This window comes from Sphingobium sp. WR1 (assembly GCF_059693745.1).
Genome location: NZ_JCATID010000010.1, coordinates 57,672 through 113,674 on the forward strand (window position 1 = coordinate 57,672; position 56,003 = coordinate 113,674).

Here is a 56,003-nt window from a genome sequence, read left to right on the forward strand (position 1 = left end):
TCGGGATTACCGTCGACACCGAAGGCGACAATCTCTCCATCGATCAGCGCGGGCGGCAGGTCGAGCGCGGCGACACTGCGAACGAGCGACGGGAATTTGTCGCTCCAGTCCAGGCCGTTGCGGGTGAAGATGCGCACCTTGTCCCCCGCGACCGAGATCAGCGCGCGATAACCGTCAAACTTGATCTCATGCAGCCAGTCATTGCCCGTCGGCACGCTGTCGACCAGGGTGGCGAGTTGCGGCGCGACGAAGGGTGGCGGACGCCCGGCCGATGTGCGCGCCTTCCGCCCTATCATTTCGTTATGATCGCGGGCGGCCTGCATCTTCTGCGCGAATTGCTGGCCCTTGGCGCCCGCCAGCGATTGCGCGGCCCCTTTGTCGGCGGCGATCTCCGCCATGGAGCGGCCGGTGAGCACGCTGCTGAGCGCGCGGTCGACCAGTGCGCCGCCCGGATCAGCCTCCTTGTCTTCGACCTTGCGCAGCAGCCAGTTTTCGCGCTTCTCGCCGGGGCGGCCCTTCATCCGGACGAGCAGCCATTCGCCCTTCATCCGCTCGCCATGGAGGATGAAATGGAGATGCCCCTCATCCAGATCCTTCGCGCCCTTGCCCTCGATCGGCTCCCAACTCCCCCGATCCCAGAGCATCACCGTGCCGCCGCCATATTCGCCCTTGGGGATGACCCCCTCGAAATCGCCATAGCTGAGCGGATGATCTTCGGTGCGGACGGCCAGGCGTTTGTCGGCGGGGTCGAGGCTCGGCCCCTTGGTCACGGCCCAGCTCTTGAGCACGCCATCCACCTCCAGCCGGAAATCCCAGTGGAGCCGGGTCGCGGCATGTTTCTGCACGACGAAGCTGTTGCCGCCTTTCGCCGCGACCACACCCCTGGGTTCGCGCGTGCGGGCGAAGTCGCGCTTGGCATTATAGGGGGCGAGCGGGCTTTTCGCGGCCATCACTCCTTCTTCTCCTCCTTGTCGTTCGACATCCAGCGATGCTCGACGAAGCCGAGCAAGGTCAGCATGACGACCGCGACGATCGCCGCGCTGACGACCAGCGGCCATTGGCCGGCGCCGCAGGCGATGCCGATCATGCCGGCCAGCCAGACATGGGCGGCGGTGGTGAGGTTCTTCACCTCCCCCTTGCTGAAGACGATGAGGCCGGCGGCGATGATGCCGGTGAAGGCGGCGGACGCCTCGAACACGCGGAGAGGATCGATATTACCTTCGCTTGCGAACTGCTTGTGAAGAGCAATGGCGCTGATCGTCATGAGCGCGCAGGTGAAACAGAGAATGCCGTGCGTGCGCAGGCCCGCCGGATGACCGCGCAATTCGCGATCGAGACCGAGCAGCAGGCCCAGCACAGCAGCCGCGCCCAGCCGCAGCAGGATCGGGCCGTCAATCACATCGAGCGGGGTCGCCGGGTTCAGTTCCATCGGCTCAGGCGCTTTTCTTACGCGCGGTGGTCGGGCGCTTGGCGGGCGCCTTCTTCCCGGCCGGGGCTGCCTTGGCGGGGGCTGGGCCCTTGCCATCGCCCACCGATTTCTTGAGCGCGGCCATCAGGTCGATGACGTTGCCGCCGCGCGACGGGGTCGGCTCCTCGACATCCTCCAGAACCCGCTTGCCCCTGGCCTTCTTCTTTTTCTCGATCAGCCGATGGAGCGCATCGACATAGCGGTCGTGAAATTCCTCCGGCTTGAAGGGAGCGGTCTTCTTCTCAATGATGGTGGTGGCGAGATCGAGCAGGTCGGCGTCGGCATCCGTGTCGGGCAGGCCGCGAAAATAGGTCTGCGCCCTGGTCACTTCGTCGGCATAGCGCAGCACTTCGAGGACCAGGCCGCGACCGCAGGGCTTCAGCGATACGAGTTGCTCCCGCCCGCGCACCGACAACTGCCCCAGCCCCACCTTCTTCGTCCGGCGCAGGGCGTCGCGCAGGACGGCATAGGCCTCCTCCGCCAGATCGTCGGCCGGGAGGACGAAATAGGGCTTCTCATAATAGAGGACGTCGATCGCGTCCGATTCGACGAACTGGACCAGTTCCAGCGTCTTGCGGCTCTCGATCTTGACCGCCTCTATCTCTTCCTGTTCCAGCAGGACATAATTGCCCTTGGAAACTTCGTAACCCTTCAGGATTTCCTCGGGATCGACGGGGCCGACGCCGGTCACAACCTTCTCATATTTGATCGGCTTGCCGCTGGGTTCGTGGATCTGGCGGAAGGAGACGGCCGCGCCGGAGCGGGTCGCGGGATAGATTTCCACCGGGATCGACACCAGCGCCAGACGGATCTGACCCTGCCAATAAGCGCGCGCAGCCATGGACGAACCTCCAGCCGCACCAGCGCGCTTGCGGGCGGGAAGTTCCCTGCGCGTCAGTTATCGAAACGCTGGACCGGGTAGAAATCCCCGGCCGGCCGGTCGAGCAGCAGATAGGCCAGCATCCGGTCGCCCTTGGCATAGGTCAGCAACGTCGCACCGCGCGCGCCCACGGGAGTCGCACCGACCGCGGTCCAGCCTGACGGCAGACCCTGTTCGACCTGAGCGGCGAAGCCGTCGCGCCCGGTTGCGGGCAGCAGATAGAGCCGGCTTTTCAAAGGCCCCCAGCGGGGTTCGAGCTGATCGCGGGCAGCATTGCCCGCGCGGGTCATATCGGCATTGGCGGCATCGCCCAGCGGATTCTCATCCTTGTAGACGAGCGCCGCCGGAACGGGCGGCGCTGCATCCTTGCCGGGCGGCGTGTCGCACCCTGCCATGGCGATCAACAGCAGAGGCAGGGCATGGCGGATCGGAGCTGCACGAGTCAGGGCTGAGCCGTCCGCGTGACGGAAGCGAGGCGATCCTCGAAGGCGCTGGCGACGGCATCGCCCACGCCCAGTTCGCCCGTCTGGTCATTGACCGGCAGAGCGCCGCGCTCCAGCCTTATACCGGCGGCGGCGCCTTCATCGGCAATGGCGTTCTTGACCGCGATCTGCATCCATTCCTTCCCCACTGCGGCGCCCGCCGCGATAGCGCGGCCACCCGCCCCGCCCAGCGAGCCGACCTTGTCGACCACGGTGAGCGCGGATTTGAGGATAGCGGTCACGGTCTCGCGCTGCTCGGCCACATCGGCGGACCGTGCCGTGGTTGCGGCATAGACCCCGCCGACGAAATAGCCGAGCGCACCGGCATTGGCGCGGCGCTCCTGATTGGTGCCCGGCACGGTTTCGACCTGGTTGAGATAGTCGACCGGATTCTCGGTGGCGTTGTTGCCGACCTGGAGCCGGCCCATCTGTTGCCCCAGTTCGGCTTCGCGGCCCTGGTTCAGCATTTCCTTCGCATAAGCAGCGAAGCTGGAGCCGTCCATCGTCTGCTGATTGAAGGTCAGTTCGCGCATCACGCCGGTCGTGTCGCTGTCGATGATGGCGGTGAGGCCGTCGGTCATCTGACGCAGCGTGTCGTCCTTGCCCACCACGGTCAGGCCGCCGATGACATTGTTGGTATCGCGCACCTCGCGCAGGGTCTGGACGCCGGCGTCGAAGATCTGCGCCTTGAGGTCGGGATTGTTGCTGCTGGCGGCGGCGCCCATGATCGCTTCGAAACTGTCGGCGTTCCAGCTCATCGAGTTGCTGGCGCCGGCCTGGCTGGCGACGGTCATCAGCTGGCCGTCCACGGCGGAGGTCAGCACATCGGGCAGCTTGTCGCCGATCGCGTTGAAGCCGGCATCCGCGTAGCTGCCACGCAGCGAGCCGAGCACGTCACCGACCGCGGTCGCCTCCGCATCCTGAAGCTGGCTGCTGCTATAGCCCAATCCGAAGTCGGATTGAGTGGCGTCGTCGACACCGGCCTTCATCCCGGCGATATAGTCGACCTTGGTCTGGGGCGCGGCATGGGTTGCGACCGCCTGTCCGAGTTCGGTGACAGGATCGAAGCCGCCATTGTCGGCGCCGGCGAAGGCGTCGCTCAAGGCGGTGAGGCTCTGGCCGTCGAGCTTGCCGGCCATGTCGGCGAAGAAGGCGCGGCGCTCGTCGCCCGACAGGCCGCCATTGCCGAACCAGTCGCCGTCCATCACCTCATGGGCGACGCGGCCGAGATCGCCCGACTGCTGGAGCCGGTCGACCACCTGGTCCGCCTGATCCGCGGGAAGCGCGGTCAGCGTATCGACGACATCATGCGTTTCGCCATTGGTGACGGTGTTGAACCAGCCCGACGTGTCGAGCTTGTCATGGATGGTGTTGACGGCATCGCCGACTGGATCGGTCATGGCAGGCTTCCCTTGTTGCGCGACTTCGACATGCTTGTGGCGCAAGGCGGGGAAAAAGAGGCTCGCCGTTCCGATTAGGCGGGCTAGTCGATCCGACTAGAAACCGAAGATCGAACGCTTGGCGTCGCGCATGTCCCGCAGATTCGGACATTTTCGGTCCAATGTTGGGAATTTTATTCCACTGACCGCTGCGGGTCGAAGTGGTCGAGACAAGCGCGCGCCTCAGCCGACCCGATCGTTCTGATACCAGCTCAGATAATTTTCCAGCCGCTTGGCCTTGTCCGCATCCCATTGGCCGCGGGCGCGCTTGGGTTCGTCATGGCTGAAGCGGAAACGGAAACGACCATCGGGTTCGACTGTCAGGTCGAAGCCGGTGATCCGGTCACCGGCTTCCTCGCGGCGCTGCCGGTACAGGGCGACCATCGCGTCCTGGCCGGGAATATCGATCGAAAAGGGCAGCTTGACCGGCTGCCCTTCCGTGCCGGGCGTGACGGCGAAGCTGACCGTGCTCAGCGAAAATCCGTCGTCGCCCTCATCAATTTCGGCATCGACGAAAATCTGGTCCCAGCGATTGGCCCCGGCGCATCCGACCACCGTCTTGACCACTTCGACCTGCGCCGCGGTAAAGTCCATGTGCCAATCCCTATTTGTTGATGAAGCTCTGCTGCACCCAGTCGCCGTCATTCACGCGATAATGAGTCACGAAATTGTCGGGCCGGTTCGTCTGGTTGCCGGGATTATATTGCATCTCCACCCGGGCATCAACTCGGTTGCCCGCCTCCCTCAACTCGGCCAGCATATTCTCGAAACGCTTGTAAGGCCCCTGATTGAGGTTCGGCTTATTGTCGCCGATCGGCTTGCCATTGCCGGGAACCACGTTGAGCCGGTTAGTCTGTCCGCCGAAACGATCGGCGAAGATGTGGAAGCCGACATCGGTCGGCCGGCCTTCGCGGCCGATCTGCGCCTGAAGATCATTGTCGTTGCGCCCGGCCGGCTCCAGCTCGATCCGTCCCTGCGCCTCGGCCACCCGCCCCTGGGCATCGGTGCGGTAGGAGAAATTCCCGTAGCTGTAGCTGGTGTTAGGCGCGGCGTCATTTGCCGCGCGGTTGAAATCATCAGCATTATCGAAGCGGCGGACGGGGATGTCGTCCACCACGCCGGCCACATCGTCCGCCTGGCGCGCCACATCGTCGCCATGGCGGGCGGTCTGCTGCGCGACTTCGGTGCCGGCGTCCACCAGCTTTTCGCCACCCCGGATAGCCCCCTTCGCCGCGTCGCCAATGCCCGGAACCCAGCCGATCGCGGCGAGGCCGAGATTACCCCAGGCGCCGTCCTTGCCCTGGACCACATCACCGATCGCGGCGACCGTGTCGCGCGCATCGCCGATCTGACCGACGACCGGAATGAAGCCGCCGATCACCTGACCGGCGGTGGCCGACCAGCTGTCATTGTTGCTGAAATCGCCCTTTACCAGCCCTTCGAAGAAGGAGCCTATGCCCTCTTCCGACGGCTGTGGGACCTGTTCGGCGGCGGGCTGTTCAGCCGGGGCATCGGCCTCGACGGTGATGGGGTCGAGCGTCGTGACCGCCGATGGCGGGGTCAGTTGCGCTTCGATCGCGGCAGTAATGGCCTCCGGGTCGGTCGTGCCCAGCCGCTGCGCGGTGGCGTCCCAGGCTTCCTTATAGCCAAGGCCGGCCGGCTGCGATCCCCAGGTCGCGGCGGCGGGCGCGTCGGGAAAGTCGCCGACCGCAAATTCCTGTCCCTCGATCGTGACGCCAAAGGCGGCATTGTCGTTGGCCGCCTGCATCGCCGCGCTGAACTGGCCCTGTTCGACCGGTGTCATCTGCGCTTCGATCGCGGCGGTCAGCTCGGCCTGGGCCTGCGGATCACCAGCGGTGCGGGCCTGGACATCCGCCGCCAGGGCGGTTGTATCGAGGGTGCCTGCGGTGCGATGTTCGCTCACCATGTCGGTCGCGACGGCGGCCGATGTGGACGTGGTCGAACCGACGCCGGTGGCCGATGCCTGGCCCATGCTGTCTGCAGCTTCCATACCCATGATTACACCCTCGATACCTCTTTGAAGGATAGGAAAGGGGTGGGGCGGCCGGGGAGAAAGGGGGATGGGCCGCCCCCGGCGCCATCAGGCCCGGCCTGAAAGACCACCCTCCAGCGCCGCGTTGGTGAGCGCGTTGACGAAGCCGAACAGCAGGAAGGCCGAGAGCTGCTGGCTGATTTCGCCCAGGCTGGGGGCGTCGCTGCCCGGACCATACATTGCGCCGACCTTCGTCATGTCGAGATCCGCCTGAGTGGCGATGTTGCCGGTCAGTTCCGAAACCCAGCCAGCGCCGTCCGCATTTTCCTCCAGCACGAAGCCGTCGCGGGTCAGCGCATCGAGCGCCTGGCCGTTGTCCGACATCGAAATGGACAGGTCGCCAATCTCATTCTGGCTGATGCCGTCGACGACGATCGCCTGATCGCCCTTGGTGATGGTCAGCTTGCTGGCCAGATATTCATTGGGGTTGGCGGCATATTGCTCGGTGCCGATCGTGATCTTCGTGCCATTTTCCAGTTCGAAGGTCGTCGTGCCCCAGAAGTCGAAGGCGTGCTTGCCGTCGATATCGACATGGGGGTCGCCCCAGATGCGCGTGGTTTCGCCGGTTTCCTCATTGTAGATGCGGATTTCCGAATTGCGCTCGTCCAGTTCGAGCGAATAGCCGTCGCCCAGGTCGATCGTGCCTTCGCTCTCATTCTTGAGCGAGGCGGTCCAGCTCGCGCCCGGGGTCGGCGCGAAGGTCGGCGGGGAGCAGCCATTGCCCGGCAGCATCGTGCCGCCCTGCATGTTGAAGAGCGAGGGCAGCATGGCCGAAGCGAAGGCGCTTGCCATCATCGGCTGGAAATAGCTGGCCATGATGCCGGCCGCGAGTTGCAGGGTCATGGCGCCGCCAAGCTGGCCGGCGCCGATCTGCCCGGCGGAAGCCGCGTTGAAATTATTGACCGCGAAGTTGAGATTGAACGTATTGTTGATCGTCGTCATGTCCATTCCCTTCAGCTTACAGGTCGCGGCGTCAGGCCGGCGATGAGGTAGGACGAGCGGCCTCCAGCGAGGCGCGCGCCTGGTCGAGAGCATCGATGACGCCGCCCAGATCGGCGGCGGTCGAGAGTGGCGAGGCGGCGAGCGCGCCGTCCAGCAGATCGAGCGTGCGGCCGTCGGCATAGGCCGCCATGTCCGCGGCGATGGCACCGGCGAAATCCTCGATCGCGCGGCTGAGCGCCCCCAGATCGGCGGCCGAACTTTCACCGAAGGCGGCGCCGACCTGATCGGCCAGCGCGCGCAGGCCATAAACATCGCCCTGCCCCGGCGCGCTGATCGGGATCAGGCCGAAGCTGCCCGCGACCTGCGCCACGATGTCCGTGCCGAGCGCGCGAAAACCGTCGACCAGGCCCGCGCCGAGCGCGTCGCCGCCGGCGCCGCCAAGGGCGCTGATCGGGCTGGAGCCGCTGATGCTGGGATCGATGGTCATTCTGTCTGTCCGGTTGCTTCTCTGTTGGTCATTGCGGAACGCCGCACTGTCGAGAGGATAAGAGCAGATTGGCGGGGGAAAGGCGCTCCACGATCCGATTAGCCGCCTAGTCGGATCGACTAGCAAGGTAGGGCGAAGCCCCTATTTGCGGCGGAAACCCTGGTCAGTGAGGGCGATGTCCACGGGATCGGCCTGAAAGAGCGAGCGCCCGCCTTCGCGCGCCATGGCGGCATAGCGGTCGAGCGTCGCCTGATCGCCCGCGCGCAGCGCCGCCTCATGCGTGCCGGCGATGATCGCGCCCTGGATCATCAGCATCTCGCCGAACTCCTGCCGCAGCGCGTCGGTCGCGACCTGATCGGCGACCGATGCGAAGGCGGCGGCGGCCTGACGACGGACGCCCGCCGCCTGCGCGCGGCTGATGTCGGGACGATAGTCGTTGGCGACGCCCCATTGGGCGAGCAGGTAGAAGGCAAGGCCGTCGATCGCATCATTGGCGCGGTAGCCAAGGCGCGGGGCGACGCGCTCATACTGGCGGACGGCTTCGCCCGAGAGGACGAGCCGGCGCATCTCGGCGGCCTGGGCGGCCCCTTCCTTCGCAGCGCCTTCCGCCATGATGCCGGCGAGGCGCTCACGCACCTCCGGGTCGGGGCGGTAGGACGCGGATTGGGGCACATTGGCGGACGCGGCATCGGGCGGGACGGCCAGACCGCGCGGCAGGACAGAGGGATCGAGCGCCAGCGCGGGCGATGCGAGCGCGACGGCGGCGACCAGCAGGAATGCACGGCGCATCAGGCGCGGGCGCGCAGGCTGACCGTCTGCCCATCATGGCGCAGGTCGATACGCACGGCTTCGAATGCCTGCCCATGGTCGGCCGCCTGCGCCGTCTCGATCGCGAGGGCGGCGCCATTGTCGAGGCCGAACCAGCTTTCCTCCGCCAGTGCGGGACCACCCTCCCCCCACAGAATCGTCTGTGTGCCGCTATCCAGATGCTCGATCGCGACCCGGCCATTGTCGGCGTCGAGATGGAGGCGATAGCCTGGCCCCGCATCAATCGCGGCGCGCGGCGTCAGGGTGAGGGCCGGGGCGGTTTCCGGATCGGCCAATGTGCCGCCCTGCGCGTCATAATGGCGGGCGAGCCGGGGAAAGCCGAGCGTGCCGGTCGAGAGGCTGTCGCCGAAGGAGCCGAATATGCCCGGCCCCATCGCGATGCTGCTGGTCGTGGCGCTGCGGTTCGCGCTGCTGCGCGGCGGCAGATACCAGGGCAATGTGTTGAGCGGCCCGCCCAGCAGGGGCACCAGGTCCGCGACGGGATTGGTCAGCACGCCGATACCCATGGGCCGTCTCCTTTGGCGAAGTCATCGTCCCGCAGGATGGAGCGGTCAGCCCCGCAGCGCACTCGCCGATCCGACTAGCGGCCTAGTCGATGCGATTAGCGGCCGGGCGTCAGTAGCCGGCTTGGGCGCAGAGCGATTCGAGCTTCTGCACCTGAGGATGATCGGCGCCATATTGCTTGCGATAGAGGGGTCGATTGGCGCAGGCCTGCTGCTGGAAGGCGGTGCTGCCCGATTGCGGCGTTGCGGCGTTGCGGGTGACCTGCCGGTCGCGCATCGCCTTCGCCTGCGCGCCCATGCGCGATCGGTGGAAGGCGCCTTCGGCCGCCTGCGAGGGGCTGATCACGGGGGCGATGTCCTGCGCGGCGACCGAAGCGGCGGGCAGCAGGAAAACAAGGGCGATGATGGCAGTACGGAGCATGGCATCCTCCTGTCTGTTCAGGCGCTTGATATAGTTGATATAAAAGAAGGAGGCCCGTTCCAAGGGAAAGGGCCTCCAACCGTTCGCTTTGCGGGGTAAGCGGTTATTGCTTGCGGGCGGTGTTCGCCATCGCTTCGCCGACCGACTTGATCGCGTTGTTGGTGGCGTTCATCAACATGCTGAACTGCTGCGAGACGACACCGAATTCGGCCGAGGCGCTCGGATCGTCGCCGCTCAGCGATTCCGCGCGCGAAGCCATGTCGTCGCCCAGACGATCCAGTTCCTTGCCCAGGGCCTGCGCCATCGCCATCAACCAGCCCGGCGCGCCGGTGCTGCCAGCGCTGCTGCCGCCCTTGCCGCCCGAAGCCTTGGCATTCTTGAACTCTTCGCTCTGGCTGAGGTCGTCGATGAAGTTGCGGAGCAGATCCTCCATGCCGCTCTGGGCGTTGCCGACCTGGGTCGGGCTGGCGCCGGTGCCGGCACCGAAGGCCGCGACCGCTTCATCAAGGTTCAGCGCAGCGCCCTGGAAATCGCCGATCGAACCGGCGAAGGACGATTGCGCCATGTCGATGGTCGACTGGGGCAGGCCCAGATTCTGGCCCAGTTGCTGGATCAGATTCTGGCCGAAGGAGGAAAAGACCTGCTGCGCCAGCTGGGCGACGACGCCGCCGATCGGGCCGAACATCGACGTGGCGAGAAGAGAAACCGGATTGAAGGAATCAAGGCCGAACATCGCATATCTCCTGATGCTGAAACTATGCCCCTTGCGGGCGGCGACCATCGGCGAGGCGCCGTGTCGCCATCCTGTATGAACCGCCCTCTCGCCGTCCGCCCTCACCGATCCGACTAAGCAGCTAAGCGATCCGATTAGATCGGCCGATCTTTGGATCGACCGATCCGACTTTTGTGCCGCGATTTCCGAGCCGCCGGGCTGAAGCCCGGCTGAAATCGCTCATGTAAGCGGATGAAACAGCAGACCCGCCAGGGCGTTCAGTTCACGCACGCCATCCAGTTCGAGCTTGCGGCACATATTGTTGAGGTGGACGCGCACCGTATTCTCGCTGATGACGAGCAGGGTCGCGATGTCGGCATTGGCGCGTCCCCAGCCCAGGAAGCGCAGCACCGCCACCTCGGTCTTGGTGAGCGTGCCGATGGTCTGGCTATGTCGTTCGGGCACGCGGGAGCGGGGAATGCGATATTCGCCGACGGGCACCTCCTCCTCAGCCGCGCGCGCGTCGGCCTGGCGCAGCAGGCGCATCAGTTCACGCAGACGCGCTTCCTCGTCCTGCGCATCCGTCATCGCGCGAGCGTCCTTGCCACGGCGCGCACCACGTCGCTGCGGGTGGAAAGGTCCGTCAGCACCGCCTGCGCCAGCAGGGGCACAAGAATCAGCAGCAGCGCCGTCGCCGCCCAGCTCTTGATCGAGAGCGAAAGCGAAAAGACGTTCAATTGCTGCGCGAAGCGATTGAGCAGGCCGAGCGACGCATCGACCACATAGAGCATGACCAGGATGGGCGCGGCGAAGACCAGTGCCAGCGTCATGAGGCGGCCGAACTCCCCTTCGAACAGGAGCAGCGAGCGGGGATCGAGCTTCGGCCAGCTTTGCGCGATCGGCCAGATGGCGAAGCTTTCCATGATCGTGCCGACCAACAGCAGCAAGCCGCCCCAGGCCGCGAACAGGACATGGGCCAATCGTTGCAGCAGCGACCCGGTGAGCGAGGTCATGGTGCCGCCATTGGGTTCCAATATCTGGCCGATGGTCGCGCCGACCTTGGCATCGACGATTTCGCCCGCGGCCTCCATCGCCCAGAGGATGGTCGCGAAGAAAAAGCCGATGGCGATGCCGATCGCGGCTTCGCGGATCAGCATCATCGCCCAGCCGAAGGTGCCGATATCCTTCATCATGAAATTGGGCTGGAGCGCGAAGGCGATGCCGCCGAAGGTCAGGATGATGCCGTTGCGCACCGTCGCGGGAATGGTGTTCTGGGCGAACAGGGGAATGATCGCGAAGGCGAAGCCGAAGCGCGCCGACGCAATGCCGACCAGCAGCAGCTCCATCGTCCATCCGGGCACACCCTGCATCATTCGCGCACCATCGCCGGAAATTCGGTGAAGATGGTGTCGCCATAGCGATAAAGGCTGCCCGCCAGCAGGGAGGCCGTCAGGAAGATGGTTGCGACGATGGCGAAGAATTTCAGCGTATATTGCAGCGTCTGTTCCTGAAGCTGGGTCGCCGCCTGCACCAGCGCCACCAGCAGCCCGACCGCAGACGCCGCGACGATCGGCGGCGCGGACAGCAGCAGGACGAGCCAGAGCGCGTCGATGGTCATGCGCACGATGCTGTCAGACATAGCTGAGCACCAGTCCGTGCGAGAGCTTCACCCAGCCGTCGACCAGCACGAACAGCAATATCTTGAACGGCAGGGAGATAGTGACGGGCGACAGCATCATCATGCCCATCGCCAGCAGGATGTTGGAAATGACGAGGTCGATGACGAGAAACGGCAGGAAAATCAAAAAGCCGATTTGGAAGGCGACGGTGAGTTCGCGCACGACGAAGGCCGGCACCACGACGATGAAGTCGGTGGCGCTGGCCGCCTGTGTGCCGCTCTGTTTCGCGACGCGCTGCTGCGTGCGCAGGAAAAAAGCGCGCTCGTCAGCGGCGCTATGCCTGATGAGGAAGGCGCGCAGCGGTTCCTTGGCGCGATCGGCGGCGGAGAATATCTCGCTGGTCTGGGACGGGATCGCCTGTTCGCCCGAAGCGGTCGCCATCTGCTGCATGGTCGGATACATGACATAGACCGACAGGACCAGCGCCATGCCGTTCAGCACGACATTGGGCGGCACCTGCTGAAGACCGAGCGCATTGCGCAGCAGCGAAAGCACCACGACGATCTTGGTGAAGCTCGTCACCATCACCGCGAAAAAGGGCGCGAGCGCGATGAGGACAACGACGACAAGCGCGCTGCCGGGCGTGAAGGCGGACACGTCCATGGGCGATCAGCCTTCCTTGAGGATCGTCTCTACGAGCACGCCATAGCTGTCGCCGATCGACACGATCTGGCCGGTGGCGATGGCGCGGCTGCCGGCGAGGATGCGGACGGGCAGTGCGCCGTCGCGATCCTGAAGCGGTAGCACGCCGCCCTCCTGCACCGCCTGAAGCCGGGAAAGCGGCACATTGGCCTGATCCAGTTCGAAGTGGAGCTGGACCGAGAAATCGTCGGCCGGGAAGACGGGGCCGGCGGGCGTCGGCGAAGGGATCGGTGCATCAGTGTCATCCATGGCGTCCTCCTCTTGTTTTGATGTCCTGGTTCAACGCGGCTGGAAAAGCCGCTCGGCGGGACCGAGCCGGCCGTCGATCCGGCTTCCGGCCGGAAGGTGCAGGGTCGCGGCGAGCGGCGCCGGCCCCAGCAGCAGCATGTCGCCGCGCGCCAGGGCGGCGGCATCGGCCGGGGGCAGGCGCGGACCGTTTATGGTCAGACGGGTCCCTACCGGAATGTGGCCGAGCATGGCGGGCGCGAAGGGCGCCGGCGTGGGCAGCAGGGCCGCGTCCCGCGGCAAGGCGAGGTCGATCAGCGCCTCCCCGCCCTCGCCTTCGATCCGGGCGATGAGCAGGGCGCGACCGGGGCGCGGGCCGATGTCGCCGGGTTCGAGCGTCAGGCCGAGCACGCCTTCGAGCGCGGCGAGCAGGGAATCGGCGGCGTCGAGCAATAGCGCCATGGCCGGTCCATCCGCCGGGTCGAGCCGGACTAGCCGGTCGGCGAGGCGGACAATGCGGAAGGCGATGTCGTCAGCGCACAGGAACCAGGGTGATAGCTGATCGACAGGTTCAGCCCGAACGGGGTCTATGGCTAAAGGGAAGTGCGCGCGCAACGGATGCGCACCGACACGCACGCCGCATAGCGCGCCCAGCAGGCTCTGGCGCAGATGCGCTTCCTCCGCGTCCATCGCGCGAAAGCGGGGCTTGCCGGGCATCATGACTGGCCTAGCTCCCGTATCGCGGGCGCGGAACGGCCTTCGGGCCAGCGGGCGAGCAGGCTGATGCCGCCGCCGGTGACGCCGATCAGCATCACCTCGCCGCGCACTTCGACCAGGGCGATGCGCTCGCGCTGGCCGACGGCCATGGCGCGCAGGAAACGGATCGGTTGCTCGTTCGCCTCACCGCCGCCCTGGAAATGATCGTTCCAGCGGCGCAGCAGACGCAGCGCGACCCAGGCGAGGCCCAGCACCACCGCGAGCGCCAGGACCACCGCCAGCAGGCTGAGGAAGAAGGTGCCGGCGTTCATGCCGCATCCTCCCGAACCGGCGATTCAAGCCCGTCGCGGGCGCGACGCGCCCAGAGGATGATTTCGGCGATAGCATCGAAACTGTCGCGCGGGATCGGGCCGCCGACCTCGCCCTCTGCCCAGATAGCGCGGGCAAGGCCGATATTGCGGACGATGGGCACGCTCTCCCGCTCCGCTTCGGCACGCATGGCTGCGGCGAGCGGCCCTTCCCCCTTCGCCGCGATCAACGGCACCGGGCAATCGTCCGGGTCATAGTCAAGCGCGATGGCGAGATGGGTGGGGTTGGTGAGCAGCACATTGGCCCGACCCGCCGCGCCGATGGCGTTCTGGTTCGCCCATTCCTCATGCAACTGGCGCCGCTGGGCGCGCAGCATCGGGTCGCCCTCATTATCCTTATGCTCCTGGCGGATGTCGCGGCGGCTCATCCGCAATTTCTTGATGAAGCGGTGATGCGCCCAGGCGCGATCGGCGCCGGCAACAAACAGGAAGATGGCGCAGGTCCAGGCGAGCAGCTGGATCGAGAGCGAGCGAATCAGCGCCAGTATCGCCTGCGCCACCTTGTCGCCATGGTGCGCGACGGGGGACCAGCCGGCGGTCTGGATCAGGCTGACGAAGGCGTCGGCCGAGCGCCACAGGATGATGATCGCGATCAGCAGGATCAGCGCGGCCTTGGCCAGCGTCTTCACCAGTTCGATCAGATTGTCCATGCTGAACATGCGCTTGAACCCTTCGAACGGGTTCAGCTTGTCGAGCGAGGGCTTCAGCTTTTCGGTGGTGACGAGCGCGCCGACCTGAAGAAATTCGGCGATCAGGCCGACGATCGCGGCCGGGCCGAGGATCAGGAGACTGGCCGAAAGCAGCACCAGCAACGCCGCCCAGCCGAGCACGGGCGCGGCGGATTCGAAGGGCATGGCCGTCGCGGCGCCGAGCGTGTCGGCCATCAGGCCGGTAATCTGCGCGCCGGCATGGCCAGCGGCGAAGAGCAGCAGTAGGAACCACAATATCATGCCGATGGCCGGCGCCATATCCTTCGACTTGGCGACATCACCCTTGCGCCGCGCGTCGCGCAGCCGTTTGGGAGTCGGCTTTTCTGTCTTGTCGCCGCCGTCATTCTTGTCGGCCATGGTCGCTCCACACGTCGGAATAGTCGGGAAATATAGGACCGAGAGGGGAAGTGGCTTTGGGAGAGGCCGTGAACGGCGACCCAAGCACATCCCATGATGTGCGTGTGTGGACGCAAGTAAAAGTTTAGAGAAAACAGCATCCCGTCAACCCCATACTTCAGAATCGGGATGAAGCGTTTTGATTGATCGATGTTACGATCGCGACATAGACTTTCATCTAATCGAAAAGATTATATGACAGTTTTGTAACAGTTTCATACTAGTTAACTATTTTTTGTCATCTCATCGTCGTTCGAGCACCCTTTGTCTCGTTACAGTGGTTTAGTTGAAATTCCGGAGCAACAAGGCGCTGCCCTCTGGGTGGCTCGCCGGATTGGCGACGCCAAGTAAAAGCCAAGAAAATCCTGAATTTATACTGTTTTAGACGAATCGATGATTTGGTGTGTGGACGTCACCAGATAGGAGATCGTCAGGATGGGGATATTCGACACGCGCATTTTGCGCGCAGCAACAATAATAGCGATCACCTTTATTGGTGGAACTGCGTCTGCGGAAGATGGCGTCAGCTGGCGGGACATTGATTTCGGGTCCTGCCCGTTGCATTCCAACTTGCGCGTCGCAGGCCAGGACAGCGTCAACAGCTACATGGCCTTGCAGGGCTGCGCCGCGCGCATCGTCGCGGCGCCCAGAACGCCGGTCCGCTCCACGCCCGACGTGGCGCGGATCATCGGAGTCAGCGAGGACAAGAAGCCGCGCAAGCGCGGCAAGACCGTATTGGCGGAGCCGCCGGCCGGCACGCGGCGTGTCAGCGCGATGCTCGAACAACCGATCCGCATCGGCCGTCTCCGGGGCTTCATCAACCGCGATTTCGATCCGCATATCCAGGCGAGCGCACAGGCCTATCGCATCGACCCGCTGTTCCTGCACGCGATCATCGGCACCGAATCCACCTATGCCCCCGGCGCGATTTCCCATGCCGGGGCGCGCGGGCTGATGCAGATCATGCCCGGCACCGGCGCACGCTTCGGCGTTGCGAGCGAGGCGCTCTACGATCCGGCGACCAATATCGATACCGGCGCACGGCTGCTCAAGTCGCTGCAAAAGCGCTACGGGAAGGATTTCGACCTGATCCTGGCGGCCTATAATGCCGGTGAGGGCGCGGTGGAACGCTATGGCAACCGCATCCCGCCCTATCGCGAGACGCAGGACTATGTCGTCAAGGTGATGAGTCGCTATGCGGCGCTGCGCAGCGGATCGGGGCAATAGTCCATGGCCGCGTCCCTGCTGTCCCGCCTGAATCCCTCCAATCTGCCGCGCGGCGCGGTGCGCCCGGCCGACCTGATGCTGATCGTGGGCGTCGTCGCTATCGTCGCGTTGTTGATCCTGCCGCTGCCGACCCTGGTCATCGACATGCTGGTCGCGACCAATATCGCGATCGGCCTGCTGCTGCTGCTGTCGACGCTGCACATTTCCAAGCCGCTGGATTTTTCGACCTTTCCCACGGTGCTGCTGCTGACCACCCTGTTCCGCCTGTCGCTGTCGATCGCGACGACGCGGATGATCCTGACCACGGCGGAGGGCGGGCACATCATCCAGCAGTTCGGCGAGATGGTGGCTGGCGGCAATCTGATCGTGGGCCTGGTCGTCTTCCTGATCATCACCGTCGTGCAGTTCATCGTCATTTCCAAGGGCGCCGAGCGTGTCGCGGAAGTGGCGGCGCGCTTCAGCCTGGACGCCATGCCGGGCAAGCAATTGTCGATCGACAGCGATCTTCGTTCAGGTCTGATCGGCAAGGATGAAGCGCGGGAACGGCGGCGCACGCTGGAGATGGAAAGCAAGCTGCACGGCAGCCTGGATGGCGCGATGAAGTTCGTGAAGGGCGATGCCATCGCGTCCATCGTCATCGTCCTCATCAACCTGATCGGCGGCCTGGCCGTCGGCGTCTTCTCCCACGGGATGGAGGCAGGACAGGCGATGCACGTCTTTTCCATCCTGACCATCGGCGATGGGCTGGTCGCGCAGATCCCCGCCTTGTTCAGCGCGATGGCGGCGGGCCTGCTGGTGACGCGGACCACGGACGAAAGCCGCGACGGCAGCCTTGGCCCCGCCATCGCGCATCAGATCGGCAGCAAGCCCAAGGTGCTGATCCCGGCCGCGATCCTGTGCCTGCTAATGGCGCTGATCCCCGGTTTCCCGGCCGCCGTCTTCATCGGCATCGCCTTTGCGCTGGGTGGCGCGGCCGCCTGGCAGCATCCGGTGTCGCGCGCCTGGATCATAGGCAAGACCGCCCGGTTCGACACGCGCGAGAAGACGCTGCCCGAAACGCTGGAGGCGCAGCCCGCCGCGCCGCGCCCGGTGCGCCCGCTGGTGCTGGAGATCGCCGCGCCGGGGCTGGACGCAGAGCGTGCGGAAGCGCTGCGCGCGCGCTTTGTCGCGGTGATCGAGGCGGTGCAGGCACGGCTGGGCCTGCCGATGCCGACGGGCGAGATGGTGAGCCGACTGCTGCCCGATGGCGAGGCGCCGCGCTGGGCGCTCCATGCCTATGAGGCGCCGGTCGGGTCGGGCATCGCCGACGGGCCGCTGGAGGAGGCGATGGCCGTCGCGGTCGAGGCGCTGCTGCGCCGCCATGCCGCCCGCTTCCTGGGGCTTCAGGAAACCACCGCGATGCTCAACCGGATCGGCGCCGACTATCCCGATCTGGTCAAGGAAGTCGTCCGCGCCGTGTCCTCGCCCCGCATTGCCGAAGTGTTGAGATTGCTTGCCGAAGAGGAGGTCTGTTTGCGGAATATGCGCGACGTGCTGGAAGCCATTGCCGAGATCGGTCAGTCGGAACGCAATGCGGTGCCGCTGGCCGATCGCGCCCGCGTGGCGCTGCGCCGCTATATCGCCGCGCCCTATATGGCCGACGGGCGCTTCCCTGTGCTGGTCGTGGGCGGCCGGCTGGAACGGTTCTTCCGCGACAACCTTCAGAATGTGGAGGGCGTCGCCCATCTGGCGATGCCGCCGGATCAGGCGCGCACGCTGATTTCCATGATCCGCACCGAAGCGGGCAAGTGCGGGGCGCGCGCGATCGTCACCGCCTATGACCTGCGCCGGCCGCTGCGTCAGTTGACGGCGGGCGACCTCTTCGGCCTGCCGATCCTCTGCTATAACGAACTGACCCCGGCGCTGCCGCTGGACGTGGTCGGCACGCTCGACCGGACGCCTGACGCGATTGAGGAACAGCCGATGGAGGCCGCGGCATGAGGCCGATGCTGCGCCTTGGCTGCACATTGGCGATCGCCTGCGCCGCCCCTGCCCTCCACGCCGCCGAACCGCCCTTCGGCGACAAGAAGATCCATATCAGCGCGCGCGACCAGCCCGCGACCGATTTCCTCAACCAGTTCTTCGCCGCATCGGGGCTGCGCGTCGCGGTTGCCGGAACGGTGACGGGCAAGATCAACGGCCGCTTTTCGGGCCTTCCCGCCGATATCTGGCGACAGGTGTCGAGCGCGTTCAACCTGATCGCCTATTATGACGGGGCGGTCGTGACGGTCTACAACGCCAATGACGTGCAGAGCCGGACCATGGCGGTGGCGCCGGGCCGGGCCGCCGACCTGTCCGGCGCGGTGGCGCGCGGACAGCTGAGCGACGCCAACAACCGCGTACGCATCACGTCGGCAGAAGCGGTGCTGGCGACCGGCGTGCCCCGCTTTCTGGACCAGGTGCAGCAGATCGCGTCCGCCCTGCCCCGCACGGCCCGGCGTGAACAGCCCCCGGTCGCCGCGATCGCGCCGGGACAGGCGCAGCCGCTGACGCCGGGCGGAATCGAACCCTATGAGCTGCGCGTCTTCTACCTGCGCTATGCCCGCGCCGACGACACGACGTTGAGCACCGGCGATCGGGAGGTCCGGGTGCCCGGCGTCGCCACCACCGTGTCGCGCATCATGGGCGACGGCCTGCCGATCGGCGCCACGGGCCAAACCTATGGCGAGCAAAGGGTCCGCCAGTCGGTGCCGCGCCTGATGGGCAAGGGACTGGACAGCGTGGCGCCCGACGCATCGCGCTCCACCCCCTATGACAATGACGAGGAGGATTATCTGGGCCTGCCGGGCGGCAACCAGCCCGGAACGCAGCCCCAGCCCTTGCCGCAGGCCGGGCCGCGCATCACCGTCGATCCCTCGCTCAACGCCGTGATCGTGCGCGACCGGCCGGAAAATATGCCGGCCTATGAAGGGCTGGTGCGGTCGCTGGACGTGGCGCCGCAGATCGTGGAGCTGGAAGCGACGATCATCGACATCAATGTCGACAAGCTGCGCGAGCTGGGGATCAACTGGCGATTCCAGAGCGGCGACTGGGGCGCGCTGTTCGGCGGCGACATCGTGCGGCGGACGGGCAATCCGTTGACCGACACGCTGAATACAGGCGCGGTCAATCGCGGCCTGTCCCTGTCGGGCATCATCGGCGCGAACAACGAGTTCATCGCCCGCATCAACGCGCTGGAGGAAAAGGGCGCGGCCAAGGTCGTGTCGCGGCCGCAGCTGGTGACGCTGTCCAATGTCGAGGCGGTGTTCGACCGCACCCGCACCTTCTATGTCCGGGTGGCTGGCGACCGGCAGGTCGACCTGTTCAACGTGACGGCGGGCACGGTGCTGCGGGTCAATCCGCATGTCCTGATCGACAATGGCCAGCCGCGCATCCGCATGGTGGTGAATGTCGAGGACGGCGCGCTGCTCGACGGCACGGTCGACCGTATTCCGGTGGTCGAACGGGCCAGCGTCAATACGCAAGCGCTGATCACCGAGGGCGAAAGCCTGTTGCTGGGCGGGCTGACCGTCAATTCGGACATGGATGCGGAAAGCAGCATCCCGCTGCTGGGCCAGATTCCGGTCGTGGGCGAATTGTTCAAGACCCGGTCCAAGCGGCGCCAGCATACCGAGCGGCTGTTCCTGATTTCGCCGCGCATCACCCGGCTGGACACGCCGGCAGCAACGATGGCGCCCGCGCCGACCCGGCTGGGCGTAGCGCCGGCGGAGCCGCGCCTGAAGATGGAGAGCCTGCAATGACCACCGCCACCGTCGGCAAGATCGAAATCGCGCGCGGCACCGCGGTCGCCCGTCGCGTGCTCAAGCTGCTGTCGGGGCGGCTGGCGGGCAAGGCCTATCCGCTCGACGGGCGCGACCGGGTGAGCATTGGCCATGCCCTCGCCAATGACGTGGTGCTGCGCGGTGCGGGCACACGCGACTGCTCGATCGAGTTGCAGCTCAATCCCGACACGGCGCAATTGCGCGTGCTGCAGGGGCAGGTCGAACTGCTGGGCCGCACGCTGGAGGCGGGCGAGCAGGCGGTGCTGCCGGCCTATCTGCCTTTCCGCCTGGGCGAATATCTCGTCGCGCATGGCGCCCCGGTGTCGCCGCGGTGGGAGGATGCGGGCAAAATCGCCGATACGCCCTGCGGCGTGGCGGTAGGACCGTTGCAGGCGCCGCGCCTGTTCGACCGATTGTTCGACATGGGCCGCGCGCGGCTGGGCCGGATCGACCGGAAGACGGCGCGGCTGGCGACGGGCGCGGCATGTATCATATTGTTGGGCATCGCGGTGGCGCAGCCGCTCGGCACGCTGGTCGCGGGACATGCCGACACGGCGGCCTTGCAGCGCCAGGTGCGGCAAGCCGGTTTCACGGGGGTCAATGTCGCCGAAGCGTCAGACGGCAGCCTGACGGTGGGCGGCGTGGTGCGTGACGAACCGGAACTGGCCCGGCTGCGCGCGCTGGCGCAGCAACAGGGCGAAGGCGTGATCGTCGACGCCCAGACCGGACCGCAACTGGCCGCCGCCGCCACGGACATCCTCCAGAGCAAGGGCGTCACGGCGCGGGTCAGCCCCGCCCAGCCGGGCGCGCTGGTGGTGCGGGCAGGCTATATGCCGGCCGATCGGCAGGCCGTGGTGAAGGCGGACCTGCAAAAGGATCTGCCCGCCGTGAAGCAGGTCGGCTTCAAGGTCGACGACAGCCTGGACTCCAGCCCGTTGCAGGCCTTCTTCACCCAGAGCGGCGCGGGGCTGGCGACGATCATCGCCGATCCCGCCCATATCGTCACCGCCGACGGATCGCACTGGTTCCCCGGATCGACCCTGCCGACCGGGCATCATCTGGTGTCCGTCAGCCCCAGCGCCGTCACTTTCGAGAAGGATGGGCGGCTGGAACAGATCACACCCTGAACTGCCACGAAGGAGAGTATGAGATGACCGACAGCATTTCCCGCGCCGACATGGCCACGCTGGCCAGCACGCCGCTCACCGGATCGCGGATGCGCCAGGACGACGCATCGGGCAACTGGTTCGAGGCCTTCGCCTCCGCCTGGGGCAAGGCGCTGGACCAGCAGGCTTCGCGCATCGAGGAGAAATCCGACATGATCGCCAATCAGGGCGGCGACAATCCCTCGCAGATCACCATGCTGACCGCGGAAGCAATGAAGATGAGCTTCCTGGCCAATAGCTCGCACAGCTCGATCGACAGCGTGTCCAAGGCGCTGGAAACCATGGCGCGCAAGCAATGACCATGGTCGATCCGGTCACGGCGCAGGCGGCGATGCCCGCCCGTCAGGTGGAACTGCCCCCCGCCATGCCGCAGCAGACGGGGCAGGACGTGGCCGCCGATTTCCAGGCGTCGCTGAAGGTCGCGGCGGCCGAGCATATGAACGGGGCCGACATGTCGCCCGCCATGCGCGACATGCTGGGAACACTGGACAAGGTGAATGGCGAGGCAAAGTCGGTCGCCGACTATGCGCGCGCGGTCGAAGGCACGGGCGGTGAATTGACCCCCGGCGAGATCGTGCAGCTCACCATGCGCTGTCAGGAATTCATGTTCCACTGCCAGCTGACCTCCAACATCGCCAACCGCAGTTCGGATGGCGTGCAGCAGCTGTTCCGGCAGCAAGGCTGACGGGAAAGCGGAAGGAAGGATGATATGTTAGCGGCCTTGTTTCACCCCTCCCCTTCAGGGGAGGGGCCGGGGGTGGGGAATCACTCCACGCGCAGCGGCAGGCGGACAGCCCCCACCCCAACCCCTCCCCTGAAGGGGAGGGGCTTGATTGCCCTCCTCGCCGCGCTTGCGCTGGCGGGGTGCGGGAGCCAGGAGATTTACGGCCATCTGAAGGAGGATCAGGCCAACGACATCATCGCGGCGCTGCGCGACGCGCATGTCGATGCGGCCAAATCGTCGGACAAGGACGGACAGTGGAGCGTCGCGGTCAGCCCCGACGATTTTTCCAAGGCGATCCAGCTGCTGCGGGCCAAGGGCCTGCCGCGCGAGGATTTCGCCAATCTGGGGTCATTGTTCGAGAAGAAGGGGCTTGTGTCCTCTCCCACCGAGGAGCGGGCGCGGCTGATCTATGGCCTGTCCCAGGAATTGAGCCACACGGTGAGCGAGATTGACGGCGTTGTGCAGGCGCGCGTGCATCTGGCGATGCCGGAAGCCGATCCGCTGTCCGACACGGTGAAGCCGGCGTCGGCCGCGATCTTCGTCAAATATCAGCCGGGCTATGACCTGCGCGGCCAGACCGGAGCGATCAAGTCGCTCGTCACCAACAGCATCGAAGGGCTGACCTATGACAAGGTGTCGGTGGTGATGGTGCCGAGCCAGGCCGCGCCGCCGGCCGAGCAATCCATGTTGGTGGCCAGCTTCGACAGTTGGGCGACCCGCATTCTGCTGGCGCTGGTCGGCGCGGGCGGGCTGGTCGCCTTGTTCTGGCGGCGGCGCAGGCCCGCCGCCGTCCCGGCTAGAATGGAGGGCGAGGAGGCGTGACGAGCAGTTCAGCGGCACGGCGCGAACTGGCGCGGATGGCGGTGCGAGGCGGCTGGCCACTGTCGCGCGGCGCGCGCTTTCGCGGGACGGGGCGACCCGGCTTTGCCGCGCTCCGCGCCATGCCGCGCTGGTCGGTGCTGGACGCCCAGGCGCAGGAGCAGGTCGCCATGGTCGCGCTGCTGATCGGCGCGCAATCGGCCCTGTCGCGCCTGATCGATGGCGCGATGCTGCGCGGCTATGCGTTGCTGGTCGGGCCGGCGGTGCTGGAGCGCATCTGGATGCTGGAGGCGGGCGGCCGCGATCCGCTGCCGGCGGTCGAGGCTCTGCCGCGCGCAGCGAACCGGCTGCTGGTGGCCGCGGCGCAGGAGGATGAAGCGCGCGGACGCATGGCGCAGGCCGAGACGATGTTACGGGAGATGGATGCATGGCCTTCCACCTGATCCATGCCGACGGGCGCAGCCTGCTGGCGAGCGACCGGCCGCTGCTGCGCGCGGCGGAACGGCAGCCGGTCGAAGAGGCCGCGACGCTGCTGGACGAGGTGCGCGACTGGCACGACCGACAGGGCGATGCGCTGGCGGCAGCCCGCGCTGTGGCGGCGGCGGAAGGGCGGCAGGCGGGCGAGGCGGACGGACGCGCCGCCTTTGCGACGGCGATCGCCACGCTGACCGACCAGGCGCAGGCCGATGCGTTGCGCCGCGACGAGGATATCGCCGCGCTGGCGTTGGCGGCGTTACGGCAGATGATCGGTGCCCTGCCCGACGAGACGGTGATGAGCGGCGTCGCACGGCGGGCGGTGGAAACGCTGGGATCGCGTGGACCCGTGCTGGTGGAGGTGTCGGAGGCGATGCTGCCCCATGTCGAGCGAGCCTTTGCCGACCGGCCGTCCCCGGTCGAGGTGGCGGTGCGAGCGCAGGAGGGGCTGACCGACGACCAGTGCCGGCTGACGGCCCCGGACGGACGGATCGTTGCGGATCTCGACGTTCAGATCCAGTCCTTCGCCACGCGCTGGGAGGTGGCCGATGCGCTCTGACACACGCCTCACCGCCCTGTTCGACACGCTGGAGGCCGGTCCCGCCTTCGAGCAGCGGGGCAAGGTGCGCGGCGCGATCGGCACCGCCATCCGGGTGAGCGGCGTCACCGTGCGGATCGGTGACATTTGCGAACTGGCAAGCCCCGCCGGGCGTCACAGCCTGCTGGCCGAAGTGGTCGGCCTGTCCGAACATGAGGCCATCCTGTCACCGATGGGCGATTTGCGCGGCCTGTCGGGCGAAACCGAGGTGATGGTGCGTGTCGGCGAGGATCGGGTGCCCGTGTCGGCCGCGCTGCTCGGCCGGGTGCTCGACGCGCGGTTGCAACCGCTCGACGGCCTGCCGCCGGTGGATTCACCGGCAAGCCAGCCGCTCTACGCCGCCGCGCCCAATCCGATGGAGCGGCGGCGCATCGATGCGCAGGTCGATACCGGCGTGCGCGCGATCGACGGGCTGCTGCCGCTGGGTCGTGGGCAGCGAATCGGCGTGTTCGCCGCGGCGGGCGGCGGCAAGAGCACCTTGCTCGGCACGCTGGCGCGACAGGCGCAGGCGGACGTCATCGTCATCGCGCTGATCGGCGAGCGCGGGCGCGAGGTGCGCGAGTTCATCGAGGATAATTTGGGCGCGGAGGGGCTGGCGCGGTCGGTGGTGATCGCCTCCACATCCGACCGGCCCGCACTGGAGCGGGCGCGCGCCGCCCATGCCGCGACCGCCATTGCAGAAGGGTTTCGGGCCGAAGGCAGGCATGTCCTGCTGCTGATGGACTCCGTGACCCGCTTTGCCCGTGCGCTGCGCGAGATCGGCCTTGCGTCCGGCGAGCCGCCGGTGCGGCGCGGTTTTCCGCCGTCGGTCTTCGCCGAACTGCCGCGCCTGTTCGAGCGGGCGGGCTGCGATGCGCGGGGCGCGATCACCGGCATCTACACCGTGCTGCTGGAGGATGAGGAAGACGACCCGGTGGGCGAGGAGGTGCGGTCGCTGCTCGACGGCCATGTCATCCTGTCGCGCAAGCTGGCAGCGCGCGGCCATTATCCCGCTATCGACATCCTCGTCAGCCAGAGCCGGCTCATGGGGCAACTGGTGGAGGAGGGCCAGCGCAGCGCCGCCCTCTCCTTCCGCGCGATGCTAGCCAAGCTCGACGAGATCGAGCTGCTGCTCCAGGTCGGCGACTATAAGCCCGGGCAGGATGCGCTGGCCGACCGCGCCATCGCCCGACGCGACGAGATGAACGGATTTCTGCGGCAATCGACGCATGAGGCGACGCCTTTGCTGATGACCCGCACCCTTTTGAGAGGATTTGAGGCATGACAGAACAGATTGACCAGTTGAACATCATTCTGCGCCTGCGCAAGCGCGACCTGGATTGCTGCGAACGCGCGGTGGCCGGGGCCCGCAAGGATGTCGCCGCCGCCGAGGCGCAGGAGGGCGAGGCAGCGGCGGCCCACGCGCGGGCGCTGTCGCGCTGCGCCCTGGCGTTGGTGGAGCAGGCGCAGACGCCCTGCGATCCGCTGGTGCAACTCCATTGTCGGGCGGCGAAGGAACGGGCGGACAGAGCGCAGCAATTGCGTGCGTCGGCGAGCGCCGCGCTGGCCGATGCGCGAACCATGTTCGACCGGCTGAAACGCGAATGGCTGCGCGCGCAGGCACGGCACGACGCGATCCTGAAGGAGCTGGAAAGCGCCGTGCGGCAATGGCGGCGGCAGGTCAGCCGGCGGGCCGATGACGAAGTGCGTCCGCGCCCGGTGGCGCTGGCATGACCGCGCCGGTGGCCGAGGCGAACGGCCCGCGCGCGACACCGCCGCGTATCGCCGCTCCAGCCCGGCCGGATCGGGAGGCCACCGAAGGTTTTCGCGATGCGCTGGCGCGCAGGAGCGGGCGAATGGAGCAGCGGACGGCGAAGGCGAATGCGCGGGTGGATGGCGAGGGACAGGCGACCGCGCCGATGACGGGACATTTTCCCCCGCCCTTCCAGCAAGGGCCGCGCAAGAATCAGGACCGACCGGGCGGTCAGGATGATGGGCGCGGCGCCGGACAGGTGCGGACCGCCGATGCGGCAGGCCCGCCCCCTGCCCCCGCCGCGCCGGTGGGCACCGGCGCGGCCGACGCAGCCGCCTTCGCAGCGCTTGTTGCGCGCTTCGACGCGGGCGCGCCCACCTCCGCTGCGACCCAGTTGACCCTGCCCGGCGAGCAGTGGCGCACCGGGCAGGTGGTGATCGACCAGCAGGCGGCCCGCCTGTCGGTTTCGGTCGATCTGGGCGCCGACGCGGACGGTAAGGACGAAACCCTGAAGGAGTTGGAGGCCCGGTTGCGCGCACGCGGACTGGACGCGAGCGTCGGGGCGCTGACCGGCCGAGGCTAATCAGATCGCTGATCCCCCTAGTCGGATCGCTTAGCGCGCGCCATGCCGTCCCGGCCTAGCTTGCCCCGGATCGACGCAGGCAGGAGAGCGGGCATGGCCGACATGATCGGGAGCGCGACGGATTTCGGGTCCATGGCCAGGGACTGGCTGGGGTCGCTGGGCCAGGATGCGCAGCAGGGGCTTGAGACGTTCGTCGATGGGCTGGGGCTAGACGGGCTGGTGTCGGAACTGGACCAGCTGCTCGCCCGCCCTTCCACGCTTGACGCCTATCTGCCGGCGCAGGAGCGCGCCACGACGCCGACGCCGGTCGAACCGCAAAGCTATCGGGTGAAGAAGGGCGACACGCTGGGCGCGATCGCGGCGAAAACCGGGAACAGCGTCGAAGGGCTGGCGCGGCTCAATGGCCTGGCCGATCCTGACAGGCTGTCGATCGGGCAGGAGCTGAAACTGGGCAAGGCCGCGGGGACCGGCGAGACGCAGGCAACCGGCATCCGACAGGTTGGGGCCGCCAGCCAGAATATCGATACGCCATCCGCATCCGGCCTGTCGCAAAAGGGCATGGACTTCCTCTACGATCATGAAGCGCAGAAGGGCGTCAGCAACCATCTCCACTGGCCCAAGGGCGCAAGCGGAGTCACGCTGGGACCAGGCTATGACATGAAGGGCCGCAGCGCGAGCGCGGTCGAGCACGACCTGACCGCGATCGGCGTCGATCCCGCCGCCGCGCGCAAGGCAGGCGAAGGGGCGGGCCTGTCGGGCACGGCCGCGCGCGACTTCGCCGCCGCAAACAAGGATCTCATCTCGCTCAGCGCCGATCAGGAAAAGGCGCTGCTGCGCCAGACGGTCGAACCCTATGCCGCCACGGTGAGAGATGCGGTGAAGGTGCCGGTAACGCAGAACCAGTTCGATGCGCTGGTGTCCTTCGCCTATAATATCGGCACCGGGCAAAATGGCTTCAAAGGCAGCACCGCGCTTAGCCGGCTGAACAAGGGCGACACGGCTGGCGCGGCCGAGGCGATGACATGGTGGAACAAGTCGGAAGGCAAGGTTTCGCAAGGGTTGATCAACCGTCGCGCCGACGAGGTGGAACTGTTCAACACGCCGGGCGGTCAGGCTGCGGGCGCGGGCGGGCCGGTCGAACAGGCAACCGCTCTGGCGGCGAGCGCCACCAGTCCCGACGCACTCGCCGCGACCATCGCGACAAAGGGCGACGCGCAGGCCAAGGCGGATCTGGCCGCCGGGCGCAAGGTGGTGGTGGCGCTGCGCACCGATACGGATACCGGCGCCAATGGCGGCAAGGGCGTCTATGACGACCGGATCGCGGTGGTCTGGAAGGATGATGCCGGCCGCTATCAGGCGAAGATCTTTGCAGGCAATACCGAACCGTCCGGCCAATATGGCTGGAATGGTCCCAAGGCCTCGCGCGGATCGCACACCGACATGAATGGCGACGGCAAGATGGACCTAGGCCGGTTGCAGGCGGGCACGATCCGCTATCAGCAGCAGTCGGGCGAATTTCTGGGCAACAGCTTCTTCCGCGCGACCAGGACGCAGGTGGCCGAACGCGACACCAATCAGGACGGCCGTTTCACCGCCGCCGACAGCAACCGGATCGACCGGTCGGGCGCGGGAACCAGCATGTTGATCCATCAGGGCGGTGCGAACAATACATGGTCGGCGGGATGCCAGACCATCCCGAAGGCACAGTTCGACGATTTCGTCGCCGCGCTTGGCGGGCAGAAGGCGTTCAGCTACATATTGGTCGATGGTCGCTGATAAACGCCTGATCCCGCTCCTCGTCCTGGCGCTGGCCGCCTGTGGCGGCTCCGGGTCCAACCCGCCCACGCCAGCCAGAACGGATAATGCGACGGCGCAGCAACCCGCGCCGCCCGCCACCGGCAATGATGGGCATATGGTCGCGCCCACCGATCCGGCAGCGTCGCGGATCGACTTTGCCGCGCTGGCGGGGCGATGGAAGGTCGTCCGGGTCGCGGTGGGCGACGGCGTGCAGGCGCTGGTCGCCGACGATCCCGCCTATATGGGCCGATCGGTCGATATCGGCCGCGAACGACTCGCCTGGGTGGACGCCGCTGGCGGCCAACCCGGCGCCACCGTCTCGGACGTCTGCGATGGTCCCGTCACCGCGCGGCAGAGCGGCGCGGCGGCCCAGGATTATGATCGCCAGTTCGGCGCGCAACTCGCCACGCTGAAGATTGCCGATCCCGATCCGCACGCGGTCGAATGCAATGACGGGCAATGGGGGCCGGAGGCCGCCGGAGGCGCCATCCTCTTCCCCGCCGGGGACGGCATCGCCATGAGCTGGTATGATGGCGCGATGCTGTTGCTGGAGCGCGCGCAATAGCCTGCGCGGGGCGGCGACGTGCCGCCCGTCTGGATGTTCCATCTGACTTGAAGTCGCTTTAGCGCTCCTCCGCCAGCAAGGTGACGGGGCCGATCAGGCCGGACGGACGCAGCGGTGCGTCTGGCTTGTAGGTCGGCGCGGCGGTGAAGGTGATTTTCTGCGCGCCGGGCTGCTGGTCGCCGATCAGGCGATTGACCCAGAGATTGGCGACCTTGATCTCCAGATCATTGCTGCCCGGCCGCACCAGCTTGCCGATGTCCAGCCGATAGGGTGCGAACCAGCTCGTGCCGGCGGGCTGGCCGTTGACGCGAACCTCGGCAATGTCGCCGACCTTGCCCAGATCGATCCAGAGCGGCGCGCCGGCCTTGACGCCCCGGGGCAGGATAAAGCGCGTGTCATAGGTCGCCGCGCCGGAAAAATAGCGCACGCCCTTGTCGGCGCTGGTGTCCAGCGGGATCAACGTCGGCATGTCGACTTTCGCCGGCGCGCCTCGCCCCGGCTGGAAGCGGACGGTCCAGCCATTGGCAAGCATCGCGAGCGGTTGCGTGGCCTTGGCCGCGATAGTGGCTGACGGCGCCTTGGCGGGCGTGCGGAACAGGATGAAGAAGGCATCCTCCGCGCCGACATCGAGCGGGATCACGGTTTCGCCGCCTTCGGTGCGGTAGGAAAGGGGCCCCGCCGTGCCGTCGATCGCGCGCCAGATTTCCGGCTGCCTGCCGGTCACGCGAAAGCGGGCCTCGATCCGGCCGGCCTTCGCGGTGCGGTTGTTGACGAAATAGACATCGCCATCGACCAGCTTACGATGGACGAAGCGATAGTCCGCGTCCGCAGCGCCATCGCTGATGCGGAAGTCCGGGCCAAGGCCGACGCTGGCAAGCGCGGCTTCGGCATCGTGGCCGGTGATGACGTTGCCCTTGCCGATCGATGCGCCGCTCCAGAGTTTGTCGGCCAGCGCCCGGAAGGCGGCGGCGTCATCCTGAAGCCCCGGCGCGCGTTCGGGCGCGCTGCCGATCACGGTCGCGCCGGCTTCGACCAGCGCGGCGATCCGTTGCAGCGTCGCCAGCGTCATCACCCGGCTCGATCCGCCGAGATAGAGGGCGCGGTAGCGCGCCTTTCCGGCAACCAGTTCGCCATTGTCCACCGTCATGCGGTTGGCCAGGATATCGGCATTGACGAAATCATAGGCATAGCGGGTCGGCAGGTCGGCGGGCACGCCATGTTCGAACAGCGCGGTGATCGGCGCATCCTCGCCGTAGAAATAGGCGAGGTCGGCATGATCGCGCCCCTGCTGGAGCAGATAGCCGGTGCGTGCCATATAATCGACCCAGGGCCTTGCCATCTCCGCCCAGCTTTCATGCCGGTTGAAATATTGACCGAAGATCATGAGGCTGAGGCCGGGCAGCTTGTCGTCGACCGGCTGATGGACCGAGGTGTGAACGATCGGCCGGTTGACGCCGGAGGCAAATTCCAGGTCGATGACCCGCTTCAGGTCGGACGGCGCGAAAGCCCAGGGCGCGAAGGCCGATGTCATGGATTCGGCCGACACGACATTCTGGCCATAGATATGGGCGACCGAGGCCGCGCCCTTCATGTCGCCGATCAGGGTCGGGCGCGGTGCCGCGCCGCGATTGAAGGTCCACATCGCCGCCATCGGCACGTCGGTATGGGACCGCATGGCAAGATCGTCACCCAGGACCGGGCGACCATTTTCCAGCGCCTCACCATAGACGGTCAGCCCATACTCATGCGCGACCTTGGCCACCGTGCCATAATGGGCATCGGCGAGCAGGTCGGCCAGCGTCTGGCGATAGTCATGGAGGAAGGCGTCGCTACGCGCGGCCGACCCGACCACTGCGCGGGTCAGCGTCGGGAGGAAGGGTATGGGGTCATAGCCGCGACGCGCCTTGAACTCCTCGACCATGCGCGGCGTCCAGTTGGAAGCGCCGACCTCGATACTGTCGGTGAGCAAGGCTCTGATGCCCTTTTTCCCGATCCAGTCCGCGCCCACCGTGTCGCGGTACATCCCAAGATAGGTTTCGAGATAGCGACGGACGGCTGCGGCGTCATATTTGTCGACTTCGAGGCCTGTGGCTTCGGGCGTGGCAGGATGATTGGTCTTGCCGGTCAGCGAATAGCCCAGACGAACGACGCGCCAGTCGCTGCCCCGGGGCGCGGTCCAGTCCAGCGTGCCGTCAGGGCGCAGGCGGTCGGTCAGGTCGACCACTTTTGCCGGATCGATCGCAGGCGCGGACGGCGCGACGCCGTCGCTCAGCCGGTTGTAGTCCGGGACGATCGCATAGCCGGCCTTGGCTTCATATTGATCGATCTTCGCTTCCACCGAGAGGCGCAGGTCGCCGATGCCCAGCGTCGGACTGTCCGGGCGAGCGAAGACGTCCAACATGACTGCGCCGGGTGCTCCGTCTCCCAAGCCGGGCGACTTGAGCGCATCGTTCGGCGACAGGACCAGACGGAAACGGCGCGCGGTGACGGGCGCGAAGCCGATCGTCGCGGATACTTCGGTCAGGGCGAAGCGACCGACCGGCTGCCACCCCTGCGCCGTCTCCGCCTCCAGCGTCGGACGATATGCCGGATCGCCGAAGGGCGGGCGGGCATGGGGTATGAACAGGCTGGCGGAGCGGATGGCGACGGGCTTGCCATAGTCGAGGACCAGCGCACCGGGGTTAGCGGCGTCGCCCTTGGCGACCTGCGCCACGGTTTCAAGATCATTATCGAACAGCGGCGCGGTGGCAAGCGTGCTGCCATCGGATTGCGTCACGCGGGGCTGTGCCAGCGGCGTGGCACTGACCGGATAAGCGAGGACGCGGGCATCGGCATAGAAGCTGGGCAGCGCGGCGCTTTCGCCACCGCCCGCGAGTGGATCGCTGAACTTCGCGCTCTGGAACGGACCGGTAATGGCAGGCGGCGCGGGGAGAGCGCCCTTGAGCCGTTGGCCGCCACGCAGGTCGGTCTCGCTCCAGACCAGTTTCTTCATCGCATCTTCCGGCTTGACCCAGGGACCACCCGTCTCGCTCCAGCCCGGCGAAGCGGCTATGGCGAATTCCAGCCCCTTGGCATCGGCGGTCTGGACCGCGTGGCGGAACGCGTCCTTCCAGCCATCCGTCATGTAGATGAGCCGTTGCGGCACGATCTGCGGCGTCTGGAGATTGGCATCGAAATTCTGGACCCCGCCAATGCCCATGCGCGCCATCCAGTCGAGATCCTTGTCGATCCCTTCCTGGGTCACGTTGCCGTTCATCCAGTGCCACCAGACGCGCGGGCGCGCCGATTGCGGCGGGTTCTGGAAGCCGTTGGCCAGTTCATCCGCCAGTGCCGGCGCGGCGAGAACCGTGCAGGCCAGCAAGGCGGCGAGGCGAAGGGTGCGAGCTTTCATCAGGGGAGCGATCCTCTTGTTCAAACGGGGCGGTCCGACGACAGAAGCCGCCGCAGCGCCAATGTTGCGACCAGCGCACCGAGCGCGCCGCCATAGGCGATCTTGATTGTGAGAGCCGCCCCCCAACCGATAGTCGGAAGGGCAGCCGCGCCGATCGAAAGGGCGAGTGCGCCGCCCAGAAGGCCGCCCGCCAAAGCGAACAATGCGGCACGGATCAGGATAGCGCGCAGCGCTGGCGCGTTGCCCAGCCGCTTGCGTGCGATCAGCGCTGGGACCAGCGCGCTCATCAGTGCGACAGCGATGCTCTGGGGTATGAAGTCCAGTGCCAGATTGTCAGGTGCCGCCCAGGTTAGCGGATGCGGGGTTGTGCCAAAGACGCCGAGGAAAAAGGCGAGGCTGAGCAAGCCATTGATGACGATGCTGATCCCCGCTTCCCGCCGGATCGAGACGGGCTGCGTCATTGCCCGGCCTTTCCGTTCAAGAGGCCGCGCATCTCCATCCATGACAGATATTGCGGCAGCACCCCCATGGTCGTGGTGCCAGGCTTGCCCATGCCGAACCCATGGTCGCCGCGCTCATAGGCATGGAGTTCCACCGGCGCACGGGCGCGCCGCCAGCTTTCGACCAGCGCATAGGAAGGGTTGGGGAACAGGCCGTCGTCATTGGCGATGGCCGCGAACATCGGCGGGGCGTCGGCTGGCACATCGCGCGCGAGCATCGGTCCATAGACATAGCCGATAAAGGACGGGCGGTCGCCCCCCTTCCCCTCCAGCGCGGCGTTGAGCGTGGTCATCGCCCCCGCCGAAAAGCCGATCATGCCGACCCGCTGCGGATCGACGCCCCATTTGCCGGCGCCGCCCCGCACCAGCTTGAGCGCGGCCAGCGCGTCGAGCGTGGCGCGCGGTTCGGTAATGCCCGGCGCGGCGGTGGGATCGCGCAGCGACTCCGCCATGCGCTTGCCCATATAGGCAGAGGCTTCGGCCGTGTCGGCCGGCGTGGGATTGAGCCGATATTTGAGGACGAAGGCGGCAATACCATGATCCGCCAGCCAGCGCGCGACATTCCAGCCTTCATGGCCCATCGCCAGCAGCATGAAGGCGCCGCCGGGCGCGACGATCACCGCCGCGCCGGTCGCCTTGGCCGGATCGGGAAGCACCGGCGTAAGCGTCGGCACGGTGACGTTGCGGACGGCCAGATCCTCGCCGAAACGCACCCAGTTCTCGGTCGATGCCTTGGGCGCCTGCATGTCGGGATAAAGGGGAATGGCGTCCGGTTCGGTCGGTGCCTGGGCGGGCACCGGCGCGGGCATCTGGGCGACGGCCGGCGCAGCGAGGAAAAATGCGGCGGCAAGAAGGAGACGCTTCATGGTAAACTGTCTCCTTACAGGGCGTTGCGGCGTGCGATCGCGCCATAAATGGTGGCGCTCGGCTTGGGCGTGCGGACGAAGGTCAGCGGATCGACGCTGTGCAGGCCGAATTTGGGTTTATAGCCGAAAATCCATTCGAAATTGTCGAGCAGCGACCAGTGGCAATAGCCCAGCACCGGCACGCCATCGTCCATCGCCTGTTTGAGGCCGGCGAGCGCTTGCGGGATGAATTGCGCGCGGATGGCGTCGTCGTCGCTGCCCACGCCATGTTCCGACACCAGAATCGGCACGCCGGTCGCCTCATGGGCATAGCGCACCGCGCCTGCCAGCGACGGCGCCCAGACCTCCGTGCCCGACCAGTTGACCGTCGATCCCTTGGGCGCGGGCAATCGGCCCTTGTCGCTCCAGAGCGCCCGTTCATAATTCTGGACGCCGATGAAATCGTCGCCCTTCGCGACATTCAGCCATTCGCCATATAGTTCGCTGCGCATCCGGTCGCGGATCGACGCCTTGCCCACCGCCTCATCGTCCATCATGGCGAGCGAAATGCCGACCGGCAGGTCGGGCCGTACTCCCTTGATCGCGGCTTTCCCTGCCTTGTGCGCGGCGAGCAGCCCCTGTTGCAGCGCGGGCAAATCCTCGACGCCCGCGACATTGGCGCTGACGAATTTGGGCACGCCCAGCCGCTTCGCCGCCGTTGCCAGCGTCAGTTTCTGAATGTCCCAGACCTGCGGTGGCAGCATCGGCTTCAGCAGCAGCAGGATATTGGGTTCGTTGAAGGTGATGACGCGGTCGATCCCCTGCCCCAGCGCGCGGGTAGCCTTGTCGCAATAGCGGGCGAAGAGCGATGCGCTTTCCGGATTGGTCCAGCCGCCTTGCGCGCTGAACCAGCGCGGCGCGGTGAAATGGCTGTAGGTGACGATGGGTGTCAGGCCGCGCGACCGGCAGCCATCGATAATCGCCTTGTAGTGATCGAGCAACGCTTGGCTGAACAGCCCCTTTTCCGGCTCGATCCGCGCCCATTCGATGCCGAAGCGATAGCAGTTGAGACCCATTGTCTTGGCGAGGTCGAGGTCGGTTTCCCACAGCGCGAAGCTATTGCAGGCGTCGCCCGAGGGCTGACTGAAGACGGTGGGCTGCTGGTTTTCCAGAAACCAGAGGTCGCTGGCGATATTGTTGCCCTCGATCTGATGCGGCGCGGTGGCCACACCCCAGAGGAAACCCTTGGGGAAGGCAGGATCGGCGGCCTTGCGCGCAGCGGCAGCGAAGGCGGGGACAGCCATCAGCGCGGCGCCGGTAGCCAGAAGGGTTCTGCGGTCCAGCATGTTTTCCGTCTCTCCTATTCTGATTGTCAGGCGGTGGTTTCGCGCACGAAGGCGCAGATTTCGTCGGCAAGCCGCCGGTCGGCGGTGCCCAGATGCATGGCCATGCTGTAGTGATTATGGCCCGAATGGATGAAGGCACGCGGCATGATGCCGTGACGATCGAGCCGATCCTGCATCAGGCCCAGAAATTCGGCCTGAAAACGGGGCGGGTCGAACTCCGCGCAGGCCAGGAATAGCGGCAGCGCCGTCGCGGCGACCGCCTCCCGCGGCATCCTGTCGGGATAAAGCGCCTGATCGCCATAATAGAGCATGTCGCGATCATCGAGCGGCGTATAGCCATAGAGGCCCGAGAGCAGGATGGCGGCGCGAATGTCGCTCGTCCCCGCCGACTTCAGATAGCCCGCCACATGCACCGCCCCCGCCGATGTGCCCATCAGCACGATGCGATCGGGGTCGCCGCCATGCTGCGCGGCATTGTCCTTGAGCCAGGCGACCACCGACGCGACATCCGCCGCCCCGGCAGGCCAGACATATTCGGGCGCGAGCCTGTAGTTGACGACAACGCCCAGAAAGCCCGCCTGCGCCGCCATGCGGCCGACATTGGCGTTCGACCAGTCGGCCGCGCCGCCCTTGTCGCCTTTCAGGAAGCCGCCGCCATGGACGAAGACGAGGATCGGCGCGGGACCGCCCCCTTGCGGCCGGTAGAGATCGAGCCGGTGACGTTCATGCGGACCATAGGCCAGGTCTATGGCGCTGGCCGGCACCAAAGTCGCCAGATCGCGCTGCTCGGCATCGAACAGCGCGCGGCAGCGGGCGAGCACGTCCGGCCCCAGCCCGGTTCCCATCGCCGCAATCGCCTTCCGCATCACCGGCACCCCAGGGCGAAGCTGGACAGGTCGCGCGCCAGATCGACGGGGCCGGCATAGGCCTTGCCGATGTCGGCGCGCAGCGACGGTTCGGATTCACCGAGAAGGCCGGGAACGGCATAGTGGGTCAGGACCACCCTGCCCACCTTTGCACCGGCAGCCATCTGCCCGATGTCGGCCGCGAGCAGATGATGGGTGGACAGATGTTTCTGCATCAACGCGAGCATCTCCGCCGACGCATCGACGCGGCGCTGGCGAATCTCCTTCATCAATCGCTCCAGATCGATCACTTCGCTCACCAGCATGTCGCTGCCTGTTGCCAGCGCCGTCACCGCAGCGCTTGGCCCCGTATCCCCTGTATAGGTGATGCTGCGATCGCCCAAGGCAAAGCGGTAGCTGAGCGAGATATTGGCCGGATCGGCTTTGCCATCATGATCGAAATGGCTGTTCGCCGCCGCCTTCACGGTCACACCGCCGTCAAGAGTGATGCTCTGACCGTCGCGCAGTTCCACAGCGCGGACCGATCCGTTGGGCGCGGGCGGCAGTGCGCCAAGACCGAAACCGATCCGGGCGGGCGGCGCCATGGAGGCGACGATGCCGTCGACGACCGCCTTGATGCCGGGCGGCCCGTAGACGGTCAGTTGCCCCGGAAACTGGTTCATCCAGCGCAGGCCAATGACCGCGCCCAGGCCGCCGCTATGGTCGAGATGAAGATGGCTGATGAAGACGGTGCGGATCAGCCGCATGTCCATGCCGATGCGGGCAAGCTGGTTCACCGTGCCGTCGCCGGTGTCGACCAATATGGTCTGATCGCCCGCGACGAACAGGTTGGACGGTTCGCTCCGGTCGGCCGTCGGCACAGGACCGCCGGCCGTTCCCAACGTCGTCCAGCTCAGTTGCGGGCAGGCCGAAGCGGCAAGCGCCGGCTCGATTGCCGCACTAGAAAGTCCAAGGGTCGCCGCGAAAAGCATCCAGTGTCGTGCCGCCACGCATAGTCTCCCGTCACGGCATGTCGCTGCACGCCGGTATGATTTTGGACGGGGCGGCCCGCACGGGCCGCCCCCGCATCGTCAGAAGCGCATTTCCGCCGACACGCCCAGAGTGCGGCGCCCTTCGCGGGTCAACCAGTTCACCCGCCCGCCCGGATCGCTGAACGGCAGGCCGATGACGGCCGACTGGAAGCGCTGGTCGAGCAGGTTGCGGGCGAAGACGCCGATCCGCCAGTTGCCGTCGGGATGGCCGATGCCGGCGTTCAGGCCGATCGTTCCATAGCCCGGCTGGTCGGTATAGGCCTGCGCCGCCGCATATTGCACGCGGCTGCGATAGTAGAAGTTCGCCGACCAGTCGAAGGTCAGACTGTCGTTGATCGGCAACCGCACGTCCGCGCCCGCGGTGGCGCTATATTTGGGTGCGCCCGACAGTGGCTCGCCCGCCGCCTGCACCAGGCTGGTCGTGCCGTCGAGATAGCAGGTGTAACCGCTCTTCACGATGTCCGGGCAGGCCGTCACATAGTCGGTGAACTTCGTGTCGGAGTAGGTGAAGGAGCCATTGAGCGAGAATTCCGGCGTCACGCGCCAGGAAGTTTCGATCTCGAAGCCCTTGGCATCGAAGCCACCGGCATTCTCCGTCAGGAATTCCAGTCCGTTGAACACCGACGTCTGGAGATTCTTGTACTTGTCGAAGAAGACGTTGGCGTTGAGCGTCACGGCCTGATCGAACCATTGCGACTTCACGCCGAAGGTGATGTCGCGCACCGTCTGCGGCCCGACATCGACCTTCTGCCCGGTGAGGCCCGAGAAAGTGACCGTCGGCCCCAGATAGCCGCGGGCGATGGTGCCATAGAACATCAGGTCGCGATCGGGCTTGAACTGGAAGCCGAAACGGCCGGACCAGTCGCCTTTCCTGGTCGATCCCGTCGCCAACGGCCGCGCCTCATAATAGTTGACCTGGCCAGCGACCGGCGGCCCCGGGGGGCTGGGGGGATAGGCGGGATCGATGATTGAGAAGGTCGACGATTTCACCCAGTCATATTGATAGCGCAGCCCGCCGATCACCGCGAACTGCTCGCTGACGTTGAACTTGCCGTCGAAGAAGGCGGCCAACGAATCCGACCGGGTCTGGGTATTGCTCTGCCCGGCCGAGATGCTGACGATGAAGGGATTGAAGGGCGCGGCGGGGCGGAGCTGGGCGCGGTTGAAATCATTGTCGTCGCCGACCTTGCGACGCGAACCGTAGACGCCGGACGTGAATTCCAGCGCGCTGCCCGACGGGGAGGTAATGCGCAGTTCCTGCGACAGGAAGCTCTGGTCGACACCGGTCTGCTGGGCGGTGAAGACAGGGACGCTGCTGCCGTCGATGGCGAATATCTGATCGCCCTCGTCCAGTCGCCGCCAGGCGGTGATCGAGGTCAGATTATAGTCGCCAAGACCAAGGTTGATTTCCAGCGATGCGCCATAATTCTGCTCGCTGGTGTAGCCGTCATATTCCTCGGCCGACTTGGTGTTATCGAAACCGGGCACGATGCCGAGCGCGCCCAGATTGCCGAAGCGCGCCGCCATCAGCGGATTGGCGAAGCTGGGCAGGCGGGCCAGCGTCCAGAGCTGGCCGGGGCCGGTCCGGTCGATCTTCGAATAGTCGCCGATCAGGTAGAAGCTGAGCGTGTCGCTGGGTTCGAACAGCAGCTTGGCGCGCGCGCCATAGCTTTTCTCCGCGCCCCAATCCTTGTCGAGCGTCACATTCTGCAGGAAGCCGTCGTTGCGGCGGTAGAAGCCGAACACACCGAGCGCCGTGTTGGCGCTGAGCGGCAGGTTGAGGTTGCCGTTCACATTCACTTCGTTGAGTTCGCCATAGGAGGCGAAAAGCTTGCCGCCCATCTTGTCGAAGGTCGGCTTCCTGGTTGTGATGTTGACGACGCCGGACGAGGCGTTCTTGCCGAACTGGGTGCCCTGCGGTCCCTTCAGCACTTCGACCCGTTCCAGGTCGCCCAGGCTGTTGATGGGATTGCCGAAGGGAATGACGACATTGTCGACGACCGTGCCGACATTCTGTTCCGACGAGCTGGAAAAGCCGCCGGCCGTGCCGACGCCGCGCAGGCGAAAGCCGCTGTCGTTGGGCGAGGTGCCGAACTGGACGCCGGAGAACTGATATTGAATGTCGGTCAGGCGCTGAAAGCCGCCCTCGGCCAGCTGGTCGCCGCCGATCGCCGACACGGCGATGGGCACATCCTGCAAACGTTCGGCGCGACGGGTTGCGGTAACGACGATGTCGGCGCCCCCGCCGGCCGGCGCATCGGCGGCCTCCTGTGGCGCCCCGGCGTCTGCGGCGGCATCCTGCGCGAAGGCTGGTGCGGCCAGCGCGATGGCGCTCGCACCCGCGAGCATCGCGATGGTCTGGTTGAACTTACGCATGGTTACTCCTCCCCTTCTTATGAATTGGGTCGATCGGTTATTGTTCGTCGATGATGCGGTTGGTGAGTGTGCCGATGGTGCCGATGCTGACTTCCACCTTGTCGCCCGCCTTCATGTAGAGCGGTGGATTGCGCTTATCCCCCACACCGCCGGGCGTGCCGGTGGCGATGACGTCGCCAGGGCTGAGCGGGGTGAAAACCGACACATATTCGATCACGGTTGGGATATCCCAGATCATGTCGCTGACCGGCTGATCCTGAAGCAGTACGCCGTTGAGGCGGGTCTGGACGCGCAGGGCATCGAGGTCTTCGATCTCGTCGGCCGTGACCAGCGCGGGGCCGAAGCCGCCGGTGCCGGGGAAGGTCTTGCCCGGCGTGAACTGGATATTGTGGCGCTGCCAGTCGCGCGCGCTGCCGTCGTTGAAGGCGGCATAGCCGGCCACGTAATTCCACGCATCGGCGGCGGCGACCTTGTGGCAGGGCTTACCGATGACGACGGCCAGTTCGCCTTCATAATCGAAGCGGGTGGTGACGGCTGGCTTCACCATCGGCTGGCCATCGGCGATCAGGCTGTCGGCATAGCGCACGAAGATGGCCGGATGTGCTTTCTGCTCGCGGCCGGTTTCCTTGACATGCTCGGCATAGTTGAGGCCGACGCAGAGAATCTTGGCGGGATCGGGGATGACCGGCAGCAGCACGATATCGGCGGCGGCGAAGGAGGCGCCGTCGGTCAGGCTGGCAAGACTGCCGTCGGTCAGGGCGGCCTTCAGGCTGGGCGTGGCGTCGGTCGCCAGTTCCACGATCGTTTCGCCATCCAGGCGGCCAAAGCTTGGGGTGCCGTCGAGGCGGCGGAAGCTGACATAGCGCATCAATGATTGTCCTCTGTAGGGGCGTCCAGCGGCTGGACCTGCCAGTCGCGGCGATGGCGGAATTTCTCCTCGGCGGCGCGCAGGCCGGCGAAATCCTTGTCGGACATGCCCCACTGGTCGATCCGGCCTTCGGGCCAGGTCCAGTCCTCGGGCGCGCCGGCCTTATAGTCGTCGGGCACTTTCTCGACCGCGGTCGAAAATTCGATGACGGGGCCGAAGGGGGCGATGAAATAGGCGAAAACATTGGCGCCGGGGCCATGGCGGCCCGGTCCCCAGGCCGGGACCATGCCATGGTCGCGCAGCCGGCCGATGCCGCGCATCACCGCGTCCATGTCCCCCATCTCGAAGGCGATATGGTTGAGCGACGCGAAGCCGGCGCGAGCGAAGGCCGTCGAATGATGCGAGTCATTGCAGCGCACGAAGACCATGCCCTTGGTCCGGTCCGACACGCGGAAGCCCAGAGCGTCCTCGACCAGATGGCCGGTCGCTTCGGCATCGGCGCTGTTGAAGACGACATGGGTGAGCTTGACCGGCAGGTCCGCGCCCTCCATTGGCGCGACGTCGGACGCATCGACCAGAAAGCGCAGCAATTCGCCCTCGGCCAGCTCGACGATGATGCCATGGCCGCCGCCCGGATCGTCCGAAACGGTCGGCGTCGCAGGCAGGCCGGCGGCGGTGACGCTGCGCTTCAGCTGCTCCAGCCGGTCGGCCGCGCAGACGAAAGTGGTCGAGCGGACATAAGCCTGCGCCGCCTCCTCCAGCGCGACCAGATAGGGATAGCTGCCCGATCCGCGCAGATAATGCGTGTCGTCCACCACATCCGCCGGAGCCATGCCCCATATGTCGGTCAGGAAGGCAGCGGCCTCTGCCGCGTGGGGCAGCGCCAGTTCGATGCTGCGCAATTTCATTTGCTGTCTCCGTGGGAAAGGCCGGCGGCCAGAATGCCCGCGATGGCGCAGGCTTCGTCGCAGTCGCCGGTGTCGCCGCTGATCCCGACGGCGCCGATCACCGCACCATCCACGTCACGGATCAGGACGCCGCCGGGGGACAGAGCGAGCCGTCCGCCGGTGGCGGCGACGACGCTCTGAAAAAAGGCGGGGTTATGGGCTGCGCGCGCGGCGATGACGCGCGTGTCGGCACCCATGCCCAGCGCGCCTGTCGCCTTCGCCTTCGCGATGTCGAAACGGAACAGGCTGGCGCCGTCCTCCCGCACCGTGGCGAGCGGATGGGCGCCCGCATCGAGCAAGACGATGGCGAGCGGCTGGGCGGCGTCGGCGCGGGCCTTGGCCAATGCGGCATCGATGATGGCGCGCGCCCGGGCGAGGGTCAGGCTCATGCGGCGATCTCCCGATGGGCAGCGCCGGCGATCAGGGCGTTGCGGCGGGCGATGAGGTCGCCGCCCTTGCCGGTGCCGAAGACATAATGGTCGGGGCGGACGAGCACGGCGTCGGCCTTGCGATCGGTCAGCCAGTTCGCGATCGCGCCCTGATCGTCGAGCGCGGCGATATCGACGACCGTCACGTCTCCGCCCTCGACCTTGGTCCGGGTGAAGAGGCGCCAGCCGCCGCCCGTCACATCGTCGAGCAGTCGATCGCCGACGCGCGGCTGGACGAAGCGCTCGCCCGCGCCCGGCGTGCCGACCGCGACGATGCCGGTGGCGATGGCAGGGATCAGGTCGGCGGCGGTGCCATGCCGGGCGTTCCTGGCGGCTTCGCGCATGGTGGCGTCACGCTCGGCCGCCGCTTCGGGATCGAGCATACAGATATAGCGGCCTGCGCCCACCGCGGCAGAGATGACGGCGCGGACATGGGGGTCGCGCTCGGGCTGGTAGCTGTCGAGCAGGGCGTCGGGCGCCCGCCCCTTCAGCACCAGGTCCAGCTTCCACGCCAGATTGGCGGCGTCGCGCAGGCCGTGGCACATGCCCTGGCCGAAAAAGGGCGGCGTCTGGTGCGCGGCATCGCCGGCCAGAAAGACGCCGCCCTGCCGCCACCGCTCGGCGATCAGTCCATGGAAGCGATAGGTCGCCGCACGCACCACCTTGTGCGGAACCCCGGAGAGATAGGGCGAGACGAGGGCGGCAACCGCATCGGGCGCCATCATCGCCTGGTCGTCTTCGCCCGGCAGCAGCATGAATTCCCAGCGGCGATGATTGCCCCGCCCCGGCACAATGGTCGCGGGCCGGGCGGGATCGCACATCATCACCGACAGTTTCTGAAGGTCGGCATCCTGCGGCACGCCCCAAAGATCCGGGAAGCGGACCGGGCCGTCCACCTCGGCATCGACCACCAGCCAGGGCTCCTCGAAATCGAGATCGTCAAGGCGAATATCCAGCGCCTTGCGCACCGCGCTGCGCGCGCCGTCGCAGGCGATGACATAGCGGGCCTGCTCGGTGCGGCCGCCCGACAGGCGCAGGGTGACGGCCTCATCGTCCTGCTTCAGCCCCTCGAACCCGACACCGAGTTGGACAGTCACATTGGGATAAGCGGCGAGCGCGTCGCGGAGATGATCCTCCAGTTCGGGCTGGTAGAAGAAATAGTCGTTGGACCAGCTATAGGGGCGCGGACGGCCGACCGTGCCCATATAGCGGATGACGCCATGGTCGGCCCCGACATGCAGATGCCCCTCGGTATCGCGCATGTCGGACACGACCCGGTCAATGACGCCGGCCGACTGGAACAGGCGCATCATTTCATGGTCCAGATGCACCGCGCGGGGCAGCGGATAGGGATGCGCCTCCTGCTCGACCACCAGGATCGAGGCGCCGGATTTACCAAGTAAATTGGCCGCAAAGGCCCCCACCGGCCCGCAGCCGATGATCGCAACGTCGAACATGAAAGCGTCTTTCCGGTCAGGCGGTCACGGGTTGGGATGCAGGGGATTTGTGCATCCGCCCGCCCAGCATGATCATCTTGATATTGTTGCTATCCTGCATGATCCGGACATCCTGCGTCGGATCGCCGTCGACCAGCAGCAGGTCGGCCAGATAGCCCGGCTTCACCTGCCCCACATCCTGCCCCATCAGCTCGCCGCCCAGCATGGTGGCGGCGCTCAGCGCTTCGGCCGCGCTGAAGCCATAATAGGTCACGAAATGCTCCAGGTCGCGGGCATTGCGGCCATGGGGGTTGAAGGGGAAACCATAATCGCCGCCGGGCAGAACGCGCACGCCGCGCGCCTTGAGCCGGGGCACCAGCATCTTTTCCCGTTCCAGCCGCTGCGCGGCGCTGGCCTTCATGGCGCTCATGTCGATATGCGGCGGCGGGCTGGCCTCCAGCGCGGCGACCGAGACGCCGGGACCGGGGGCGTAGAAAATCTCGTCCTTCTTCGCCGCCATCGCGTCGATCGCGGCATCGTCGGCGAAGGAGCAATGATAGAGGATGCGCGCGCCCGCTTCGAGCGCCAGGGCGATGGCGCGGGGCGTATAGGCGTGGGTGGCGATCCAAAGGCCAGCCTCTTTCGCCGCCTCGCCCGCCGCCTGCATTTCCGCGTCGGTATAGAGAATATCCTGCGACGAACCGGGCTTGAGCGCATCTTCGCCCGAAATGACCAGCTTCAGCGATTTCACGCCTTCGGCCGCGCAATAGGCGACGAAGGCGCGCATGGCGTCGGGACCGCGGCCGTTAAACACATCGCCGGTTTCGACCCCCTCCTCGCCTTCCGGGCTGCGCTCCAGCGTCGAGGGGACAAGGCGCGGGCCGGGCGTTTCGCCCGCCTCGATGGCGCGGGCCAGTTCGGGTTCGATCCGGTCGCCCAGCGCGCCCGCCGAATAGAGGCTGGTATAGCCATGGTCGAGCAGCACACGCGTATTGCGCCAGGCGGCGACCTTCAACTCTTCGGGCGGCAGGATGAACTGGTGATAGATTTTCTCGACCGAACTGCCCCAGGTGAGATGGGTATGGGCGTCGACCATGCCGGGCATGAGCGTGGCGCCCTGCCCGTCGATCACGCTGTCGGCTTCGACTGCGGCGATGGCCGCCTCGTCATAGAGGACAGCGGCGATGCGATCGCCTTCGACCAGCACCGCACCGGGTGCCGGGAGGCTGCCCGTTCCGTCGAAGATCGAAATGTTGCGGATCATCTGCCGCACGGCCTGCTCTCCCGAATGCTCTGTCGGGATGCTTATGCGCCTTCTTTGCACCAAAGAAAAATAATGATTTTTGGTATCATCATAGGTTGGAGCTATGGATCAGAGCGTCCAGCAGCGCCTGGCCCAGCCGCGAAAGGCGCCCCCCCGCCATGCGGCGAATGCCGACGCTGCGGGGAAAGCCGGATTCGCGGATGCTGATCGCGCGCAGCACGCCGATCGACAGTTCGGCCGACGCGACCTTCATCGGCAGGATCGTCACCCGGCTGCTGCCGCGCACGATCGCCTTGGTGCTGAGCAGCGAGTCACAGCGAATCGCATCCTGCGGCACGGGGACGTCGGCGACCATGAACAGGGCGTCGATCTGGCGGCGAAAGGCGCCGCGCGCTTCGGGCAACACCCAGCGCATCGCCCCCATATCGCGCAGCGACAGTTCGGCGGGCAGATGATCGTTCCGCCGCCCGACGATCAGCGCGAAGGGATCGCGCGAGAAGGTCATTTCCTCCAGATCGTCGGGTGCCTCCTCGATGCCGGTGGTGACGAAGGCCAGCTCGATCTCGCCCGCGCGGAGCATGGCGGCCAGGTCATGATCGGCGCGTTCGACGACATGAAGGGTGAAGCGCCCCATCCGGTCCTCCAGCCGCCGCACCGCGTCGGGGAGCAGGCTGACCAGCGCGCCGGGCGTGCCGCCCACCCGAAGCGGCCCGGTCACGCCCTTGCGCGCCAGCTGCATTTCCTCCTCTGCCTCGCGCAGTACGGAATCGATCGTTTCGGCGCGGCGCAGCAATATCTCGCCCTCGACGGTCAGGCTGATGCCGGTGCGGGAGCGTTCGAACAGCGTCGCGCCCACTGATTGTTCCAGCTGCGCGATCGCATTGGAGACGGACGGCTGGGAGATGTTGAGCAGCCGCGCGCCGCCGCTGATGGAATTGGCGCGGCACACGGCCAGGAACATCCGAAGGGCGCGGGGATCGATCATCTGCCGTGCATCGCAGAGGACAGGTCCATAGACAATGATCGCCGCACATACGCCGCCGTCCCTGTTTCATCGGCTTAACCGCTCCGTTCGTCTCCCGGCACGGTGCGGGAAGGATCAAAGCCCTACCCGACCCGTTAAATATTTCCGAAAAAAAGGTCCGAGGGGAAAAAATGAGGGGATTCCGAACGGCTTATCTGGCCGCCACGCCGTGGCTGCTGGGCACGGCCATCTGCACCAGCTTCGTCCTGATCGCGCCCGCGTCGGCGCAGACGACGACGGGTTCCATTCGCGGCGCCGTGTCCGTCGACGGCAAGCCCGTCCCGGGCGGCGAGGTCAGCGCCCGCAATCTGGCGACAGGAGCCACTCGGCGCGCCGCGATCGGCGCGGGCGGGCGCTACGTCCTGTCCGGGCTTCAGCCGGGCAGCTACGAGATCGACTATAAGGCGACCGATGGCGCGTCGATGCGCCAACAGGTGACGATCGGGGTGGGCCAGGTGGCGACGCTCAACGCGCAGATCCGCACGGCCACCCCCGCCCCCACCCCCGCCGAAAGCCAGCCCGCAACCTCCTCCGGCAGCAACATCGTCGTCACCGCAGCGCAGCTTGTCGAGACACGCACCTCGGAAATCGCGACCAACATTTCCACCCGCCAGATCGAAAATCTGCCGCAGTCGAGCCGCAATTTCCTGAACTTCGCCGACCTCGCGCCGGGCGTGCGCTCCAGCAACAGCGAAACGCGCAAGACATTCTCGTCCGGCGGGGTCAGCCAAAGTCCCAATGGCGAGAGCCTGGCCGCGCCGCAGGTCAATGTCTTCATCGACGGCGTCAGCCTCAAAAGCAACGTCCAGCAGGGTGGCCTGGTCGGACAGGACAGCAGCCGGGGCAATCCCTTCCCGCAGGCGGCGGTGCAGGAATTTCGCGTCCTCTCCTCCAACTTCAAGGCTGAATATGAGGATGCCGGAACCTCCGTCATCACCGCCGTCACCAAATCGGGCGGCAACGACTTCCATGGCGAGGCCTTCGGCTTCTACCAGGACGCCGGATTGCGCGCGAAGGACTATTTCCAGAAGAAGAACGACCTTGCCGAACCCGAATATAAGCGCAAGCAATATGGCGCATCGCTGGGCGGGCCGATCATCAAGGACAGGCTGTTCTTCTTCGTCGCCTATGAAGGCAATGACGAGGATCGGGCGCAAAATGTCCTGATCGGTCAGGCGGACCCGGCCAATCTGGAGCGGTTCGGCCAATATCAGGGCAGTTTCCTCAGCCCCTTTCGCGAGGATCTGGGCTTTGCCAAGCTTAGTTGGCAGGCGAGCGACAACGACCGGATCGAACTGGCCGGCAGCATTCGCAAGGAAAAGGAGATTGCCGGCTTCGGCGGGCAGGTCGCCTATGACGGCGCCTCGGTCAACCGCAACAAGGTCTATACCGGCAATCTGCGCTGGACCCATGACAAGGGCGATTTCCTGAACGAGGCCAGCATCGACTGGCTCTATTATGGCTTCACTCCCTCCCCGCTGAACCCTGATCTGGTCGGTCAGGATTATGAGGGCGTGATCCGGCTGGGCGGCGGATCGACGGCGCAGAAGGTGGTGCAGAAGGGGCTGACTTTCCGCGACGCCGCGACCTTCTCCAATGTCGATTTTCTCGGCGGCAGCCATGTCATCAAGGTCGGGGCCAAGCTGTCGCTCCAGGATTATCAGGTCACGAACCGGCTGAACTTCAATCCCGTCTTCAATTACCGGATCAGCGCATCGCAGGGGCTGGACTATGGCCTCCCCGCCGAAGCGCGGCTGGGCACCGGCGATCCCACGGTGCGGGCGAAGAACACTCAGATCGGCCTGTTCGTGCAGGACGATTGGGAAGTGGACGATCATCTGACCGTCAACCTCGGCCTGCGCTGGGATTATGAAACCAACGCCAAGAACAATGATTACGAAACCTCGCCCGCCGCGATCGAAGCGCTGCGATCGCTGGAAGCGCAATTGGCCGGGCAGCCGGGCAACAGGTTCCGCGCCGACGACTATATTTCCACCGGCGACAACCGGAAGCCATATTGGAAGGCGTTCCAGCCCCGTATCGGCCTGTCCTACGACATCAAGGGCGACCAGAGCACGGTGGTCTTCGCGGGCTATGGCCGCTATTATGACCGCACCCTGTTCCGCAACGCGGCGGAGGAGGCGCTGCTCGACCAATATGAGGTGCGCACCTTCTTCTTCTCGCGTGACGGACAGCCGCGCAACGGCCAGCCGACGATCCAATGGAACGACGCCTATCTGAGCCGCGACGGTTTGCAGGGGCTGATCGATTCAGGGATCGCGCCCAATGGCGAGTTGCGCGTTATCCGCAACGACACCCGTCCGCCCAGCACCGACCAGTTCAGCGTGGGCATCCGGCAGAAGGTCGGCGTGGTGCGTACGTCGCTCAGCTACACCCATATCAAGGCGAAGAACCAGGTCGGCTATACCCCGCTCAACCGCAGCACGACGCCCAACGCCAACGGCTTCTACGATACGATCGTCGTGCCGGGTTACGGCACTGTCGTCGGCTTGACGCAGGCGCGCGCCAGCAAATATGACGGCATCTTCCTGACCATCGACAAGCCCTATAGCGAAGCCAGCCCATGGTCGCTGAACCTGGCCTATACCATGGCCTTCTCCAAGGAGCGGGGCTACGCCTTCAACTTCGATTTCCCGCGGGTCGAGGAACAGCCCTACCGCCCCAATGCTGGCAATGAACGGCATCGCGTCGTGCTGTCGGGCATGGTCGACCTGCCCTGGGGCATACAGGCGTCGACCCTGATGCAATGGGGATCGGGCCAGCCCTATCAGGTGATCGACCAGAGCGCGGGCGAAGGCGTCAACCAGATCATCGCCAATACCGGCAAGACCAGGGATTTCCGGCAGGTCGACCTGCGCCTGACCAAGACGGTGGCGCTGGGCGGCGGCAAGCAAATCCAGTTGATCGCCGAAGCCTTCAACATCTTCAACCGCGCCAATTTCGGCGGCTATGACGGGTTCATCCCCTATCCGGTGAACGATCCCGACGGCAATCCGAACTTCGGCACGCCCAACAGCCTGGCCGGCCCGCCGCGCAGTTTCCAGTTCGGGGCGCGGTTCCGCTTTTAGGGAGGACTATCCGGCCTACGTCCGTTCGTTTCGAGCCCTTCGCTGAACGACGAACAAGGGCGCGAAACGCCGTTTTCCCAACAATGTCAGATCCACGCCCCGTTATACCATCGTGCTCGGTCTTCGACCGATCACAAGCGGGTTTCGCTCAAGCGCCGCGCGGGCTTGACCAAGGTTTGATGAGTCAATCTCATCGAACCTTGGTATTAATCGGCGTCGGCCCGCAAATGGCGGCTGCAGAGCCAGCCGATGCCGATCAGGCTGAAGCCCAGCGCCAGGAAGGAGGCGATGCGCAGCAGTCCGGTCAGGCCCGATGCGTCGAGCAGGAATACCTTGGCCACCGCGCCCAGCATCAGCAGCAGAGAAGCGATCCGCCAGTCGCGCGCACTCCGACGGATACCCCAGAGCAGGAAAATAATGGCGAGCGCGATGGCGAGCACCGAGCGGCCAATATCCTCTCCGGCGGACAGATGCGGCAGGTTCAGCAGCGATCCCTCGAACAATTGGCGCAAGGTCGTGAAGGCGAAGAGCAGGATCAGGATCATGCGCACGCCGTCGACTGGCCGGGCGAAACGGGCGGCAAGGTCGGGCGCCATCCGCCCGGCCAGCGCCAATGCACCGAGCGGCAGCCCGAAGGCAGGGACGACAAGGCTGAGCAACGGCACGCCGCCCACGGCCTGACTCGCCCAGAGAGGATTGTGGAGCAACAGGCTGTAACCGATATTATGCGCCAGCGCAGCGCCGACGAGCGCCAGTCCCGCGTCCCGCCGGCCGGCAAAGCGCCATGCGGCCCAACCCGTCCCGAGCAGCAGCGCTTCCCAGAGCGTGCGTTCGGCAAGGCCCGCGCGCACGAAAGCGACGCTGTCCGCGATCCCGAACAATTGCTTGTAGAGGATATGCACGGCAACCCCGCCCAACAGGATGCTCGCGCCGGCCGCGACCCGGCGCGCGATCGTGCCGATCACCGGGCCGCCGCACAGCGCCGCGATCGCGATCGACGCGGCCGGCAAGGCGAGACGGCGGAGCATATCGCCCATGGCGGGCAAGGCGCTCGCCAGCATGGGTTCGTCCAGCAGCGAGAGAAGCGCCTGGCCGCTCCAGAGCCCCAAAGGCTGCGCCGCCCAGAGCAGGATGAGGACCAATAGGGCGCCCAGCGCAGGCAACAGCCGTTGCGGCGGCAGGCGGCGCGCGGCCTGCGCCAGCAGCGGCAGGCCGAGCGCGGCGATCGGGGCGAGCCAGATCATCGGCGCAACCTGGGCAACCGCGCCATAGGCGGCGAGCACAGCGGCAGCCTGCGCGACGAGACGGCCTTCGCCGAAACGTGCGCGCCAGGCATAGAGAGCTGCGACGATCGCGACCGCGCTCCAGCGGAGCAGCGCGGACAGGGAGGCGACGATCGCCCCCTCCCCTGCGAGCAGCTTCAGTTCCGACAGGCCGCGATCGCCCGACACCAGCATGGCGAGCGAGACGAAGGCGAAGGCCCAGCCGCTCCATTCGACGCGCCGGTCGTCCGCGCGTTCGGCGAGCAGCAGCAGCCCGGCCGCCACAAGAGCGACGATCACCGGCAAGGTCCAGCCGGCAAGGCCAAAGAGACCGGAGACGGCCAGCAGGACGGCGGCGCTCGTCGCCAGCAGCGCGAACCGGACATCGTCACGCCGCGCCGGGTTGCGCCAGCCAAGCAGCATGGCGAGCGCGGGCAGCGCGGCCGTTGCGAGAGCGATCAGGGCGAAGCGCAGATCGTCGGCCGGAGCGCCGCGATGGAAATGCAGCGCAGCCACGGCGAAACCGCCCAGCGCCACCGCTGCGACCTGCCCCGCCTCGACCGGGCTGCCGCCCGGACGCCAGAGCCGCCACATCGCCGCGCCGCCATAGATGGCTGCCATCGCGAGGACGACGATAATGAAAGGCAGAGCGGCGGGGTGCGGCCAGGCGCCGGCCAGCAGCAGCGCGACCGCCAGGCCGATGGGCACCATCCGGCGCAGCGCCGGTTCGCGCCCGCTCAGCCAGATAAAGGCGACCGACAACAGGCCGAACAGTCCCCAGTGCAGCAGCGCGAAGCCGCCGGTCGCAACCAACGCCGCCATCTGCGCCGACGCGACCACTGCCGAGACCGTCCGCAGCAGCGTCGCCCGGCTGCCTGAGAAAGCGAGCAGCGGGAAGCCGATGCCGATCGCCAGGATCAACAGGCCCACCGACAGCGACGCCGCCAGATCGAGCGCGCCCGTCAGGATCAGCAGGCTGCCCCAGCCCGCGCCGCCGACCAGTGCCCCGACGCCCAGCCACATCCAGCGCTGGGTGCGCGACAGGGCGCACAGGCCGCCGATGGTGAGCGCCAGATAACAGGAGAGCAGCGGGATATTGGGCTCGGTCGATCCCGCAAGCGCCGGGGCAGCGAGGCCGCCGACCAGCCCGAGCAAGGCGCTGGGCGCGCCGAAGCGCAGCGACAGGCCCATGGCCAGCGCGGTGACGGCGGCCAGGCCCGCAAAGGCGGTTGCCGGTCCGATCAGATGATAGAGATTGGCCGCCGCCAGGATCACGGCATAGAGGGTGGCGATGCCAGCCCCGGCAAGCGACTGGCGCACCCGCGGATCGCGCAGCCAGTCTTCCTGCCGCAACGCGACTTCTGCGCCGCCGATCAGGACGCCGCCGAAGAGCAGGCCCAGCAGGACGCGCACGACCGGTGAGAGCAGGCCGGAATCGATCGAATATTTGACCAGCAGCACGCCCGCCACCGCCAGCGTGACGCCGCCCGCCCAGATCGGCAGGCGACGACCGAACAAATCCTCGAACGCAAAGCCGTGCGATGGGGACGGCGCGACGTCCTGCTCCACCGGCAGAAATTCGACCGGAGTTTGGGCCAGGGGCGCGGGCTGCGCTTCGGGTGGGGCCGGGCGTTCGGCATTGGGGGCCGGCGTTGTGATATCGTCTGACCATGGCACGCGACGCACGACCGCGGCGGCCCGGCGGGGGGCTTCGACAGCGCCCTCCCGCACGATCGGGTCCGGTTCTTCATCCGCCGGCATGGTCATCCCCGTCGCTTCGAGCAGCAGGAGGCGCGCCTCCATCTGCTTCACGCGCCGACGGGTATCGAACAGCACGGCACCCAGCAGGATCAGAAGCAACGCAACCAGCATGACTCACCCTTCCCCATCATTTCCGGATACGGCTTGATAGATTTTAATTGAACGCTGATCAATTAAAATATTAGACAGTGTTCAATTAAATTTCTAGGACGCCTGCCATGGGCAGGAGATCCGACCATAGCCGCGCCGAGCTGGAGGCGCTGATTCTGGAGGAAGGCCATCGCCTGATAGCGGAAGTCGGCTTCGCCCGCTTTTCCGCGCGGGAGGTCGCCAAGCGCATCGGCTATGCGGTGGGCACCCTCTATAATGTGTTCGGCAGCTATGACCTGCTGCTCGCCGCGATCAATACGCGGACCTTCGAGCAATGGACGGCGCATCTGGAGGACAGGCTGACCCGGCCTTCGACGGACCGTATCGCCGCCCTGGTGGAGGGCTATTTCAGCTTCGCCGCCGGGCATATGAATTTGTGGACGGCCATATACGATCATCGCCTGCCCGCCGACATGGCCATGCCGCAGGCGCTGGCGCAGCGGCGCGCGGCATTGACCGACGTCGTGGTGCGCGAAGTCGCGGCGATCCTGCCGCCCGAAACGAAGGATCGCGCGCCGCGCCTTGCGCGATCGCTGGTCGCGACCGTCCATGGCCATTGCACCTTCGCCCTGAACGGCAGCTTCGCCCTGCTGGGGGAAACGGCCCCGCTGGAGATGGCCATTGCCCGTGTCAGGGAATCGCTGGCCGCGGCGGGCGCGACGATCGTAAGCTGACTCAGCCGGCGACGAGTTGCCGGGCTTGCGGATGCAACATGCAGGCCAGCGTCCCCGCGAGCACCAGCGCCCCGGCCAGCAGCAGCGGCAGGACCAGACCGCCATGCAGGACCAGCCATGCGCCCAGCCCCGCGCCCAGCAGGATCGCGACGACGCTGCCGATGCGGCGCGCCATATTGGGATTGCTGCCCCCCGCCATGGTCGAATCCGCCGCCAGCCCGGTGAGCGTCAGCGTCAGAACCGTCGTGGTGAGATCGGGTATCTTGAGCTGGCGGACGGTGGCGTTGCGAAAGCCCATGGCGAGGCCGGTCAGCGCGATGATCGCATAGAGGGCGGCGCCGGGCGACTGGCTGGCGATGTCGAAGCCGGTCGCGACCCCCGCCGCGATCCAGAGCAGCGCCGCCTCCACCAGCGCGGCGACCAGCAGCCATCGCCGCAGCGGCAGGCCGGCATGGCCCTTCCCCACCCGGCCGGCGACCAGCGCCCCGATCAGAAAGGCGGCGATCGCGGCGAGATAGGAAGCCGCATGAAAACCCGGCGTGCCGACGGCGGCGAAACCCAGAAAGACGATATTGCCGGTCATGTTGGCGGTGAACACCTTGCCCAGCCCCAGCACGCTGATCGCATCGACCAGGCCGGTTGTCACGGACAGGAGCAGCAGGAGCCAGGGCAGCGGCGAGGTCGAGGCTTTGGGAGCGGTCATGGCGATCTTCCTCTGTCAATTACCGGCGCAGATTAGGGTTGGCCCGGATTTGGAAATAGCCGAATAAAGTTGGCCGCTTCATTCGATTATCTGGAACGCTGATCAGAAGCGGAAATTGCTCTCCAGCCCCAGCATGGTGATCGTCTTCGCCGGACCGGTGTCGCGGATGAAGGCACCGGGCGCAAAGGCGGAGAAGGAGGTCGACAGCTCCCATTCCGGTGTGGCTTGCCACGCCAACGTCACCTCGGCCTCCTTGCCGATGAAGCGGGCGTCGCTGTCGCCGGCCGCGCGGACCAGATTGCCGGGAATGTCGTAGACGCCGTCGCCCTTGCTGGCGCGCCAATAGGCCATGGCGGCAAGGCTGGCGGACACGCCGCCGCCCAGGGCGCCGCTGACGCGGGGGTTGAGGCTGACGATGTTGGTCGGGCCGACGGGCGACAATTCGCCGAAATATTTGCCCTTGGGAAAGAGCGCGTTGAAGGTGCCGAGCCGGCCGTCGCCCGCCCGCCTGTCGCCGCTGACGATATTGACGCGCAACGTCGCGTCCGGCGCCAGCGGCAGGTTGGGAAAGCGGCGGCCGACTTCGGTGCCGATCGTCCAGGCGGCGATGCGCTGCCCTTCATAATGGCCGAACTGATAGACGCCCTCGACATTCCAGTGCCAGTCGGCGCGCACGCCATGCGATCGCAGGCCGACGCTGTGGCGGACTTCGCGCCCTTCCATGCCGCCGAAGCGGGCGGCGCGGTTGCGATAGCCCAGATAATAGAGGTCGAGTTCGGGCAGGGTCGCATAAGCGCCCCAGAGCGCTTTGGTGTCGGAAGTCGCATCGTCGAAGCTGCCGGCGCCGGGCTGCACCGGCTTCACCGCGAGCAGGCTGAGCGTCGCCTTGCCGACCACGACATCGGCGCGCGCTCCGTCGAAGGCGAGCGGCACATTGGGACCATAGCGGGTGCCGATCAGCCTTTCGGTGCCGAGCGAGAGCATCTGCCGGCCGGCACGCAGGGTGACAGGGCCAAGATCGACCTCGCCGAAGGCCTGGAGCAGGTCGACGCGCGTCCGGTCGATCGGGCTGGCGGAGGGCGCGACGCCAAGCGCATAGGCGGCGATCGGCTGGACGAAGGCCCGCGCCTTTCCGACATGCAGGTCGACATAGGGCATGGCCCGCAGCCAGAGATAGCTATCGTCCGGCGCATCCGCCCCGCCCCAGAGATTGTCGTGATAGTTTTCGCTGCGCGCGCGCAGCTCGATCCCGGTGGACAGCCAGGCATCGTCGCCCAGCGGCACATATTTGAACGGGCCGGTCCAGTGATGGGCGCGCTTTTCGGCGTCGGCCAGATCGGACCAGTCCTCGTCATAGCGGGTGATGCTGAGCGTCGGCGCTTGCCACGCCTCGCGCGGCTGGGCGGCGGCCGGGACCGGCAGCGCCAGCAGCGCGAGGAAGGGCAGGAGCCGTTTATCCATCGGCGCGCTTCCGCTCCGCAACCATGGCGACGAGGATGAAGCCGCCGATCAGGCCGATATGCTCGAAAAAGGCGTTGGTGGCCATGAAGCGTTCCTGCCCTGCCGGCATCGCCCAGAAGGCGTTAGCGGTGAAGGCGGCGAGCAGGGTGAAGACGCCCAGCATTCCCGCCCCCAACCAGACCAGCCGCCCGGTCAGGATCAGCAGCGGCCCGACCAGTTCCAGCACGATGGTGAGCGCCGCCCAGAAGGCGGGCGGGCTCATGCCGAAATGCGCCTGTTCGGCGACGGCGCCCTGCCAGTCGGTCAGCTTGACGATTCCGCCCAGAATATAAGCACTTGTCAGCATCAGCCGCGCCAGAAACCAAGTGGGTCGCCATGTCAGAATAGCGGATACGAAATGGGGAGTGGGGGTCATGGTTTTATTTCCCGGCGACGGTGTGAACTTCGGCGATATAGCCGCCGGGGAAACGGACGATCGCCGACTGGCGGCCGCCTTCTTCATGGGGCGGGACCAGCGTCTCGACACCGGCCGCCCTGGCCTTGTCCAGCGTGGCGCTGAGGTCCGCGACCGCATAGCCGGTCATGTCGCGGCCATAGGGCCAGGGCAGTTGCCCATCCGATATGATGACGCTCATCCTGCCATAGCCCGACGTCAGGCGGATGCGGCGATAGCGCTTGCCCGGCTGGCCGATCTCCTCGCCCGGCGCAGCCTTTTCGTCCGACGTCACCCTGGCATGAGCGAAGCCGGTCCATTGTTTCACGAACCGATCGGCGGCGTCTGCAGTCAGGTAGATGCGGTTTTCCGGCACGGTTGTGAGCGCGGGATAGTCGGGCTTGGCGGTGTGCCAGTAGAGTTGCATGTTCACGCCGCCCGCCCACTGCACCACCACGTCGCGGCCGATCGGATCGGGAAAACTGGTGATGAGGCGGGTTGCGCCATGCTTGATGGCGGACGCCACCGCCGCATCGAGGTCGCTGACCAGATAGCCGGTGCGCTCCGCGCCGAAGGGATAGGGGACAGGCGTCAGGAAGCCGAAGACCGAGATGGTGCCGGCGGGCGTCAGGGCGAGTTGCGACTTGGTCCGGCTGGCGGTGGGCGTCACCTGAAACACGCCCTGCTTGCTGGTCGCGCCGCCGAAGGTCGCGGTGAAGCTGGCGATGAAGCGGTCGAAATCTTCCGGCGCGACATAAACATGGGTGGTGTCATATTGCGGGCCGACCGCATAGTCGGCGCTGGCGGCGGGCGTGGCTTTTGCAGGCGCGACGGCAGGGCTGATGGCGACCAGGGCAGTCGCCACCATCAGGGTGAAACGCTTCATGTCAGTTGCTCCGGTTGGAGAGGCTCAACCCTCTCGGTCGATGGTGCAGGACCGGTTTAGGCGAAGGTCAGATGTCGATCGATCCGAATAATTTCGACGATCATATTCTATATTCTGGAATAGTGTAAAACGGCCCCTCTTGCCCAGGAGGGGCCGGTCTGACGATCAAACCGCCCAGCAGCCGCAGCCCAATGCCCCCCAGAAGCTCTGGACATCGGCGGCGGGCACGTTGGCGCCCAGCGCCGCGGCATGATCATGGCCATGAACCCCGCAGGAGGAGGCGCAGCCACAGGCCGACGCCAGCTTTTTCGATGCCTCATCCTTGCGATAATGGCCGCCGAAGGTCGCGACCGGGGACCAGTCGGGCATCGCCTTGGGGGCGACCGGCGCCAGCGGTCCATAGTCGCCTTCGCCATAGACGATCTTGCCGCCAAGCACGGTCAGGACCGAGCGGAGATGGGCGATCTCATCCTCGGGCACCGAGAAATAATCGTCCGACAACAGGGCAAGGTCGGCCAGCTGGCCCTTTTTGATCTGCCCCTTCTTGCCGATCTCGTTCGAAAACCATGTGTTCTTTTCGGTCCAGAGGCGCAGCGCGGTTTCGCGGTCCAGCCGGTTGCGCACCGGATAGAGGGCAAGGCCGCCGACGGTCTTCGACGTGACCAGCCAGCTCAGCGACACCCAGGGATTGTAGCTGGCGACGCGGGTCGCATCGGTGCCGGCGCCCACCGGAACGCCCGCGGCCATCATCCGCTTGATCGGCGGGGTTGCCTCGGCCGCCCTGGCGCCATAGCGTTCGACGAAATATTCGCCCTGGAACGCCAT

57 protein-coding genes (2 of these 57 cut by a window edge) are annotated in these 56,003 nt (G+C 66.3%); 16 read left to right on the plus strand and 41 right to left on the minus strand.

Features of this window, described 5'->3' with window-relative positions; translation table 11 throughout:
- The 22 genes from ligD to AC58EF_RS13480 form a co-directional block, all read right to left on the minus strand.
- Positions 1-950, minus strand: the 5' portion of a protein-coding gene (ligD, locus tag AC58EF_RS13375; RefSeq protein WP_497276834.1) for a DNA ligase D. 1,555 nt of this gene lie to the left of the window's left edge; only the first 950 of its 2,505 coding nucleotides appear in the window; it begins with the start codon at positions 948-950; its stop codon lies beyond the left edge, outside the window.
- A complete protein-coding gene (locus AC58EF_RS13380) occupies positions 950-1,429 on the minus strand; it encodes an MgtC/SapB family protein (RefSeq protein ID WP_497276835.1) in 480 nt (159 codons plus the stop codon). Before AC58EF_RS13380 ends, ligD begins: the two co-directional genes overlap by 1 nt.
- 4 nt (positions 1,430-1,433) lie before the next feature.
- Complete coding sequence (gene ku, locus AC58EF_RS13385; RefSeq protein ID WP_497276836.1) at positions 1,434-2,309, minus strand: non-homologous end joining protein Ku; 876 nt, start codon at positions 2,307-2,309, stop codon at positions 1,434-1,436.
- Positions 2,310-2,362: 53 nt separating this feature from the next.
- The gene (locus tag AC58EF_RS13390; protein ID WP_497276837.1) at positions 2,363-2,752 is read right to left on the minus strand and encodes a hypothetical protein; all 390 of its coding nucleotides are present in this window, start codon (positions 2,750-2,752) and stop codon (positions 2,363-2,365) included.
- Between the two features lie 38 nt (positions 2,753-2,790).
- Entirely contained in the window at positions 2,791-4,230 is a 1,440-nt protein-coding gene (locus tag AC58EF_RS13395) for a hypothetical protein (protein ID WP_497276838.1), read from the minus strand.
- A 222-nt stretch (positions 4,231-4,452) separates the two neighbouring features.
- On the minus strand, positions 4,453-4,863 hold the full coding sequence (locus AC58EF_RS13400) for a hypothetical protein (RefSeq protein WP_497276839.1): 411 nt from the start codon (positions 4,861-4,863) through the stop codon (positions 4,453-4,455).
- 10 nt (positions 4,864-4,873) lie between these two features.
- Positions 4,874-6,286, minus strand: a complete 1,413-nt coding sequence (locus tag AC58EF_RS13405; protein ID WP_497276840.1) for a DNA/RNA non-specific endonuclease — start codon at positions 6,284-6,286, stop codon at positions 4,874-4,876.
- An 84-nt stretch (positions 6,287-6,370) separates the two neighbouring features.
- The gene (locus AC58EF_RS13410; RefSeq protein ID WP_497276841.1) at positions 6,371-7,264 is read right to left on the minus strand and encodes a DUF1521 domain-containing protein; all 894 of its coding nucleotides are present in this window, start codon (positions 7,262-7,264) and stop codon (positions 6,371-6,373) included.
- Positions 7,265-7,295: 31 nt separating this feature from the next.
- Positions 7,296-7,751, minus strand: a complete 456-nt coding sequence (locus AC58EF_RS13415; protein WP_497276842.1) for a hypothetical protein — start codon at positions 7,749-7,751, stop codon at positions 7,296-7,298.
- Between the two features lie 141 nt (positions 7,752-7,892).
- The gene (locus AC58EF_RS13420) at positions 7,893-8,540 is read right to left on the minus strand and encodes a DUF6683 family protein (RefSeq protein WP_497276843.1); all 648 of its coding nucleotides are present in this window, start codon (positions 8,538-8,540) and stop codon (positions 7,893-7,895) included.
- Entirely contained in the window at positions 8,540-9,085 is a 546-nt protein-coding gene (locus AC58EF_RS13425; RefSeq protein WP_497276845.1) for a hypothetical protein, read from the minus strand. Before AC58EF_RS13425 ends, AC58EF_RS13420 begins: the two co-directional genes overlap by 1 nt.
- Before the next feature lie 109 nt (positions 9,086-9,194).
- On the minus strand, positions 9,195-9,503 hold the full coding sequence (locus AC58EF_RS13430) for a hypothetical protein (RefSeq protein WP_497276846.1): 309 nt from the start codon (positions 9,501-9,503) through the stop codon (positions 9,195-9,197).
- Positions 9,504-9,606: 103 nt separating this feature from the next.
- A complete protein-coding gene (locus AC58EF_RS13435; protein WP_497276847.1) occupies positions 9,607-10,236 on the minus strand; it encodes a hypothetical protein in 630 nt (209 codons plus the stop codon).
- Between the two features lie 219 nt (positions 10,237-10,455).
- Positions 10,456-10,803 (minus strand): helix-turn-helix domain-containing protein, encoded by a 348-nt coding sequence (locus AC58EF_RS13440; RefSeq protein ID WP_497276848.1) that lies wholly within the window; start codon positions 10,801-10,803, stop codon positions 10,456-10,458.
- On the minus strand, positions 10,800-11,585 hold the full coding sequence (gene sctT / locus AC58EF_RS13445) for a type III secretion system export apparatus subunit SctT (RefSeq protein ID WP_497276849.1): 786 nt from the start codon (positions 11,583-11,585) through the stop codon (positions 10,800-10,802). The genes AC58EF_RS13440 and sctT overlap by 4 nt, the downstream gene beginning before the upstream one ends.
- Positions 11,585-11,854 (minus strand): type III secretion system export apparatus subunit SctS, encoded by a 270-nt coding sequence (gene sctS / locus AC58EF_RS13450; protein WP_497276850.1) that lies wholly within the window; start codon positions 11,852-11,854, stop codon positions 11,585-11,587. Before sctS ends, sctT begins: the two co-directional genes overlap by 1 nt.
- Complete coding sequence (gene sctR / locus AC58EF_RS13455; RefSeq protein WP_497276852.1) at positions 11,847-12,497, minus strand: type III secretion system export apparatus subunit SctR; 651 nt, start codon at positions 12,495-12,497, stop codon at positions 11,847-11,849. Before sctR ends, sctS begins: the two co-directional genes overlap by 8 nt.
- Positions 12,498-12,503: 6 nt before the next feature.
- Positions 12,504-12,785: a FliM/FliN family flagellar motor switch protein gene (locus AC58EF_RS13460; RefSeq protein WP_497276853.1), complete on the minus strand. Its 282-nt coding sequence runs from the start codon at positions 12,783-12,785 to the stop codon at positions 12,504-12,506.
- Positions 12,786-12,815: 30 nt separating this feature from the next.
- On the minus strand, positions 12,816-13,478 hold the full coding sequence (locus AC58EF_RS13465; protein ID WP_497276854.1) for a hypothetical protein: 663 nt from the start codon (positions 13,476-13,478) through the stop codon (positions 12,816-12,818).
- A complete protein-coding gene (fliO, locus tag AC58EF_RS13470; protein ID WP_497276855.1) occupies positions 13,478-13,789 on the minus strand; it encodes a flagellar biosynthetic protein FliO in 312 nt (103 codons plus the stop codon). The genes AC58EF_RS13465 and fliO overlap by 1 nt, the downstream gene beginning before the upstream one ends.
- Positions 13,786-14,913 carry an EscU/YscU/HrcU family type III secretion system export apparatus switch protein gene (locus AC58EF_RS13475; protein WP_497276856.1) on the minus strand — a complete coding sequence of 376 codons (1,128 nt, stop codon included), beginning with the start codon at positions 14,911-14,913 and terminating at the stop codon, positions 13,786-13,788. The genes fliO and AC58EF_RS13475 overlap by 4 nt, the downstream gene beginning before the upstream one ends.
- 410 nt (positions 14,914-15,323) lie before the next feature.
- Positions 15,324-15,491 carry a hypothetical protein gene (locus AC58EF_RS13480; protein WP_497276857.1) on the minus strand — a complete coding sequence of 56 codons (168 nt, stop codon included), beginning with the start codon at positions 15,489-15,491 and terminating at the stop codon, positions 15,324-15,326.
- A 31-nt stretch (positions 15,492-15,522) separates the two neighbouring features.
- Between AC58EF_RS13480 and AC58EF_RS13485 the strand changes: the two genes are divergently transcribed.
- The 14 genes from AC58EF_RS13485 to AC58EF_RS13550 all read left to right on the plus strand — a co-directional run bounded on the left by AC58EF_RS13485 (position 15,523) and on the right by AC58EF_RS13550 (position 28,437).
- The gene (locus tag AC58EF_RS13485; protein ID WP_497276859.1) at positions 15,523-16,179 is read left to right on the plus strand and encodes a lytic transglycosylase domain-containing protein; all 657 of its coding nucleotides are present in this window, start codon (positions 15,523-15,525) and stop codon (positions 16,177-16,179) included.
- Positions 16,180-16,182: 3 nt separating this feature from the next.
- Complete coding sequence (locus AC58EF_RS13490) at positions 16,183-18,159, plus strand: FHIPEP family type III secretion protein (protein ID WP_497276860.1); 1,977 nt, start codon at positions 16,183-16,185, stop codon at positions 18,157-18,159.
- Positions 18,156-19,958 carry a type III secretion system outer membrane ring subunit SctC gene (gene sctC, locus AC58EF_RS13495; RefSeq protein ID WP_497276861.1) on the plus strand — a complete coding sequence of 601 codons (1,803 nt, stop codon included), beginning with the start codon at positions 18,156-18,158 and terminating at the stop codon, positions 19,956-19,958. Before AC58EF_RS13490 ends, sctC begins: the two co-directional genes overlap by 4 nt.
- Positions 19,955-21,106 carry a hypothetical protein gene (locus AC58EF_RS13500; protein ID WP_497276862.1) on the plus strand — a complete coding sequence of 384 codons (1,152 nt, stop codon included), beginning with the start codon at positions 19,955-19,957 and terminating at the stop codon, positions 21,104-21,106. The genes sctC and AC58EF_RS13500 overlap by 4 nt, the downstream gene beginning before the upstream one ends.
- Positions 21,107-21,129: 23 nt before the next feature.
- Positions 21,130-21,444 (plus strand): hypothetical protein, encoded by a 315-nt coding sequence (locus tag AC58EF_RS13505; protein WP_497276863.1) that lies wholly within the window; start codon positions 21,130-21,132, stop codon positions 21,442-21,444.
- The gene (locus AC58EF_RS13510) at positions 21,441-21,830 is read left to right on the plus strand and encodes a hypothetical protein (protein ID WP_497276864.1); all 390 of its coding nucleotides are present in this window, start codon (positions 21,441-21,443) and stop codon (positions 21,828-21,830) included. Before AC58EF_RS13505 ends, AC58EF_RS13510 begins: the two co-directional genes overlap by 4 nt.
- 144 nt (positions 21,831-21,974) lie before the next feature.
- Positions 21,975-22,691: a type III secretion system inner membrane ring lipoprotein SctJ gene (gene sctJ / locus AC58EF_RS13515; RefSeq protein ID WP_497276865.1), complete on the plus strand. Its 717-nt coding sequence runs from the start codon at positions 21,975-21,977 to the stop codon at positions 22,689-22,691.
- A complete protein-coding gene (locus AC58EF_RS13520) occupies positions 22,688-23,131 on the plus strand; it encodes a hypothetical protein (RefSeq protein WP_497276866.1) in 444 nt (147 codons plus the stop codon). The genes sctJ and AC58EF_RS13520 overlap by 4 nt, the downstream gene beginning before the upstream one ends.
- Positions 23,116-23,721 carry a FliH/SctL family protein gene (locus AC58EF_RS13525; RefSeq protein WP_497276868.1) on the plus strand — a complete coding sequence of 202 codons (606 nt, stop codon included), beginning with the start codon at positions 23,116-23,118 and terminating at the stop codon, positions 23,719-23,721. Before AC58EF_RS13520 ends, AC58EF_RS13525 begins: the two co-directional genes overlap by 16 nt.
- A complete protein-coding gene (locus AC58EF_RS13530; protein WP_497276869.1) occupies positions 23,711-25,024 on the plus strand; it encodes a FliI/YscN family ATPase in 1,314 nt (437 codons plus the stop codon). Before AC58EF_RS13525 ends, AC58EF_RS13530 begins: the two co-directional genes overlap by 11 nt.
- Positions 25,021-25,473 (plus strand): hypothetical protein, encoded by a 453-nt coding sequence (locus AC58EF_RS13535; protein ID WP_497276870.1) that lies wholly within the window; start codon positions 25,021-25,023, stop codon positions 25,471-25,473. Before AC58EF_RS13530 ends, AC58EF_RS13535 begins: the two co-directional genes overlap by 4 nt.
- On the plus strand, positions 25,470-26,075 hold the full coding sequence (locus AC58EF_RS13540; RefSeq protein WP_497276871.1) for a hypothetical protein: 606 nt from the start codon (positions 25,470-25,472) through the stop codon (positions 26,073-26,075). Before AC58EF_RS13535 ends, AC58EF_RS13540 begins: the two co-directional genes overlap by 4 nt.
- 93 nt (positions 26,076-26,168) lie before the next feature.
- Positions 26,169-27,851 carry a glycoside hydrolase family protein gene (locus AC58EF_RS13545; protein WP_497276872.1) on the plus strand — a complete coding sequence of 561 codons (1,683 nt, stop codon included), beginning with the start codon at positions 26,169-26,171 and terminating at the stop codon, positions 27,849-27,851.
- Positions 27,841-28,437, plus strand: coding sequence for a hypothetical protein (locus AC58EF_RS13550; protein WP_497276873.1), 597 nt, complete (start codon positions 27,841-27,843; stop codon positions 28,435-28,437). The genes AC58EF_RS13545 and AC58EF_RS13550 overlap by 11 nt, the downstream gene beginning before the upstream one ends.
- A 58-nt stretch (positions 28,438-28,495) precedes the next feature.
- Here the strand turns inward: AC58EF_RS13550 and AC58EF_RS13555 are convergent, their stop codons facing one another.
- From AC58EF_RS13555 to AC58EF_RS13615, 13 genes are all read right to left on the minus strand, one after another.
- Complete coding sequence (locus AC58EF_RS13555) at positions 28,496-31,828, minus strand: glycosyl hydrolase (protein WP_497276875.1); 3,333 nt, start codon at positions 31,826-31,828, stop codon at positions 28,496-28,498.
- A gap of 20 nt (positions 31,829-31,848) precedes the next feature.
- The gene (locus AC58EF_RS13560) at positions 31,849-32,289 is read right to left on the minus strand and encodes a hypothetical protein (protein WP_497276876.1); all 441 of its coding nucleotides are present in this window, start codon (positions 32,287-32,289) and stop codon (positions 31,849-31,851) included.
- Positions 32,286-33,194 carry an alpha/beta hydrolase gene (locus AC58EF_RS13565; protein ID WP_497276877.1) on the minus strand — a complete coding sequence of 303 codons (909 nt, stop codon included), beginning with the start codon at positions 33,192-33,194 and terminating at the stop codon, positions 32,286-32,288. The genes AC58EF_RS13560 and AC58EF_RS13565 overlap by 4 nt, the downstream gene beginning before the upstream one ends.
- Positions 33,195-33,208: 14 nt before the next feature.
- Entirely contained in the window at positions 33,209-34,519 is a 1,311-nt protein-coding gene (locus AC58EF_RS13570; RefSeq protein WP_497276878.1) for a glycoside hydrolase family 1 protein, read from the minus strand.
- A gap of 26 nt (positions 34,520-34,545) precedes the next feature.
- A complete protein-coding gene (locus AC58EF_RS13575; RefSeq protein WP_497276879.1) occupies positions 34,546-35,385 on the minus strand; it encodes an alpha/beta hydrolase in 840 nt (279 codons plus the stop codon).
- Positions 35,385-36,374, minus strand: coding sequence for an MBL fold metallo-hydrolase (locus tag AC58EF_RS13580; RefSeq protein ID WP_497276881.1), 990 nt, complete (start codon positions 36,372-36,374; stop codon positions 35,385-35,387). The genes AC58EF_RS13575 and AC58EF_RS13580 overlap by 1 nt, the downstream gene beginning before the upstream one ends.
- Before the next feature lie 81 nt (positions 36,375-36,455).
- Entirely contained in the window at positions 36,456-38,792 is a 2,337-nt protein-coding gene (locus AC58EF_RS13585; protein ID WP_497276882.1) for a TonB-dependent receptor, read from the minus strand.
- 37 nt (positions 38,793-38,829) lie between these two features.
- Positions 38,830-39,660, minus strand: coding sequence for a fumarylacetoacetate hydrolase family protein (locus AC58EF_RS13590; protein ID WP_497276883.1), 831 nt, complete (start codon positions 39,658-39,660; stop codon positions 38,830-38,832).
- Positions 39,660-40,568 (minus strand): VOC family protein, encoded by a 909-nt coding sequence (locus tag AC58EF_RS13595; protein ID WP_497276884.1) that lies wholly within the window; start codon positions 40,566-40,568, stop codon positions 39,660-39,662. The genes AC58EF_RS13590 and AC58EF_RS13595 overlap by 1 nt, the downstream gene beginning before the upstream one ends.
- Complete coding sequence (locus AC58EF_RS13600) at positions 40,565-40,996, minus strand: GlcG/HbpS family heme-binding protein (protein WP_497276886.1); 432 nt, start codon at positions 40,994-40,996, stop codon at positions 40,565-40,567. Before AC58EF_RS13600 ends, AC58EF_RS13595 begins: the two co-directional genes overlap by 4 nt.
- Positions 40,993-42,492 carry a bifunctional 3-(3-hydroxy-phenyl)propionate/3-hydroxycinnamic acid hydroxylase gene (locus tag AC58EF_RS13605; RefSeq protein WP_497276887.1) on the minus strand — a complete coding sequence of 500 codons (1,500 nt, stop codon included), beginning with the start codon at positions 42,490-42,492 and terminating at the stop codon, positions 40,993-40,995. The genes AC58EF_RS13600 and AC58EF_RS13605 overlap by 4 nt, the downstream gene beginning before the upstream one ends.
- A 16-nt stretch (positions 42,493-42,508) precedes the next feature.
- Entirely contained in the window at positions 42,509-43,744 is a 1,236-nt protein-coding gene (locus AC58EF_RS13610; protein ID WP_497276889.1) for an amidohydrolase family protein, read from the minus strand.
- Positions 43,745-43,823: 79 nt separating this feature from the next.
- Positions 43,824-44,720, minus strand: coding sequence for a LysR family transcriptional regulator (locus AC58EF_RS13615; RefSeq protein ID WP_497276890.1), 897 nt, complete (start codon positions 44,718-44,720; stop codon positions 43,824-43,826).
- 170 nt (positions 44,721-44,890) lie between these two features.
- Here AC58EF_RS13615 and AC58EF_RS13620 point away from each other — a divergent pair, with 170 nt between their 5' ends.
- Positions 44,891-47,848 carry a TonB-dependent receptor gene (locus AC58EF_RS13620; protein ID WP_497276891.1) on the plus strand — a complete coding sequence of 986 codons (2,958 nt, stop codon included), beginning with the start codon at positions 44,891-44,893 and terminating at the stop codon, positions 47,846-47,848.
- Between the two features lie 206 nt (positions 47,849-48,054).
- Here AC58EF_RS13620 and AC58EF_RS13625 read toward each other — a convergent pair whose 3' ends face one another.
- Positions 48,055-50,982, minus strand: coding sequence for a DUF2339 domain-containing protein (locus tag AC58EF_RS13625; RefSeq protein WP_497276892.1), 2,928 nt, complete (start codon positions 50,980-50,982; stop codon positions 48,055-48,057).
- A gap of 107 nt (positions 50,983-51,089) precedes the next feature.
- Between AC58EF_RS13625 and AC58EF_RS13630 the strand changes: the two genes are divergently transcribed.
- Positions 51,090-51,695, plus strand: a complete 606-nt coding sequence (locus AC58EF_RS13630; protein WP_497276893.1) for a TetR/AcrR family transcriptional regulator — start codon at positions 51,090-51,092, stop codon at positions 51,693-51,695.
- 1 nt (position 51,696) lies between these two features.
- Here AC58EF_RS13630 and AC58EF_RS13635 read toward each other — a convergent pair whose 3' ends face one another.
- The 5 genes from AC58EF_RS13635 to AC58EF_RS13655 all read right to left on the minus strand — a co-directional run.
- Positions 51,697-52,398: a YoaK family protein gene (locus AC58EF_RS13635; protein ID WP_497276894.1), complete on the minus strand. Its 702-nt coding sequence runs from the start codon at positions 52,396-52,398 to the stop codon at positions 51,697-51,699.
- A gap of 102 nt (positions 52,399-52,500) precedes the next feature.
- Positions 52,501-53,859, minus strand: coding sequence for an alginate export family protein (locus AC58EF_RS13640; RefSeq protein ID WP_497276895.1), 1,359 nt, complete (start codon positions 53,857-53,859; stop codon positions 52,501-52,503).
- Positions 53,852-54,274, minus strand: coding sequence for a DoxX family protein (locus AC58EF_RS13645; RefSeq protein ID WP_497276897.1), 423 nt, complete (start codon positions 54,272-54,274; stop codon positions 53,852-53,854). Before AC58EF_RS13645 ends, AC58EF_RS13640 begins: the two co-directional genes overlap by 8 nt.
- 4 nt (positions 54,275-54,278) lie before the next feature.
- Positions 54,279-55,178 (minus strand): VOC family protein, encoded by a 900-nt coding sequence (locus AC58EF_RS13650; RefSeq protein WP_497276898.1) that lies wholly within the window; start codon positions 55,176-55,178, stop codon positions 54,279-54,281.
- Between the two features lie 165 nt (positions 55,179-55,343).
- Positions 55,344-56,003: the 3' portion of an amidohydrolase gene (locus tag AC58EF_RS13655; protein ID WP_497276900.1), read on the minus strand. The gene runs 1,266 nt beyond the window's last position; 660 of the gene's 1,926 nt are visible here — the last part of the coding sequence; its start codon lies off the right edge, out of view; its stop codon occupies positions 55,344-55,346.

Coding starts and splice junctions, on each gene's coding strand:
- AC58EF_RS13380 (WP_497276835.1), bottom strand. CDS start 1,429: ATGGAACTGAACCCGGCGACCCCGCTCGATGTGATTGACGGCCCGATC.
- ku (WP_497276836.1), bottom strand. CDS start 2,309: ATGGCTGCGCGCGCTTATTGGCAGGGTCAGATCCGTCTGGCGCTGGTG.
- AC58EF_RS13395 (WP_497276838.1), bottom strand. CDS start 4,230: ATGACCGATCCAGTCGGCGATGCCGTCAACACCATCCATGACAAGCTC.
- AC58EF_RS13400 (WP_497276839.1), bottom strand. CDS start 4,863: ATGGACTTTACCGCGGCGCAGGTCGAAGTGGTCAAGACGGTGGTCGGA.
- AC58EF_RS13405 (WP_497276840.1), bottom strand. CDS start 6,286: ATGGGTATGGAAGCTGCAGACAGCATGGGCCAGGCATCGGCCACCGGC.
- AC58EF_RS13410 (WP_497276841.1), bottom strand. CDS start 7,264: ATGACGACGATCAACAATACGTTCAATCTCAACTTCGCGGTCAATAAT.
- AC58EF_RS13415 (WP_497276842.1), bottom strand. CDS start 7,751: ATGACCATCGATCCCAGCATCAGCGGCTCCAGCCCGATCAGCGCCCTT.
- AC58EF_RS13420 (WP_497276843.1), bottom strand. CDS start 8,540: ATGCGCCGTGCATTCCTGCTGGTCGCCGCCGTCGCGCTCGCATCGCCC.
- AC58EF_RS13425 (WP_497276845.1), bottom strand. CDS start 9,085: ATGGGTATCGGCGTGCTGACCAATCCCGTCGCGGACCTGGTGCCCCTG.
- AC58EF_RS13430 (WP_497276846.1), bottom strand. CDS start 9,503: ATGCTCCGTACTGCCATCATCGCCCTTGTTTTCCTGCTGCCCGCCGCT.
- AC58EF_RS13435 (WP_497276847.1), bottom strand. CDS start 10,236: ATGTTCGGCCTTGATTCCTTCAATCCGGTTTCTCTTCTCGCCACGTCG.
- AC58EF_RS13440 (WP_497276848.1), bottom strand. CDS start 10,803: ATGACGGATGCGCAGGACGAGGAAGCGCGTCTGCGTGAACTGATGCGC.
- sctT (WP_497276849.1), bottom strand. CDS start 11,585: ATGCAGGGTGTGCCCGGATGGACGATGGAGCTGCTGCTGGTCGGCATT.
- sctS (WP_497276850.1), bottom strand. CDS start 11,854: ATGTCTGACAGCATCGTGCGCATGACCATCGACGCGCTCTGGCTCGTC.
- sctR (WP_497276852.1), bottom strand. CDS start 12,497: ATGGACGTGTCCGCCTTCACGCCCGGCAGCGCGCTTGTCGTCGTTGTC.
- AC58EF_RS13460 (WP_497276853.1), bottom strand. CDS start 12,785: ATGGATGACACTGATGCACCGATCCCTTCGCCGACGCCCGCCGGCCCC.
- AC58EF_RS13465 (WP_497276854.1), bottom strand. CDS start 13,478: ATGCCCGGCAAGCCCCGCTTTCGCGCGATGGACGCGGAGGAAGCGCAT.
- fliO (WP_497276855.1), bottom strand. CDS start 13,789: ATGAACGCCGGCACCTTCTTCCTCAGCCTGCTGGCGGTGGTCCTGGCG.
- AC58EF_RS13475 (WP_497276856.1), bottom strand. CDS start 14,913: ATGGCCGACAAGAATGACGGCGGCGACAAGACAGAAAAGCCGACTCCC.
- AC58EF_RS13480 (WP_497276857.1), bottom strand. CDS start 15,491: ATGTCCCGCCAGCTGACGCCATCTTCCGCAGACGCAGTTCCACCAATA.
- AC58EF_RS13490 (WP_497276860.1), top strand. CDS start 16,183: ATGGCCGCGTCCCTGCTGTCCCGCCTGAATCCCTCCAATCTGCCGCGC.
- sctC (WP_497276861.1), top strand. CDS start 18,156: ATGAGGCCGATGCTGCGCCTTGGCTGCACATTGGCGATCGCCTGCGCC.
- AC58EF_RS13500 (WP_497276862.1), top strand. CDS start 19,955: ATGACCACCGCCACCGTCGGCAAGATCGAAATCGCGCGCGGCACCGCG.
- AC58EF_RS13505 (WP_497276863.1), top strand. CDS start 21,130: ATGACCGACAGCATTTCCCGCGCCGACATGGCCACGCTGGCCAGCACG.
- AC58EF_RS13510 (WP_497276864.1), top strand. CDS start 21,441: ATGACCATGGTCGATCCGGTCACGGCGCAGGCGGCGATGCCCGCCCGT.
- AC58EF_RS13525 (WP_497276868.1), top strand. CDS start 23,116: ATGGCCTTCCACCTGATCCATGCCGACGGGCGCAGCCTGCTGGCGAGC.
- AC58EF_RS13530 (WP_497276869.1), top strand. CDS start 23,711: ATGCGCTCTGACACACGCCTCACCGCCCTGTTCGACACGCTGGAGGCC.
- AC58EF_RS13535 (WP_497276870.1), top strand. CDS start 25,021: ATGACAGAACAGATTGACCAGTTGAACATCATTCTGCGCCTGCGCAAG.
- AC58EF_RS13540 (WP_497276871.1), top strand. CDS start 25,470: ATGACCGCGCCGGTGGCCGAGGCGAACGGCCCGCGCGCGACACCGCCG.
- AC58EF_RS13545 (WP_497276872.1), top strand. CDS start 26,169: ATGGCCGACATGATCGGGAGCGCGACGGATTTCGGGTCCATGGCCAGG.
- AC58EF_RS13550 (WP_497276873.1), top strand. CDS start 27,841: ATGGTCGCTGATAAACGCCTGATCCCGCTCCTCGTCCTGGCGCTGGCC.
- AC58EF_RS13555 (WP_497276875.1), bottom strand. CDS start 31,828: ATGAAAGCTCGCACCCTTCGCCTCGCCGCCTTGCTGGCCTGCACGGTT.
- AC58EF_RS13560 (WP_497276876.1), bottom strand. CDS start 32,289: ATGACGCAGCCCGTCTCGATCCGGCGGGAAGCGGGGATCAGCATCGTC.
- AC58EF_RS13565 (WP_497276877.1), bottom strand. CDS start 33,194: ATGAAGCGTCTCCTTCTTGCCGCCGCATTTTTCCTCGCTGCGCCGGCC.
- AC58EF_RS13570 (WP_497276878.1), bottom strand. CDS start 34,519: ATGCTGGACCGCAGAACCCTTCTGGCTACCGGCGCCGCGCTGATGGCT.
- AC58EF_RS13575 (WP_497276879.1), bottom strand. CDS start 35,385: ATGCGGAAGGCGATTGCGGCGATGGGAACCGGGCTGGGGCCGGACGTG.
- AC58EF_RS13585 (WP_497276882.1), bottom strand. CDS start 38,792: ATGCGTAAGTTCAACCAGACCATCGCGATGCTCGCGGGTGCGAGCGCC.
- AC58EF_RS13590 (WP_497276883.1), bottom strand. CDS start 39,660: ATGCGCTATGTCAGCTTCCGCCGCCTCGACGGCACCCCAAGCTTTGGC.
- AC58EF_RS13595 (WP_497276884.1), bottom strand. CDS start 40,568: ATGAAATTGCGCAGCATCGAACTGGCGCTGCCCCACGCGGCAGAGGCC.
- AC58EF_RS13600 (WP_497276886.1), bottom strand. CDS start 40,996: ATGAGCCTGACCCTCGCCCGGGCGCGCGCCATCATCGATGCCGCATTG.
- AC58EF_RS13605 (WP_497276887.1), bottom strand. CDS start 42,492: ATGTTCGACGTTGCGATCATCGGCTGCGGGCCGGTGGGGGCCTTTGCG.
- AC58EF_RS13615 (WP_497276890.1), bottom strand. CDS start 44,720: ATGATCGATCCCCGCGCCCTTCGGATGTTCCTGGCCGTGTGCCGCGCC.
- AC58EF_RS13620 (WP_497276891.1), top strand. CDS start 44,891: ATGAGGGGATTCCGAACGGCTTATCTGGCCGCCACGCCGTGGCTGCTG.
- AC58EF_RS13625 (WP_497276892.1), bottom strand. CDS start 50,982: ATGCTGGTTGCGTTGCTTCTGATCCTGCTGGGTGCCGTGCTGTTCGAT.
- AC58EF_RS13630 (WP_497276893.1), top strand. CDS start 51,090: ATGGGCAGGAGATCCGACCATAGCCGCGCCGAGCTGGAGGCGCTGATT.
- AC58EF_RS13635 (WP_497276894.1), bottom strand. CDS start 52,398: ATGACCGCTCCCAAAGCCTCGACCTCGCCGCTGCCCTGGCTCCTGCTG.
- AC58EF_RS13640 (WP_497276895.1), bottom strand. CDS start 53,859: ATGGATAAACGGCTCCTGCCCTTCCTCGCGCTGCTGGCGCTGCCGGTC.
- AC58EF_RS13645 (WP_497276897.1), bottom strand. CDS start 54,274: ATGACCCCCACTCCCCATTTCGTATCCGCTATTCTGACATGGCGACCC.
- AC58EF_RS13650 (WP_497276898.1), bottom strand. CDS start 55,178: ATGAAGCGTTTCACCCTGATGGTGGCGACTGCCCTGGTCGCCATCAGC.